We start from the raw sequence: 57671 nt of genomic DNA, 5'->3' as shown, positions 1-57671 counted from the left end.
GACCAACATTGGCCGTAACGGTATCCAGGATTGGATTATCCAGCGGGTTTCTGCATACGTTCTGGCTTTTTATACGCTGTTTTTGATTGGTTTTTTTGCCATAAATACTGATCTGGACTACCAAACCTGGTCGGCTTTGTTCAGTCAGACGTGGTTCAAGATCTTTTCATTGTTGGCCTTGCTTTCAATCGGCGCTCACGCGTGGGTCGGGCTTTGGACCGTGTCTACCGACTACATCAAGTCAGCAATGCAGCGCTTTCTGTTTCAAGCAGCATTCATTCTGGTTAGTTTTGTGTATGTGGTCTGGGGAATCCAGATTATTTGGGGGCTTTGATCGATGTCTAACATTAAGACCATCTCTTACGACGCAATTGTAATCGGCGGCGGCGGTGCCGGCATGCGAGCGGCCCTGCAGTTGACTGAGTCGGGCGTTAAAACCGCGTGTATTACCAAAGTATTTCCAACTCGTTCGCACACGGTATCTGCCCAGGGCGGTATTACTTGTGCGATCGCAAGCGCTGACCCCAATGACGACTGGCGCTGGCACATGTATGACACCGTTAAGGGGTCTGACTACATTGCCGACCAGGATGCAGTTGAGTACATGTGCTCTGTTGGGCCTCAGGCTGTTTTCGAGCTTGAGCATATGGGCCTGCCTTTCTCCCGTACTGAGCAGGGGCGCATTTATCAGCGTCCATTTGGTGGTCAGTCCAAAGGTCCGGACAACCCGACTCAGGCAGCACGTACTTGCGCAGCCGCTGACCGCACCGGTCATGCTCTGCTGCACACGCTTTATCAGGCAAACCTGAAGGGCGGCACTACCTTCCTGAACGAGTGGTACGCCGTTGATCTGGTCAAAAACAGCAAGAACGAAGTTGTTGGTGTTGTTGCCATTGAAATTGAAACCGGCGAAGTGGCTTACATCAAGTCCAAGGCAACGGTTCTGGCAACTGGCGGCGCTGGTCGTATCTACGCTTCGACCACCAACGCGCTGATTAATACGGGCGATGGTATTGGCATGGCGCTGCGCGCGGGATTCCCGATGCAGGACATGGAAATGTGGCAGTTCCACCCAACCGGAATATACGGTGCTGGTACGCTGGTAACGGAAGGTTGCCGGGGTGAGGGTGGCTACCTGATCAACTCTGAAGGCGAGCGGTTTATGGAGCGCTACGCTCCGAACGCGAAAGACCTTGCGGGCCGTGATGTTGTTGCGCGCTCCATGGTTATCGAAATCCTTGAGGGTCGCGGCTGTGGCCCCGAGAAGGATCACGTGTTGCTGAAGCTGGATCATCTGGGCGAAGAAACACTGAACCTGCGACTACCGGGTATCTGTGAGTTGTCTCGCACATTTGCTCACGTAGACCCTGTTAAAGAGCCAGTTCCGGTTGTTCCTACCTGTCACTATATGATGGGCGGTGTTCCTACAAACGTAGGCGGCCAAGCGCTGACTCAAGACGAGAATGGTAATGATCAGCCCATTCCAGGTCTGTTTGCCTGTGGTGAAGCTGCTTGTGTTTCCGTTCACGGTGCAAACCGCCTGGGCGGTAACTCGCTTCTGGATCTGGTAGTTTTCGGTCGTGCGGCAGGCCTGCATATCGAAGAGCAGTTGCGCGGTGGTTTTGAAACTGATGGCGCAACTGATGAAGATATCAAGCGTGCGATGGCCCGTCTGGATCGCCTGAACAGTGCTTCTGAAGGTGAGAGCGTTGCTGAAGTTCGTAAGGATCTTCAGAATTGTATGCAGCTCTACTTTGGTGTATTCCGCGATGGCAAGAGCATGGAAGAAGGCTTGAAGAAGCTTGAGGCCATTGGTGAGCGTGTTCGCAACACCAAGCTTACGGACACCAGTAATGCGTTCAACACTGCGCGCATTGAAGCACTTGAGCTGGACAACCTCTTCGAAGTGGCCCTGGCGACTGCAATCGCTGCAAACGAGCGTAAAGAAAGTCGGGGCGCTCATGCTCGTAACGATTTCACCGAGCGTGATGACGAGAACTGGTTGGCGCATTCTCTCTACTTCCCGCTGGACAAGCGTATTGGCAAGCGCGCTGTTAACTTCGCGCCTAAAACTGTCGAGTCTTTCCAGCCGAAAGTCCGGACTTACTAAGGGGAACGTACACTATGTTGGTAAGCCTTTACCGTTATAACCCGGAAACTGATAACGCCCCCTACATGCAGGACGTCGAAGTCGAGCTTCCGGCAGGAAAGGATCTGATGGTTCTTGATGTTCTTAATCTCATCAAGGAAAAGGATTCGTCCATGGCCTATCGCCGCTCATGCCGTGAAGGTGTGTGTGGCTCGGATGGCATGAACATGAACGGCAAGAACGGCCTGGCATGTATTACCCCGATGTCGCAGGTCGTAAAGAATGGCAAGTTGGTATTGCGCCCACTGCCAGGCTTGCCGGTTATCCGCGATCTGGTTGTAGACATGAGCCTGTTCTACAAGCAGTACGAAAAAGTAATGCCGTACCTTGTGAACGATACGCCTGTGCCTGCCATTGAGCGTCTCCAGACACCAGAAGATCGGGAAAAGCTGGATGGTTTGTACGAGTGTATTCTCTGTGCATGCTGTTCCACATCCTGCCCTTCGTTCTGGTGGAACCCGGACAAGTTTATTGGGCCGGCGGGGCTGTTGCAGGCATACCGCTTCCTGGCGGATAGCCGCGACACAGCGCAAGCTGAACGTCTTGCTGACCTTGATGACCCGTTCAGCGTGTTCCGTTGCAGGGGCATCATGAACTGTGTCAGCGTATGTCCGAAAGGCCTCAACCCCACAAGGGCAATCGGCCACATCCGGAATCTTTTGCTGCATAGAGCTACATAAGCGGCAAGATTTCAGACAGGCGCTATACTGGTCTGAACAGGTTGGAACCCCGGAAGGCCTCGCATTTTTGCGGGGCCTTCAACCAAAGGCTTATAGTCAAAGGTCTTACCCGGGTGCACACTACGCAAGCCGTGGCGGGAACTCACCAGGTTTTCTTGCGGCGTTGCAGAGTATAAAAATCATTGGGGAACGGAAAACATCCATGTTGGGTGTGGTGGCCACAGTCGATCCCGTAAAAACCCGTATTGACTGACAGTTACCCCTGGCCGACCATACTTGGCTCCCCCGCACCAGCCCAAGGTGAGCTATTCAAAATGCAAGAAAGCATGATGGAGCAGTTATGGCAGACGTCCCACTTGCAAGGTGGAAATCTGGCCTATGTTGAACAGCTTTTTGAAACCTACCTGACAGACCCTAATGCCGTTCCTGAAGAGTGGCGTAGCTATTTTGACAAGCTTCCAAGCGTTGATGGCAATCATGGCCGCGACGTTATTCACTCTTCGATCCGGGAACAGTTTGAACACATCTCCCGCAATCAGCGTTTCCTCACGACTAACAGCGTGCCAGCAGGCGTTACGTCTGATGCTGATAAAAAGCAGATTCGTGTTCTTCAGCTAATCAACGCATACCGTTTCCGTGGTCACCAGGAAGCAAAGCTTGATCCGCTTGGCGTTTGGAATCGTCCCAAGGTAGAAGATCTTGATCTTTCGTTTCATGATTTGTCCGAGTCAGACCTTGATCTGGAGTTCCAGACTGGTTCCCTGAGCTTCGGTTCTGACACCATGAAACTTGGCGATATTTACGATGGTCTCCGCAAGACATACTGCGGAAGCATCGGCGCTGAATACATGCATGTTGTTGATACCCGCATCAAGCGCTGGTTTCAGCAGCGTATGGAGCCGGTTCGTTCTGAACCCGGTTTCGAAGCCGCTACCCGTACCCACATTCTTGAGCGCCTGACAGCGGCTGAAGGCCTGGAGAAATATCTCGGCTCCCGCTATCCCGGCGTTAAGCGTTTTGGTCTTGAGGGTGGTGAAAGCCTCATTCCCTGCATGGACGAACTTATCCAGCGTGCCGGCCATTACGGTGCCAAGGAAATTGTTCTGGGTATGGCTCACCGTGGCCGGCTGAACATTCTGGTCAACACCTTGGGCAAAAACCCCAAAGAGCTGTTTGACGAATTTGAAGGCAAAAGGCTGGCCGATTCCGGTTCTGGCGATGTTAAGTATCACCAGGGCTTTTCGTCCAACGTTATGACCGAAGGTGGAGAAGTGCACCTGGCTATGGCCTTCAACCCATCTCACCTGGAAATAGTATCTCCAGTGGTTGAGGGGTCGGTTCGTGCCCGCCAGACACGTCGTTCCGATACCGAAGGCAATCAGGTTGTTCCGGTTATCATGCACGGTGATGCGGCGTTTGCCGGCCAGGGCGTGGTAATGGAAACCTTCCAGATGTCCCAGACCCGTGGTTTCGGGGTGGGCGGCACCATCCATATAGTTATCAATAACCAAGTTGGCTTTACCACCAGCAAACAGGAAGACGCACGTTCTACTGAGTATTGCACCGACATCGCGAAGATGGTTCAGGCGCCGATACTGCATGTGAACGCCGATGATCCTGACGCGGTTGTTTTTGTGACTCAAATGGCGATGGACTATCGTAACGAGTTCAAGGGTGACGTGGTTATCGATCTGGTTTGTTATCGTCGCCGCGGGCACAACGAGGCGGATGAGCCTGCTGCAACCCAGCCGATGATGTACCAAAAGATTCGCAAACTGAAAACCACACGCACTATTTATGCAGAAAAGCTGGTTGCTGCCGGTGTGGTGACAGAAGATGAAGTCAAGCAGATGGAGAATGAGTACCGTGATGCGCTGGATAACGGCGAGCACGTGGTCAAGTCTCTGGTAAAAGAACCCAATAAAGACCTCTATGTTGATTGGGCTCCGTATCTTGGTCACGCATGGACTGCCAAGTGCAAATCCAGTGTGCCATTGAAAACCATCCAGAAGCTGGGTAAGAAATTAACCCAAGTACCGGAAGGGTTCAGCGTTCAGCGTCAGGTATCCAAGATTGTTACTGACCGTGACAAAATGACGGCCGGTGCCCTGCCCATGAACTGGGGTTATGCAGAGATCATGGCCTATGCGACTTTGCTGAATGAAGGGCATCCAATCCGCTTGACCGGACAGGATGTTGGCCGTGGAACCTTCTCGCACCGCCATGCAGTGTTGCATAACCAGAAAGACGGCTCGCGGCATATTGCGCTGGCTCAGCTTTCTGAAGACCAGCCCAAGTTCGAAATTTATGACTCCCTGCTTTCTGAAGAAGCAGTGATGGCGTTCGAATATGGCTACGCGACGACTGCGCCTAATGCGCTGGTGATCTGGGAAGCCCAGTTTGGTGACTTCGCCAATGGTGCACAAGTGGTCATTGACCAATTCCTTACCAGTGGTGAGCACAAGTGGGGTCGCCTGTGCGGGCTAACCTTGTTGCTGCCTCACGGCTATGAGGGGCAGGGGCCAGAGCATAGTTCTGCCCGCCTTGAGCGATTCCTCCAGCTTTCGGCAGAGCACAATATTCAGGTATGCGTGCCTACAACGCCTTCGCAGGTCTTCCACATGCTGCGCCGTCAGGTTAAGCGCCCGTTGCGCAAGCCCTTGATCGCAATCACGCCCAAGAGCCTGTTGCGCCACAAGGAAGCCACCTCGGATCTGGAAGATCTGACCTCAGGAACCTTCCAGACGGTACTTCCTGAGAAAGATTTGCCTGAAGCAAAAAAGGTTACTCGAGTTATTCTTTGCAGTGGCAAGGTCTATTATGACTTGCTGGAGAAGAAGAAAACCGAAGAGCGAGACGACGTTGCCCTCGTACGCATTGAGCAGCTTTATCCGTTCCCCGGTGAAGACCTGGATGAAACTTTGGCGCAGTATCCCAAGCTCAAGCATGTTGTCTGGTGCCAGGAAGAGCCAATGAACCAGGGTGCCTGGTATTGCAGTCAGCACCATATGCGAAATGCGCTGCAACGTCTGAACCCGAAGCTGTACCTTCAGTATGCCGGCCGACAGGCTTCCGCTGCTCCGGCGGCAGGGCACATGTCTGTGCATATTGAAGAACAGAAAAAACTTGTTAACGACGCGTTTGAAATCTGACGAGCTACCGAACTAAGGAACTGTAATGTCTACTGAGATTAAAGCCCCCGTATTCCCGGAGTCGGTCGCAGAGGGTACCGTCGCGACCTGGCACAAACAGCCTGGCGAAGCCTGTTCGCGTGACGACCTGATTGTCGATATTGAAACCGACAAAGTGGTTCTCGAAGTTGTCGCACCTGCAGACGGCGTAATCGAGGAAATTCTTAAAGGTGAAGGCGACACCGTCGAGAGCGGTGAAGTTATTGGTAAATTCAAAGCGGGCGCTGTGGGTGACTCTGGCTCGTCGGATAGCAAAGCCAGCAGCGCCGCTTCTGAAAAAGATGAAGCCAAAACTGAGCAAAGTCAGGATTCAGGTGACGCGATTCTGAGCCCTGCCGCGCGTAAGTTGGCTGACGAAAATAATGTTGATCCGGCTACCGTAAAGGGAACTGGAAAAGACGGGCGTGTTACGAAAGAAGACGTTCAGAACCATGTGGATACTTCCAAGGCCTCTGGCGGTTCTGCAAAAGCAGCTGCACCGTCTGCAGTGCCTGAGGTAAACGTGGCCGCTGGTGAGCGTCCTGAAAAGCGCGTGCCGATGACGCGCCTGCGTGCCAGTATTGCCAAGCGCCTGGTTAATGCTCAGCAAACAGCAGCTATGCTTACGACCTTCAACGAGGTCGATATGGGCCCGATCATGGAGCTGCGCAAGGCGTACCAGGACAGCTTTGTTAAGCGTCATGACATCAAGCTGGGCTTTATGTCCTTCTTCGCCAAGGCCGCCACAGAAGCGTTGAAGCGTTTCCCCGCTGTTAACGCATCGATCGACGGCAACGACATGGTTTACCACGGCTACCAGGATATTGGCGTGGCTGTATCTACCGAGCGTGGATTGGTTGTTCCTGTTGTTCGCGATGTTGATGCGCTGGGTCTGGCTGATATCGAGAAAAAAATCGTCGAGTACGGCACCAAGGCCAAAGATGGCAAGCTTGCAATTGAAGATATGACCGGTGGCACCTTTACCATCACCAACGGCGGCATCTTCGGCTCGCTGTTGTCTACGCCGATCCTGAACCCGCCCCAAACCGCTATTTTGGGTATGCACAAAATTCAGGAGCGCCCGATGGCGGTCAATGGCAAGGTGAAAATCCGCCCGATGATGTACCTTGCGCTGTCCTACGACCACCGCATGGTGGATGGCAAGGAAGCGGTGCAGTTCCTTGTAGCGATCAAGGACATGCTTGAGGACCCGGCGCGTATTCTGCTGGATGTGTGAGCTGACACCTAACGAATCGGAAAACAGGATTAACTATGTCTGATAAGTACGACGTAATTGTTATTGGCGCGGGCCCTGGTGGCTATGTTGCTGCCATTAAAGCGGCTCAGCTAGGCCTCAAAACCGCATGTGTAGAGTCGTGGAGTTCCAGTGATGGCAAGAGCCAGGTGCTTGGTGGAACCTGCCTTAACGTAGGTTGTATTCCATCCAAGGCATTGCTTGAGATTTCTCACAAGTTTGAGGAAGCGAGCCACGACTACGAAATGCAGGGCATCATCGCTAAAGATGTCAAAATTGACGTCACCAAGATGATGGAGCGCAAGAGCGGCATTGTTAAGCAGCTAACAGGCGGTATCGCCGGGCTGTTCAAGGCTAACGGAGTGACCTCTATCCATGGTCACGGCAAGCTTATGGCCAATCGTCAGGTCGAAGTCACGGATAGCGACGGCAAGACAAAAACCTACGAAGCTGAGAACGTTATTATTGCTACCGGCTCCAAGCCCATCGAGATACCACCGGCTCCAATGACGGAAGGGTATATCGTGGATTCTGAAGGTGCCCTGGAGTTCGATGAAGTTCCAAAACGTTTGGGCATTATCGGTGCTGGCGTTATCGGGCTTGAGTTGGGCAGCGTTTGGGCACGTCTGGGCTCCGAAGTCACTGTTCTGGAAGCTCAAGACACCTTCCTGCCAGCGGTTGATCAGCAGATTGCAAAAGATGCGCTGAAACAGTTCCGCAAGCAGGGCCTGAATATCGTCATGGGTGGCCGTGTAACCGGCGCCGAGGTCAAGCGCAAGCTGGTTAACGTGAGCTACGAAGACGGCAAGGGTAAGCAGGAACTGAAGGTTGACAAGTTGATTGTTGCCGTTGGCCGTCGACCCTTTACAGACAACCTGCTGGCAGCAGATTCCGGCGTAAACATGGATGAGCGCGGCTTCATCTTTGTTGATGAAAAGTGCAAAACCGAAGCGCCGGGTGTTTGGGCTGTAGGTGATGTAGTGCGCGGCCCGATGCTGGCACACAAAGCCTCGGAAGAGGGCGTAATGGTTGCGGAGCGCATCGCTGGTCAAAAGCCCCAGGTAAATTACGACTGCATTCCTAACGTTATCTACACCTCGCCGGAAGTCGCCTGGGTTGGTAAAACGGAAGAGCAGCTCAAGACTGAAGGTGAAGCCTACAAGGTTGGTACTTTCCCATTTGCAGCGAACGGTCGTGCAATGGCTGCAAACGCCGCCTCTGGTATGGTGAAGATTATCGCCGACGAGAAAACTGATCGAATTCTTGGTTTCCACGTTGTGGGGCCACAGGCATCTGAAATTGTTGCCCAGGGCGTTATCGCCATGGAATTCGGTTCCAGTGCAGAAGATCTGGCGCTGACCTGTTTTGCACATCCGACTCTTTCCGAGTCTGTGCATGAGGCAGCTCTGGCAGTCAACGGTGGTGCGATTCACATCGCGAACCGTCGCAAAAAGAAGTAACGCAAAACAGGAAGGAGGGGCGTCCGTAATGGCGCCCCTTTATTATAAAAAGACAGATTTCCGTTTGCGATCGTGGTGAGCTGAGGTGATCCCCTGCTCATCGAACAGAATTCGCGTTTAAGGCTCCTCCTGTGGGGAGTGGCGAGTTCACTTCCGTACGTGGTTATCCTCCATCAAAAAGCGGGACACTAACTATGAATTTGCATGAATATCAGGGCAAGCAGCTTTTCGCTGAATATGGCCTGCCCGTATCCCAAGGCATTGCCTGTGATACTCCGAAAGATGCGGTTGCAGCCGCAGATGAAATTGGCGGCAATGCGTGGGTGGTCAAAGCCCAGGTTCACGCGGGTGGCCGTGGTAAGGCTGGCGGCGTAAAGCTGGTCAAGAGCAAAGACGAAATTCGCGAGTTTGCTGAAAAGTGGCTGGGTAAGAACCTGGTAACCTACCAGACAGACGAAAACGGCCAGCCAGTCAGCAAAATTCTGGTTGAATCCCTGACTGATATTGATCAGGAGCTTTATCTGGGCGCGGTTGTCGATCGCGCATCCCGTCGTATTGTGTTCATGGCGTCCACTGAAGGTGGAGTCGAGATTGAGACGGTTGCAGAGGAAACGCCGGAAAAAATCCTGAGAGCTGAGATCGATCCACTGGTTGGAGCACAGCCATTCCAGGGCCGCGAGCTGGCATTCAAACTTGGGCTTGAAGGCAAGCAAATCGGTCAGTTCACCAAGATTTTCATGGGTCTGGCGAAATTGTTTGAAGACCGTGACCTGGCTCTTCTGGAAATCAACCCGCTGGTTATCACTCCAGCCGGTGACTTGCACTGTCTGGATGCCAAGATTGGTGTTGACGGCAACGCACTGTACCGCCAGAAAAAGATTCAGGAAATGCACGATCCTTCCCAGGAAGATCCCCGTGAAGCCGAAGCAGCTAAGTGGGAGCTCAACTATGTAGCACTGGATGGAAACATCGGCTGCATGGTTAACGGTGCGGGCCTGGCGATGGGCACCATGGATATCATCAAATTGTCTGGTGGTGAGCCGGCAAACTTCCTTGACGTTGGCGGCGGTGCAACCAAAGAGCGCGTTACCGAAGCGTTCAAGATCATCTTGTCTGACGACGCAGTACAAGCCGTTCTGGTAAACATTTTCGGTGGTATTGTCCGTTGTGACATGATCGCTGAAGGCATTATTGGTGCGGTCAAGGAAGTGGGCGTCAAGGTTCCTGTGGTTGTGCGCCTTGAAGGCAACAACGCTGAAAAAGGCACCAAGGTACTTGCCGAAAGTGGCCTGAACATTATCGCCGCCACCAGTCTGGCGGATGCTGCAGAGCAAGTTGTTAAAGCCGCAGGGGGTAAATAATGAGCATCCTGATCAATAAAGACACCAAGGTTATCTGCCAGGGCTTTACTGGCGCACAGGGTACCTTTCACTCTGAACAGGCTATCGAGTACGGCACCAAAATGGTTGGTGGCGTTAGCCCGGGTAAGGGCGGTACTGAGCACTTGGGCTTGCCAGTATTCAATACTGTTCGCGAAGCAGTAGAAAAAACCGGAGCCGAAGCTACCGTGATCTACGTTCCTGCTCCGTTCTGTAAGGATGCGATCATTGAAGCGGCAGATGCCGGTATTGAGCTGATTGTTTGCATCACAGAAGGCATTCCGACCATCGACATGCTCTACGCCAAAGAATACGTTGATCGTAAAGGCGTTCGCATGATCGGTCCTAACTGCCCAGGTGTTATCACCCCGGGTGAGTGCAAGATCGGTATTATGCCAGGCCATATTCACAAGCCAGGCAAGGTGGGTATTGTATCCCGTTCCGGCACCCTGACTTACGAAGCGGTCAAGCAGACCACAGACTTCGGCTACGGCCAGTCTACCTGCGTAGGCATTGGTGGCGACCCGATTCCAGGCTCCAACTTCATCGATATCCTCGCACTGCTGCAGAATGACCCGCAGACTGAAGCGATTGTGATGATTGGTGAAATTGGCGGAACTGCTGAAGAAGAAGCGGCTGCCTTCATCAAGGAAAACGTCACTAAACCAGTGGTTGCCTACATTGCCGGCGTTACAGCACCTCCGGGCAAGCGTATGGGCCACGCCGGTGCCATCATCTCTGGTGGTAAGGGCACAGCAGACGAGAAATTCGCGGCTTTGAACGATGCCGGTGTGAAAACTGTGCGCAGTTTGGCCGATATTGGTAAGGCTCTGAAGGAAGTAACTGGCTGGTAAGTTGGTTTCTTTCATGAAAACCCCCGTTTCTGTTCTGCAGAGCGGGGGTTTTTTATTTATAATGCCGGGTCGTCTGATCTAGTATGGGCGAATCCCATTCAAAAGAAGGAGTTTGTGCTTTGAGTTCAGTAGAGTCCCAGCAACGGGTTTTGTCCGGTATGCGTCCGACCGGCAAGCTTCATCTAGGTCATTACCATGGTGTTCTGAAAAACTGGGTGAAACTCCAGCACGAATTTGAGTGCTTCTTCTTTATCGCCGACTGGCACGCCCTGACAACGCAATACGATGATCCATCCGGCATAGAGCAAAGCGTGTGGGATATGGTGGTTGACTGGTTAGCGGCAGGGGTAAACCCCGGTTCATCCACCATGTTCATCCAGTCTCAGGTGCCTGAACACGCAGAACTGCACCTGCTGTTGTCCATGATTACCCCGCTGGGCTGGTTGGAGCGTATTCCCACCTACAAGGATCAGCAGGAAAAGCTGCGGGAAAAAGACCTGGCAACCTATGGTTTCCTGGGATACCCGCTGCTGCAGACCGCCGACATTCTGATGTACCGCGCAGGCAAGGTGCCTGTAGGTGCAGATCAGGTGTCCCATGTGGAAATCACCCGCGAAGTTGCACGTCGGTTTAATCATCTTTATGGCCGCGAACCCGGTTTTGAAGACCAGGCCGAGTCGGCCATCGTGAAGATGGGTAAGAAAAACGCCAAGCTCTACCGAACCCTCAAGAAACGGTATCAGGAAGAGGGCGACATGGAGGCTCTCGAAACTGCCCGTGCATTACTCATGGAACAGCAGAATATCTCCCTTGGTGATCGTGAGCGCCTTTACGGCTTCATCGAAGGTGGTGGCAAGATCATATTGCCTGAGCCGCAGCCCCTTTTGACTCCGGATTCGAAAATGCCGGGGCTGGACGGTCAAAAAATGTCCAAGTCTTATAACAACTATATCGGGCTGCGGGAAGATCCGGACACCGTGGCACAGAAAATCCGCACCATGCAGACCGACCCCCAGCGAGTTCGCCGCACCGACCCGGGCGAACCCGAAAAGTGCCCTGTTTGGGGGCTGCACAAAGTGTACTCCGATGAAGCCACCAAAGAGTGGGTGCAAACGGGCTGCCGCAGTGCTGGCATAGGGTGTCTGGACTGCAAAAAGCCTCTGATTGATGCGATTGTGGAAGAGCAGCGCCCCATACGCGAGCGTGCTCTTGAATATGAAAACAGTCCCGATCTTGTGCATTCCATTCTGCAGGAAGGGCGTGAACACGCGCGCGACGCTGCAAGAGACACTCTGGACGAAGTCCGGGCCGCTATGGGATTGAGCTATCGATAAGCCAGATCAGGCTCCGTTAGCGCGGGTATCCGGGAAGGAGGTTGTTGACCTTCCCAGTGATCTTTATATCCCGCCGGATGCCCTCGCGGTATTTCTAGAGGCTTTTGAAGGCCCGCTAGATCTATTGTTGTATCTCATACGGCGCCAGAATATGGACATTCTGGATATAGACGTAAGTGAGATAACCCGGCAGTACATGGAATATATTGGTGCCGTTGAGGTCATGCGCTTTGAACTGGCAGCTGAATATCTGGTAATGGCGGCGACGCTCGCAGAGATCAAGTCCCGCATGTTGCTGCCTCGGCATGAAGCCGAAGAAGACGACGAAGTCGATCCCCGCGCAGAGCTCATTCGTCGGCTGCAACAATATGAGCGTTTCAAAAAGGCGGCTGAGGATATTGATACACTGCCTCGTATGGAGCGCGACACCTTTCCTGTGTCTGCCTCCTTGCCGAAGCTTCCATCGAGCCAAGCGCATCCGGATGTTGATATGCGTGATCTGCTTCTTGCCTTGCAGGGCGTACTGAACCGGGCCGACCTTTTTACCAGCCACCATGTGGAACGGGAAAGGTTGTCCACCCGCGAACGCATGTCCGCTATCTTGTCAGTGTTGCGGGATGATCAGTTCGTTACCTTCCAGAGCCTGTTTACCATCGAAGAGGGGCGACTGGGGGTGGTGGTAACATTTCTGGCAACCCTGGAGCTGGTGAAAGAACAGCTGATAGAAGTGGTGCAGGCGGAAGTTCTGGGCCAGATTCACGTGCGTGCGCGTGCTGCGCGCTAGAAATATACCGCACTGGAAAGTTATACAGAGAAGGCGAGTAGCCATCATGAATGAAGAAAACCTCGCTAAAATTCAAGCGATTGCCGAAGCAGCGCTACTTGCAGCGGGCAAGCCTCTGACTCTGGACCAGCTGAGAGAGTTGTTCGCGGAGGATGAGCGCCCGGCGCGGCAGGTTATGGAACACGTTATGATGCTCGTGGGCAACGCCTGTGAGGGGCGCGGTTTCGAACTGCGCAAGGTTGCTAGCGGCTATCGTCTGCAGATACGTGAGGAATTCGCGCCCTGGGTCAGTCGTCTTTTTGAGGAGAAGCCCCAACGCTATTCCCGTGCGCTACTGGAAACTCTGGCCCTTATTGCCTATCGTCAGCCAATAACTCGCGGTGAGATTGAAGATATCCGTGGTGTTGCGGTAAGCAGCAATATCATTCGCACCTTGCTTGAGCGAGAGTGGGTCCGCATTGTAGGGCATCGTGATGTTCCTGGCCGACCGGCTATGTATGCGACAACCCGTCAGTTTCTTGACTATTTCAATCTTTCCGGCCTGGGTGAATTGCCACCTTTGTCTGAAATCCGGGATCTGGAAGAAATTGGAAGGGAAATTGAAAAGAATATACAGGCTGAGATCGAGTTTGATTCAACATCAACCCAGCCCACTGGTGATAACACGCCAGACCAGACATTTCACTGATACCATTCGGGTACCAGTCAGCGACTAAGGATTAAGTTCATGGCGTCAGAACGCCCCGGAAGAAAAGTAAAACCGGCTGCAGATACGGTTATCAATGACGAGCCAGAGCGGATTCAAAAGCTGCTGGCTCGAGCTGGTGTGGGCTCACGCCGCGAAATAGAAGGCTGGATGGAATCCGGGCGGCTTATTGTGAATGGCGAGCCTGCAGTGCCGGGCCAGAAAGCTACAGTAAGTGATAGCTTTGAGCTGGATGGAAAGCGACTGGATGTTGCAGCAGCGGCTGTTACAGTGCGCCGGGTTCTTATTTATAACAAGCCTGAGGGCGAGGTAACTACTCGCAAGGACCCTGAGGGGCGGCCAACGGTTTTTGACCGTCTGCCAAGGCTGAAGGATAACCGCTGGATATCTATTGGTCGTTTGGATATCAACACCACAGGTCTGGTGCTGTTCACCACAGATGGTGAGTTGGCCAATCGCCTTATGCACCCCTCTAGCCAGATTGATCGGGAATACGCTGTCAGGGTGTTCGGTGAGGTTGATGACGACATGATAGCGCGCCTGATGGCGGGCGTTTTGCTCGAAGATGGTATGGCAAAGTTCAGCGATATCAGCCAGGCAGGTGGAAGCGGGATAAACCGCTGGTTCCACGTTACACTTCTTGAAGGTCGCAACCGTGAGGTTCGTCGTTTATGGGAGTCCCAGGGGGTGCGGGTAAGCCGGCTTAAGCGGGTGCGCTATGGCCCTGTTTTCCTGCCTAGCCGACTAACGCTCGGAAAGTGGGAGGAGCTGGACCAGAAGGCAGTTGATACCCTTAGTAAGACAGTTGGGCTTGCCTCGGTCGATATACCTCAGAAAACTCCGGATGAGCAGGCAGCGCATGAGCGGCAGAGAAGAAAAAGCCCTGGGGGCGGTGGCAAGAAACCCGGAACCCGGCGCTGGGATGTCAGTGATACCAAACCTGCGCGCAGTGGTGGCTCTGATAAGGCCCGTGGCGGTGCCGGAAAGCCACAAAGAGGAACGGGCAGGCCTCGTAAATCCCATTCCGACAAATAAGCCCTGAAGCTGGATAGTCTGGTTGCACACGGTCCAGGCTATTCAGCCAATGGTAGCAAACACCCGGGTGCAGTTCCGGCCTTGGGCTTTCGCCCTGTATAGAGCTTCGTCTGCGCGAGCTATCCACTGGCTTGCAGCTTCTTCGGCCATGTGTCTTGCTACACCGCAGCTGATGGTTACGGACAGGTCTGTGCCTCCGCAATCTATCTTGATGCTGGCAACTGCGTTTCTTACGCGATCAGCAACATCTCGAGCTTCCTGCTCGCCTGTGTGTGGTAACAAAATCGCAAACTCTTCACCACCAAACCGGTAAACGCTGTCTGAGTTTCTGATGGCGTTTTCAATTGCTTCTGCAGTCAGTTTCAACAGATGATCGCCAACTACGTGGCCATGCTGGTCGTTTACAGCTTTGAAATGATCCAGATCGCAAAGAATCAGCGTGTATTCTTCACCATGTCGGTCGGATAGCAAGCTTGCACGCCGAAGGTGTTCGTCAAGCGCGCGCTTGTTGGGAATTGATGTGAGTGCATCTGTCAGGGCTGCTTGCTCGATTGCAATATATTGGCAGGCATTGCGAAGCGGAAATATAGCGGCACTGATTATCATCTCGATGGCTTGAAGCTCATCATCTGAAAATTTCTTACGGCGGTTCAACGTCAGAGTGCCATAAAATACACCTTCCAGATTAAGGCGATATTCGCACCTGTGCGGGCCACCCATACCAGTGGCAAACACAAAGTCACGGTGAGCGATTTTATGGCGATAGCTCAGGGCGTCGAACGGGATAACACTGTCCAGCTCCTCGGCCAGAATTGCCAACTGAGTCTCCAGGGATAGAGTGGTAGAGAGACGGCGCGTCAGCTTTGTGAGCGGATCGGGGCTGTTTGACCATCCCTGGAACGCCTGCCTGATTGCAGCCAGGTCTATGGGCTGCGTGGTGGTTCGTTTTATCGACGGTGTGTATTTCACTTGGGCTCACTCGCTGGCAAAGAGTATCAATGCTTTGGGGTGGTTAAAGCACTGTTCGTGCCCAAGTGTTCTTTATACATTATAAACAATGGCGTAAGAGATAACTTTAAGCCAGTTTGGTTGCTGGGTTTGTGGAGGTAAAGCGAAGCGTCAAAAATACGGCAAGCCTCTTCCTGCCCTAGCGCATGCCTGAATAAAATGCCTGTTCAAGAGGGGTGGGGATGTAGAATCCCTGTGGTAAACTCACGTGCTTAAGAACGCCCCATTTTCAGAAGTGAGCACCATTTCGTATGACGTTTCAGGCCCCAGAGAGTCTTTCCGAACAGATCGCCCAGCATTTAGGGCAACGGATTGTTACACGGGATCTGAAGCCTGGTAGCCGCATTCAGGAGCTGAAGGTTGCCAGCGATCTTAGCGTCAGTAGGGGGTCTGTGCGCGAAGCCTTGTTGATTCTTGAGCGAAGGCACCTGGTTGAGATATTTCCACGCCGTGGTGCAGTCGTCTCCAGCCTGACAGTGTCCAGTGTCAACAACCTTTATGATATTTACATTAACCTGCTCTGCATGCTCGGGCGCAAACTTGTTGAACGCTGGGCAGGTAACGCTGAGTTGGGTGGCATTCTGGGGCGGGTGCGAGAGGTTGAGGCCATAGCGCGAGCTGTTAACTCGACAGGACCAGATGCCGCGGAAAAGGTGATTGAAGCGGGCTTTGAGGTCATGCTTTATGCCTACAGACTGGTAGAGAATCCGTTTCTGGAAGAAACTCTGGAGAACTTTCGGCCGGCAATCAGTCGCACCTATTTTGTTGCACTTGAGAACTTTCGGGGCGGGATAGGTCAAACCGCCGTCTTTTTTCAACAGCTTGGCGAGGCCGCGCTGAGTGGTGATGCAGACCGTTTAGAGTCTGCAATACAGGCATTTGGCGAGCACCAGCGCCAACAGGTCCTGAGTATTCTCATGGAGGAGGAGAGCGCGTGACATGCGCCTGAAGTCCATCAAGCTTGCGGGATTCAAGTCATTCGTTGATCCCACTACCGTTCCTTTCCCTACCAACCTGACTGCAGTAGTCGGGCCTAATGGCTGTGGTAAATCCAATATTATTGACGCCGTTCGGTGGGTAATGGGGGAGAGCTCCGCCAAGTACCTCCGTGGCGAATCCATGACTGACGTTATCTTTAATGGCTCCAGCTCCCGTAAACCGGTTGGGCAGGCGTCTATCGAACTGGTATTCGATAACACAGATGGCTCTGCACCTGGCGAATTTGCGCGCTTTAACGAGATTTCCGTTCGGCGCAGAGTGTCCCGGGAAGGCCAGTCTGAGTATTTCCTGAACGGCACGAAATGTCGACGCCGCGATATTACTGATCTGTTCCTTGGCACCGGCCTTGGTCCTCGAAGCTATGCCATCATTGAACAAGGTATGATTTCACGGCTGATTGAAGCCAAGCCGGAAGAGCTTCGAGTTTATATCGAGGAAGCTGCAGGCATTTCAAAATACAAGGAGCGGCGCCGCGAAACGGAAAACAGAATGCGGCGCACCCAGGAAAACCTTGAGCGCCTCACCGATCTTCGTGAAGAGCTGGGCCGGCAGTTACAGCACCTTGAGCGACAAGCTGCCGCTGCAGAAAAATACAAAGCCTACAAGCAGGAGGAGCGCCAGAAAAAAGCCGAACTTACGGTTCTGCGCTGGCAAGCCCTCGATAATGATCTTCAATCCTGGCGTAGCAAAATCCGCGACACAGAGCTGGAGCTTGAAAAGCAGCTTACTGAACGCATCAACCTTGAAACGTCCCTTGAATCCCTTCGTGACAGCCACCACGAGCGCACAGAGCATTTTAATCGTGCTCAGGCTCGCTATTACGAGGCTGGCGCCGATATTGCCCGCATTGAGCAGAGCCTTGAACATCAGCGGGAGCGCAGCCGGCAGACAGCAATGGAACTGGATCAGGCCATGGCCAACCAGCGTGAGCTCACTCGCGAGCTGAGCCAGGACGAAGACAAACTGTCTGCTATCCGCGAAGAGCTGGAAATGATTGAGCCTGAGCAGGAAGCCCTCGCTATCCGTTCGGAGGAATCGGGAGAGAAGCTTCAACTGGCGGAAGATGCCATGAGCGAATGGCAGCAGCGATGGGAGGAGTTCAGCTCACGGTCTGCCGATGCTCGCCGTGAGGCAGAGCTTGCCCAGTCACGCATCAAATCCCTTGAGGAAGCTATAGATCAACTTCTTGCCCGTCAGCGCAAACTTCAGGAAGAGCAGGCGCAGCTGGACGGCCAGATTGATCGGGATGAACTCCAGGAATTCCAGGAGCAGCAGGAAGCACTGGCGCTGCAGCGGGAGGAAATGACAGAGCGCATTGAGGCGGAACAGGATGAGTTGCAGCATGCCCGGCAGGCTCAGCGCGATACTGAGCAAAGCCTGACAGAAGTCCGGCAGCGGGTTCAAAGTTTGCAGGCTGCACTGGAATCCCAGCAGTCGCTCCTGGATGAGCAAATGGGCGGGCAGAATGACACGCTGCAGGCGTGGCTGGCAGAGCACGGGCTTAGTGATCTGCCACGTGTTGCGGCCGAGCTGCGAATAGATGATGGCTGGGAGTTTGCGGTAGAGCAGGCCATTGGTCGCCTGAGTCAGGGGCTCTTGGTACCAGAGATCAAGCCTGTTTCAACGGCCTTGCAGAGTGCGCCAAAAGGCCTTGCTTTAATCGAGGCAGGTACTGGGGGCAATGCACCCGTTTATAGCCTTGCAGCTAAAGCGAAAGGGGTCTCTGCGGTAACCGTCATGCTGGCGGACATCCACGTTGCTGACACTCTTGAGGAGGCCTTGTCGCAGAGGTTGGAGCTGGCTGAAGGGCGCAGCATCATTACCCGTGAAGGTGTGTGGGTGGCGAAGGATTGGGTGTTGATGCCTGATTCTGATGTCAGTCAGATTGGCGTTATCGAGCGGCAAAAGAAAGTTGACGAGCTGACGGAGCAACTGGCTCAGGCAGAGCACTCCTTGGAAGAGGTGCTTGCTCGATATGAAGCGCTACAGGAGCGGACAGAGCGGGCAGAAGCTGCAAGAGACGATGCTCAGGCGCAGCTAAGCGAAACTGATCGTGAGCTCAGCCTGGTCGTGTCCAGAATCAGTGGTCTTCGTGCCCGTGCGGAGCAGATTGATGCTCGGCTTGCACGAATTCAGGAGGATGCGTCGGATGTGGCGCTGAACCTCGAAGGCCAGCAGGAAAATCTCGGCATTGCCCGTGAAGAATGGCAGCAGGCGCTAGAGCAGGCCGAAGACGGTGATGACGAAAAAGAACGCCTTCTCGAGCAGCGCGACTTGCTCAGAGAAAAGCTTGATGGACTGCGCCAGGAAGCCCGTCATGATCGTGATCATGCCCATCAGTTGCAATTACAACTGCAAACCCTGAGCAGCCAGCGGGATGGATTGAGCCAGACGATAGACCGCATGCAGCTGCAGAAAGAACGGTTGGAAGAACGGCTTGAAATGCTCAGAGAGTCCCGGGAAAGCGCGGAAGAACCCGTGGAAGATCTGCAAATGCAGCTTGAAGGGCTGCTGGATCGACGGCTTGCGGAAGAGGAAAAGCTTGGAGCGGCCCGTGATGCCTTGGAAGAAATCGATCGCGAAGTACGGGAAAAAGAGCAGGGCAGAAGTGGCACCGATCACCGGGTGCAGGACGTTCGTAGCAGGTTGGAAAAGCTGAAAATGGAATCTCAGGCCCTCGAGATCCGGGCGGGTAATCACATAGAGCAGCTTGAAGAGCTGGATGTGAAGTTGCAGGAAATATTGCCGCAACTGCCGGAAGGCGCCACCCAGGGTGAATGGGCAGAAGAGCTGGAAAAAATTGGTAATCGTATTCAGCGGCTTGGTGCCATTAACCTTGCGGCGATTGATGAGTATCAGGTGCAGAGCGAGCGTAAGACCTACCTCGACAGCCAGCATGACGATCTGACCGAAGCACTGGATATTCTCGATACTGCGATTCGCAAAATCGATCGGGAAACCCGTCAGCGCTTCAAGGAAACGTTTGATCAAGTGAATGCAGGCCTCCAGGCATTGTTCCCGAAGGTATTTGGTGGTGGCAACGCTTATCTGGAACTGACAGGTGAAGACCTCCTGGAAACGGGAGTGGCGATCATGGCGCGCCCGCCAGGCAAGAAAAACAGCACCATCCACTTGCTTTCAGGTGGAGAGAAGGCGCTCACGGCCATTGCGTTGGTATTCTCGATTTTTCAGCTTAACCCGGCGCCATTCTGTATGTTGGATGAAGTTGACGCCCCCCTGGATGATGCAAACGTTGGGCGTTATGCGAATCTGGTCAAGGAAATGTCAAAACAGGTACAATTTATATACATAACCCATAACAAGATTGCTATGGAAATGGCGGACCAGCTGATGGGGGTTACCATGCATGAACCCGGCTGTTCTCGCCTGGTTACTGTAGATGTGGAAGAGGCGGCCGCACTGGCTGAAGCCTGAAAACGTGTTGACCAGAAAACCGCCAAGAATGACAAAAAGGCCATGTGATGCGGCTTTGCGTTGTATTCATTACAGGCTTTTTTTAGAGTATCAACCGGGGCCCTTTATTCGCCCCCGGATCTGATCTGCAAACAGGACAGCAGCACTATGTCACTTAGGGAATGGTTAATTGCCATCGGCACCTTGGTTATCATCGCCATTGTTATCGACGGATTAAGGCGAATGCGTCGAGCCCGCAAAGAATCTATTGCGATTTCATCCGGTATGGGTGTTGATGACCTGAAAGAGTCACCGCTGGATGACTTCCATAATCCTGAGCTTCCCAACGGTGGGGCGAGGGCGATTTCAAAAGATACTTTGGAAGAACGTGGCTACGTGCGACGTGAAAAACCATCGCGCTTTCAGACAAAGCAACAGAAGCCAACACGACCTGTTCGGGAAACTTTTGCGGAAACTGAGTTTTCATCTGATGACACTTCATGGGAGCATAAGTCCCTCGAAGATAATGTAGATGGCCGGGAACTGGAAAACACAGATGAAAGCCACGATGAAGTCAGGTTGTCGTCTGCTGAACTGGATGATGTAACTGCTGATACCGGTTGGGGGGCATCAGAGGAAGATTTGCCTGTTTCCGAGCCTGCTGATAGTCCGGTTATTGATGTTGAAGAAGATACCGCCCGTCGAGAACCGCAGAAAACAACCGGTACAGATCAGCCTTTGGCGGGAGCCAATCGCCCGGAAGCCCGTGAGGTTATCGTTATTAACGTGCTTGCTCGTCAGGGGGAAGAATTCAGCGGAAGCGCTTTGCAGAAATTGTTTGAAGCATGCGGCCTGGCTCACGGAGATATGGAAATTTATCATCGGCATGAGGCAGAAGATACCACCAGCCCCGTTCAATTCAGCGTCGCAAACGCCGTAGAGCCGGGCACGTTCAAACCGAATGACGTGGCGGCCATGACAACGCCCGGCATCAGCTTTTTTATGAGTATGCCTGGGCCAACCAATGCGCTTCAGGCCTTTGATTTTATGCATGAAACCGCCCAGTGTGTGGTTCGTAATCTTGGTGGTGAACTCAAAGATGAGCGGCGCAGCGTGATGACAGCCCAAACCATAGAGCATTGCCGGCAGCGCATCCGTGAGTTTGAGCGCAAGCAGCAAACGCCACGCCACTGAGCCGGCCTGGAACAGAATTGAAATAACGATGCCCGGGCTTGTCCGGGCATTTTTTTGACAGCCAAGAGCACCAAGCTATGAACAAGCCGTTACCGGAAACTATCAAACGGGTAGAGGAATTGCGTTCTGCCCTTGATGAACACAATTACCGGTATTACGTGCTGGATGATCCCGGCATCCCGGACGCAGAGTATGACCGCCTGTTCCGGGAACTTCAGGCCCTCGAGGCAGAGCACCCGGAACTGAAATCTGCGGACTCGCCTACTCAGCGGGTAGGAAGCAGTGCGGAAACCAGCTTTGAGGAAGTTGTTCATCGCTTGCCCATGCTGTCGCTCGACAATGCTTTCAATGAAGACGAACTCCGTGACTTTGACCGTCGGGTCCGGGAGAGGTTGGGGACAGATAAAGACGTTGAATATGTTTGTGAGCCCAAGCTGGATGGCCTGGCGGTCAGTCTGCATTACGAACACGGTTCCCTCACGCGGGCGGCAACCCGGGGTGATGGTTATGCCGGCGAAGATATCACCGCTAATATTCGCACTATCCCATCGGTGCCATTGCGGCTCAGAGGCAGTGATGTTCCGGATCTTGTGGAGGTAAGAGGTGAGGTTTACATGCCTCTTGCCGGTTTTGAGGCGCTGAATTCGAGGCTGGAAAACCAGGGCGAAAAAGCTTTTGTAAACCCTCGCAATGCAGCGGCCGGAAGCTTGCGGCAGAAGAAATCAACGGTCACTGCACGACGGCCACTGGAAATGTGCGCATACAGTGTTGCGGTTACAGATGAGAGCTTGTTGCCGGACACACAGTGGGAGGGTTTGCAGCAGGTTCGGCGATGGGGATTCCGGATTAATCCTGAAATGCGTAAGGCTGTGGGCGCCGCGGAATGCCTGGAGGCTTATGAAGAACTACTGCAAAAACGCGGTGAGCTGCCCTATGAAATAGACGGCATCGTATTCAAGGTAAACCGCTTGGAGTACCAGCAAACCCTGGGGTTTGTTTCCCGTGCACCTCGCTGGGCTATTGCCCAGAAATTCCCCGCTCAGGAAGAGTTGACGGTTGTGGAAGATGTTGAGTTTCAGGTAGGGCGCACTGGTGCTGTTACACCGGTTGCGCGCTTGAAGCCGGTGTTTGTGGGGGGGGTGACGGTGAGCAATGCCACTCTCCACAACATGGATGAAATACGCCGTCTGGATGTTCATATTGGCGACACGGTATTTATCCGCAGAGCTGGTGACGTTATTCCAAAAGTTGTGAAGGTTGTTCTGGAAAAGCGCCCGGCACACGCACCGTCGGTTGAGCTACCCAAACAATGTCCGGTCTGTGACTCAGATGTTATCCAGATTGAAGGCGAAGCAATCGCACGTTGTTCTGGTGGCCTGTTTTGTCCTGCCCAAAGAAAAGAAGCTATCCGCCACTATGCCTCCAGAAAAGCCCTGGATATCGAGGGGCTTGGCGATAAGTGGATCGATATTCTGGTTGACCAGAACATGGTCAAGACCGTTGCAGATATCTACCTTTTAACTACCAAAGACTTGACCCGTCTGGAGCGAATGGGTGAAAAGTCGGCGGCTAATCTGATTGAAGCCATTGATCGCTCCCGGCGGCCAGTGCTCTGGCGCTTTCTTTACGCGCTGGGGATTCGGGAAGTGGGTGAAGCAACGGCAAAGTCCCTTGCATCGCATTTCGGCACTCTGGAAGCCATAGCAGAAGCAGGCGAAGATGCGCTCATTGCAGTACCCGATGTTGGGCCAATTGTCGCTGGCCACATCAAGAGCTTTTTCGAACAGCCACATAACCGTGAAACTCTCCAGGCTCTTCGCGCTGCGGGTGTGGAATGGCAGGAAGCACACATTACCACCGGCGAGAGGCCCCTCCAGGGGCAAACCTGGGTGCTGACTGGCACCTTATCCGGGTTGACTCGCGATGAGGCCCGGGCAAAGCTGGAATCCCTCGGTGCGAAGGTGGCTGGCAGCGTGTCGAAAAAAACCTCCTGTGTGGTGGCAGGTGAGGCCGCGGGCTCCAAACTCACAAAAGCCGAACAACTTGGCGTTCAGGTTATGGATGAAGCGGCTTTGGTGGATATGCTTAAGGAACACCAGCTGTTATAAGCACTGGCTTCACAGTTTTTGGGCAACTGCCGCAACGAAGTTTGGCTGGCCGGTGAATCTGAGAACTCGCGCAGATACCCCGTTTCCGAAACTGGCTAACATGGAGTCACTATGTAACTGTGTGTAAATCGGTGGTTTCTGCCAGGGTATACGCACTGCTATAACAACAACGTTCTGAAACGGATTTTTCCATGCGCGCCGAGTTGTTTCCCCGCCCTGTCACCGCTTTGCAGGTGAGTATTGTTCTGTCGCTTACGCTCATTGCTGCGGGCTGTAAAACCGAGAAGGACCCTGACCAACCAACTATTCTGGGTATTCCACCAGCGGTTGCCTACTTGGGCGTTGAGTATTATTACAACTTTGGTGCTTATGGCGGTGAGGACATACTTGATTACTCGCTGACCAATGCGCCTTCCTGGCTGGCTTTGGAAGACACCAGCAACAAAGCGCGACAAGGCATTATCATGCGTGGTGTGCCCGGCTTGAGTGGTGGTGCCCGAGGTGATGCAGATCTGGGCAAGCTGAAGAATATCAATCTGGTTAGCACTGATGGGCGAATGGCAGGCTCAATGCCTTTCGATATTGAAGTAAAATACAACGTGCTTTCGCTCGAAGCCGAGACGTTTACAGAAGGTGAATCGCCCTCAATTCCAGACAGTAATCGGGAGCGCTGCGAGTTGCCCGATCTGGAAACTCCTGGTGAGCACAGTTTTACCGTTAATACCTATGATTCTAATGGTGCAGTTACTGCAACTCCCCTTGATCTTACGTTGCCCACCCGGCCGGTTTTCGTAAAAGTACTGCTGGATCGTCCATCAGTAACTCGCGTGGCTGTCGCTTTCGAGTTGAAATCGGACTACGACCCACAAAATTGCGATCCGAACTATTCCGCGCCGCATCAACGTTGTGATCATAGCCGTGCCAACACTGGCGATGCTATCCCCGGTACCGATATTGTAGCCTTGGGCAGTGGTAGTGGAGCTCTGCTCGAAAACATCCCCTACCTCACATATGAAACTGACACATCAGGGACTTATCCCGGTGTATATACAGGTGGCGTAATCACCTTCGAACCCGGCATTACCGAATGCTACATTCGACTGGAAGTTGTGGATGATAGTTTTGCCGAGCCTACAGAAGTTGCGCAGTTACACCTGACAGAAGTGCGCTCTGGCCTTGCTGCGGTTGGACCGACCAATGAGGGTGCGCGCACCAACCTTGTCATTGATGACAACGAACCAAAGGTAACTCTTGAGACGGCCAAAGGTGGAGCACGGGATGCGCTGAATGTGGGCGATTCCCGTACCTATATTGCGCGCCTGACCGGTGAACGGAATGGGGAGGTTCGTGCGAAGCTGGGTCATACGGAAGATTCGTCAGCGCGCTTGAATACCGAATTTAGAACCAATCTTCTGAACGACGAGTTGGTTTTCCCCGAGGGCACGGATGAAGTTAGCTTCACAGTGACTGTTGAGAACCCGGCTTCCTACTTCAATGCCGGTCCCGATGATCGTTTTATACTGCTTGGTTTGGATACGCTCTATCAGCTCGGCCGAGAGAGCTACGCCCGAGCTGAAAGCGAAGACATGCTTCGCGTCAGCATTAATGAGCTGAGATGGCCATTGACCGTTGGCTCCAGCGCTGGCTTTGTTGCAACAGATGTTGCGGTAGGGCATGGGGGCAAAATGTTCGTAGGTGGGTACGATAGCAGCGATAGTGGCCGTGTATTCGTGAAGATATACGACCAGAAAGGGGATTTGCAGCAGCAGCTTCCAGTCTCGGAGCCCGGCGACCAATTGGCAGCACCGGATCCGGTAGTTGGCGTGGCAAGACGTGAGGTGGTTCAAAATAATATCCGTACGATCCGTTATGAACTTGTAGTGGCATACACTGCGGAGGGCCCGGCCAGTGGTACGACCGGGATCGGCGGGAAGGATGTTGTTTCCTCGTTGTATTGGTATGACGAGGCATCTAATGCTGGTGAGTACGTGGAAATCTGGACAACTCGCACTGGTACAGATTCCGACGACATAGTTCGCTGGGCGGGTATCAATCCTGCAAGCGGTTTTGTCGTGCTGGCTGGCGAAACCGAGGGTGTATGGCCGAATCAAACATCTGCTGGCGGTTTTGACAGCTTCCTGCAGCGTATAGATTCATTGCCTGACGGGAACACCTTTGCTCCGACATTAGCCTGGACTCGCCAAGCAGGGTCCATTGGAGACGACCGTGTCGCTGGCGCAAGGGCTTCGGGGCTAAGTCCGATATTGTTTGGCTCTGCCACGGGTATGGTCAATGGTGAGCCCTCGTTGGGCGGCGAAGATGCCTATTTTTACAGTGCGGTATCGAAAGAAGGTGAACTTAACGTGCGCCAGCGGGGCACAGATGCAAATGAGCATGTTACTGATGGCGTAGCAGAAGGAACCACTTTGTGGTTGCTAGGAAACAGCGACCACCAATACACCGTAGTACAGGACGGCGAAGACAATTTGAGTCTGACAAGTCAATCAGGCTCCAGCCCGAGTGGCTTCATACTGGGCTATACAATCGACGGCGAGATTGTTCGGTCCTTTAACATGAATGATGAAAGCGACGTTTCTGGCGAGCAGTTTGCGGCACTAACCAGCTTTTTCGGAGACTTGATTGCCGGAGGCGTTACTGATGGTGATTTCACCGGCTCAGCATTAACCAGCGGCTCACAAACCGGGATCGTTACCCGGGTGTCTCTTGTACCCGAAGACGAACCGGGTGCAGAAGCTCCGGCATACCGTAACGAGTGGCGCTTTCAGATGAATGCTGTGAATTCGGAAGTTACAAGGCTGGCTAATTACCGGGATGACGAAGTGGTGGCTCTGGCACGTATTGGGACGGACTGGACGATATTACTGCTAAGTCCTGAAGGTGCGCTGCTGACACCCTAGTCTGCAGAATGTTTGCTGCTCTTGATATTCAAACACTACCCTGCTGTCCGCCCACGCTGGCGTACAGGCGAAGGTAGTCAGTGCTGGTAACAACACCCATGGGTTCGCCTTTGGCATCAATCACAAGGGCGGCATTAAGTTGGTGTGCCAGCATCAGTCTTGCTAGCTGGTGAGCATCTGTTTCAGGAGAGGCCGTAAGGAATGCTGGCAACTCTATTTGAGTCAGGCTTTGATTCATTGCATCGGCTTGGTGTTCGTGGAGCCATGCCAGAAGCCATTGCTGGGCTACCAGCCCCGCAATGTGCGTATCAGCCGTTACCACCAGATGATTGGCGCCTTGCTCGTCCAGCATGGTGATCGCTTCGGCTACCGTCGCAGAGGCGGGTAATGAGTAGAGTACAGGTGAGCAGATGGACGATACCGGCAGATAGGGCCGTTGGTCTTTGCGCTCTCCTGAAGCGGCAGCGCCATACTCTTCCAGTGCACGATGTCGACCCGACCGTGCAGCAAGCTGAAACTCGGCATCCGTAGCTTCGCCACGCTCAGGATTGATGGCCTGGCTCTCTGTCAGCTCGCTGACATCACCCACGCGTCGCCCCCGAAATACTTCCGGCAACCTTGTCCCTACTGGACGACCTGGTTCGCTAACAAAAATGGACACCTGTCTTACCCTCTGGAGAACAGACCTATCTGTTATGTGTATCGGCGCCTTGGCGCGGAGCATTAGCTAAAATTGATTACGAAGACGCCACATTTGGCCTGTGCATACGGCCAGTAGCCAGTTTTTTGGCCAGGGACTCGGGCAGAGCAGTTGGTTGCCCGGTAACCTGATCTGCAACAAATTCTGCAAGCAGGGGCGCATAGGTAAGACCCTTGCTACCCAGGCCCGTAAAAAGGTAAAGCCCCGCCGCAACGATTCCGTCTTCGTCATAGAAGGGGCCTGCAACCGGTTGATAATCATGGGTTGTGCACCGAAACCCAACACGGCCACCAAGTTGCTCTGGCAGATCCTCGCTTGCCATGTGGGGTGGCATCATTTGCGGAACCATGGCAGAAAGGGCCCGGATATTCTCACGGTGGCTTTCGGTTGTGGGATATGGTTCATGGCTGTGAAGATCAAAGGTGGCGCCAATCACCGCCTGCTGCTGACCTTCAAGACCGTGGGCAGGGTTGAGGTACCGAGCTCCACAGATAACTGCTCGGTGCCGGGTGGCAAGGGGTTCAGGTAGATGAGTGACCTGCCCCCGAATGGCCTTGAAGCGAAACGTACCTGAGCCTGGAATCAGTTGCGGGCTCAGGTGCCCGGCACAAATAACAACTCTGTTCGCTGTGATGTTCGGGCTGTCAGTGTTTGGTGTGAACAGGAGCCATTCATCACCGGATGCAGCCATTTGCCTTATGGAGCAACCAAACAGTTTTTGTATGCGAGGGTGCACGGTAAGTGCCTTGCAGAGATTGCTTGGCTCAAGCCACCCGTTGCCCGGAAACCACAATCCACCGGTCTCCAGTGTTGCGCCAGTCAGTACTTCTGCTTTTTCCCGGGATACTTGTTGCAGGACATCTTGCGGGTATTGGTTGCGCTCGATAAACCGGCGCTGACGATCCTGCTCGTTGTCATTCCAGGCTAGTTGAAGCAGGCCAGTAGGATGCCAAAATGGCCCTCCATGAACCCTGTAATAGCGCTGACTGAACGTCAGCGCAGAGAGTGCGAGTTGGGTCTGGTGATTAAACTCCACGCCTAGCTTGACGTACATCGCTCCTTGCAGGTTTCCGGAGGCGGCGGAACCAGCGTCGTTTGCGGAGTCAACGAGCGTGACGGAATAGCCTCGTTGCGCAAGGTTGTTTGCAAGCAGGCAGCCTGCAATGCCGGCGCCAATTACTGCAACAGAAAAGCCTGATTCCACAGACTTGCCCTGTGTCAGAGAAGGCTGATCTTCGGGCTGAAAGACTCCGCTGAAACTACCAGGCTGAACGTCGGGTTTATCGCAGGAGATTTTGTGAAATCCTGCTTCTTCGAGCGCGAACTGGAATGCCTTGTTAGCTTTTACGGCAGCGAGTGTGGTGCCGGGCTTGCTGTGCTTGCAGACGTGTTTGATGGTCTTGTTTGGGTCTACTTCCCCGCTTGCGGCGTGCGAGCAGTCGTCAAGAAACCAGGCGTCGACCATAAAAGATGGAGTGTCGTAAGCTTTGTGCGTATCACCGAATATAAGGGTCAGGCGCACACTGCCACCAGCCAATACCAAGCGGTGGGTGCCACGAATCAGTGCCGGGTAGTTGGCAATCAGTTCAGCCGAGACGTTGTTCAGCTCTGGCCACCGGGAAAGCACTTTTTCAAGATCTTCACGGCTTAGCGGAAACGGCACAGCGGAGACAAAATGCAGAGTGGCTGAATGCGATGGACCAAAAGCTTGCCAAGCCTGCCATGTGGCAAGAAAATTAAGGCCCGAGCCGAAACAGTTTTCGGCAACCACAAAATGACCTGCCTCCGGAACCTCAGAAAAACGTGCGGGCAGTTGATTGAGCTCGATGTATGCCTGACTGGATTCTGACATGCCATCGAACCAGCTCATTTCCGCTGGCGTTATAGCGGGCGGAACAGGTGAGCGGTTCATGGCGGTGCCGGGCCGTGTTGCGTTACTCAACCAGAGTAACGCTTTCAATGATTACAGGGGTTACGGGCACATCGGCCATTCCACGCACACGTGCAGTTTTCACTCCGGCAATATTGTCTACCACGCCCATTCCGGCTGTTACCTTTCCAAAAACTGCGTAGCCGGCTCCCCGAACACCCGCATTCAGAAAATCGTTGTTTGCGACGTTAACGAAAAACTGGGAAGTGGCAGAATCGGGAGCATTCGTCCTTGCCATAGCAACAGTGCCACGTAGATTAGGCAGTGTTGGAGAGGCTTCGTTTCTGATGGGTGAATGGGTGTCCTTACGGGTCATGTCTTTTGTAAACCCGCCGCCCTGAATCATGAATCCCGGTATAACCCGGTGGAAAATTGTGCCGTCAAAAAAACCTTCACGGGCATACTGCAGAAAATTTTCTACGGTTTCCGGAGCTACGTCTGGGCGAAGTTGCAATTCGATAGCACCCTGGTTGGTCAGGATGCGCACTTTTGGCAATTCCTGGGTTGCACTATCTGCATTGGTCTGGGCGCTTGCATTAAGTGTAACCAGCGACAGGCCAAGAAACATAAGTACGACCTGGATCACAATGCTCAAGGGTTTTACCAAATTTGTCATTACCGGGATCTCGCTTAGTGTAGTCGTGAGTGAATTTCCTGTAATAATCAGGGAAGTTAATCAGTGCTCTGATCTTAACAGATATGTTTGATTTTACGGGATACACGTCTGAGCAGAATGTGCGGTTATCAGCTAATATTTTGGTACTAATTAAGTAGTAACTTACTCACCGGGCCGGGTTGTACGGTAATCACTGCGGGAAATGGGAGAGGCTTAGTGAGATTCCATAAAGGGTTTGAGGAAAAGTCACGACTCGGGCGGTTGCTGGTTAATCGTGGTTATTTGTCAGAGAGCCAGGTTGAGGAGGGGCTCAGACTACAGCGTGAGAGCGGTATACGGCTGGGTGAGGTGTTCATCACGGCAGGCTGGATAACCGAGAAAGAACTCGGCCGTGTGTTGAAGCACCAGTCCCGTTATCGTAGCGCTGCCGCAATGGTCACCATGGCAACACTACCATTTCAGCCTTTGGTTACATTTGCAGCGAGTAATAACGCCAATGCCGCTCAGGTGGCAGAAGCCGGTCAGTTATTTGATGCGGCTGGAATGTCGCCGCTGACAGAGGATGAGCTGTCGGCAGTTGCGGGACAAGGCAACAGCTCTTTGTTTGATCGGGTTGATATTGTCAGCAGTATGGCTGGCGGCTCTGGTTCCGACGAGGGTGCCGGCCAAGTGGAGCCGGATGTCATAGAAGGCATGAAGCTCACAGCCAATGTGTTTTTCCCGGTACTTAATGTTCTGGATTCAGACCTTACGATCACCGGAGTTCATTATCGTGAAGGGGAGCCACGTTACACGGTGGCAGAGAATGGCCGGGTATCCATGGCATTCCCTGAGCGAATTGAGGAGATCCGCATGGACAACATTCGGGTCAGGGGTGGGGGTAGCCCATCCATGGGCAACGTCAGTATTCAGGACATCAGCTTTCACCCCGATTCCAGAATGACTATCTATACGAGATAATCAGGCGCTGGCAAGCACAGTTCGGCTTGATACGGTTGTTTGCTGGCCCTTTGCACCATATAGTTTTTGCTGGCCTGAGGCGCCCCGGAATATGTCTGTAAGCCGGGTAAGGCGTTTTTGAAGATGGTTTATGATACGCCCGTTATTCTCATTGAGAACATGGCATTCCCGAAGCTTTGAATCGGCTTCTTGCCAAAGGGCGTAAAGCTCATCAAGTCCGGCACTGCGAATAAAGCGGGAGGGGTCGCCAGAGTCTGGTCGAAACCCCATTGCCACAAGCGTGCGGATTTTTTGCTTGGCACGTTCTCGAATTTCCCCCAAGATCGCGTTTTTTTCTCGCGTCAGAGTATCGAGTGCTTTTGTATCGGAGCCGGACAGGCAAGTTTTTTCGTTCTTCAGGATATCCGCCAGGGTTTCAAGCTGACGGATATCCAGCGAAAGGAGATTCTTCAGATCATCAATTGCAGCCATGATTTACTCACCCAAAAATGCTTTCATCCATATCAAGCATTTTTTGGGCCAGTTTTCCTGCATCAATTTTATAGGTGCCGTTTTCCAAGGCTGAACGAATTTGCTCGATTCGCTCGTCATCCATTTCAGGATAATCCCCCAGCTTTTGCTCCAGCTGCTTGAGGTTTCGGGCCTGGCTGCTCAGGTTTACGTTTTCGCCGCGGGCGCTCTGAGCCTTGGCATTTGCCTGCTCGGGGGCTGCTTGCTTGGCGCTCTGAGCATTAGCGGACTTGTCGGCCGTGGTTCTCTGGGTGTTGACCTGGCCTTGGCCAATTCCATTTAAGTCAACTGACATATCAATACCTGCTTTACGGTGACGCCACACATGTTGTGGGCTGACTCTGGTTTATATCCACTTAACGGCTAGTGGCTGGCATACTTTAGGGGCAAATTATCAAATCTTGTTAGCATTTTGTCACAAACCTGATCCCGCCTTGGGCGGGGTGCTCCGCCGGCATGTTTTTGCCGCCGGAAGGGGGTTGCCGTGAGCATGTCACATCGGCACTTCAACATGCCCGGGAGCGGTTACATTCGCCTTTACCGTGCGGGCTGAGCCAAGGTTTTCCACAAGTACTTGCTCACCCACCGACGCACTGGCCAGAGCCTTACCGCGGGAGCGCACTGAAAAGGGCCCCCGGCGGGCGGTAATAATAACATGATCGCCGCGGCTGACAGCGATTGGTGCGTCCAGAAGATCAGGAGTGAGTACCGAGCCGGCGTTTACGGGCCGGCGTATAATCATGCCCTCAATCATCTGTGAATCAGTTATTATTCCCCGTCGGCTGGCGTTAAGCACAACATCGCGGGTTTCAAGCATGTTGCCTGTTACGCGTTCACCTCTTCCGAGCGGGCGGGCGGCGACCAGGGCAGGGCCACTGATGGATACCGTGGTCGTTACAAACATTCGCCACGGGCGATCGCCGGCGCAAGCTATCTGAACTGACGGGTGTTCACTTTTCCATGGATCACCTGTGAACTCTATATCCAGATCGTCAGAGCAGGCGGCTAATGCAAGCCTGTTGTCAATGTTGCCGGTCTCAAAGGCAACTTTGTAGCCTCTTTCGGTCTGGGTTGCGGCAAAGGTCTCAAGGAATGCTGCTGTTGCTTCGCGAATCTCGTCGGCGGTTGTTCTTGCCTGCACTTGGTTGGCGAATGTCGCTGCGAGCATGATCCATACTAAAAGCTGGGTGCGCATATCTGCTGGTTTGTCCTATGCTGTCAGTAATACGGCAAATGCTACTGAAAATACCTAAGGATTGCGGCGTTCTGGCCGTTAAACAGGCCTGACCGCTTTCAGGCGACGTTATCGCGTCGTCCTGACAACTTAACGTAATAGAAAGCAAAATGTATGCCGGTGCTAATTACTGGCCAGGGGAGACTGCGATGGCAGGGGTATTGGATAGTGTAAATCAGCGCACGCAGCTGGTCGGACAAAACCGTCTTGAGCTCCTGCTTTTCCGTTTACGTGGGCGTCAGATATACGGCATCAATGTCTTTAAGGTGAAGGAAGTGCTGCAGTGCCCCAAGCTGTATTCCATGCCTAACAGCCGTGCGGTGGTTCGTGGTGTGGCACATACTCGGGGTGAAACCATTCCGGTTATTGATCTGAGTATGGCTATTGGCCTGCCGGGTATTCCTCAGGAGGAGTTGCCCAATAGTTTTGTGATCATCACTGAGTACAACCGAAAGACCCAGGGTTTTTTGGTTACGGGCGTCGATCGGATCCTGAATATGAATTGGGAAGACATTCTTCCTCCTCCTAAGGGGGCGGGTAAGGATATCTATCTTACAGCTGTCACTAAAATTGATGACAAGTTGGCGGAAATCATAGATGTAGAGAAGATTCTTTCCGAAGTTTCTCCGAGTAGCGATGATGTGACTGAAGCAGTTCGGAGTAAAAGTGCGGAAAGAGTGACGGGGCATCTGCCAGTTCTGGTGGTGGATGACTCTTCGGTTGCGCGCCGGCAAATAGAGCGCTGTCTTACAGCCATTGGCATGGAAGTAATATTGCGGAACGATGGGAAACAGGCGCTCGAATACCTCAAGGAAGTGACGGCGGATGGCTCAAAGGCAACCGATCATTTTTCATTGATTATCTCGGATGTGGAAATGCCCGAAATGGACGGGTATACACTGGTCACGCGAATCAAGAGTGATCCCGCACTCAGTGGGCTGTTTGTTATGCTCCATACTTCACTGAGCGGTGTGTTTAACAAGGCGATGGTGAAGAAAGTCGGTGCTGATGATTTTATGGCAAAGTTCAGTCCGGATGAGCTGGCTGAACGGATCATGGAAGTGTTAGACCAGAGCTGACGCTTTTTCGGCAGGAAATTCATACAGAACTGAGATCCAATGAAAGCAGAAATTACCCCACAGGAATATGAAGCCTTCAAATCGTTCCTGCAGGATGCGTGTGGTATTTTGCTGGGCGAAAACAAGCAGTACCTGGTGAAAAGCCGTTTGCGGCGGATATTGGAAGAAAACGATCTGAATTCTCTGGGTGATCTGCTTGGGCTTTTGAAAAAATCTGGCAGGGCAAGCCTCAGAGAGGTGGTGATCGATGCAATGACCACCAACGAAACCCTGTGGTTCCGTGATAATCATCCTTTCCGTATTCTCCAGGAAAAACTGCTCCCTGAGTTTGCCGAGCGCTCGCCTGCGACCCCATTGCGAATTTGGTCAGCTGCCTGTTCGACGGGTCAGGAGCCGTACTCGGTTGGTATGATTGTGGATGAGTTTCGGCGCCAGAAGCCCGGCAAACTACGCAATGTTAAGGTAACTGCGACGGATATATCCAAAAGCGTGCTTGAAGTCGCCCGCCGAGGTGAGTACGAGATGATCGCTATTGGCAGGGGCTTGTCACCTGAACGTCAGAGAGAATTTTTTACACCTTCTGCAAATGGCGGCTGGCAGATTCGGCCCGAAATCAAAAGCATGGTGGAGTTCAAGGAGCTTAACCTCCTTGAGCGCTATATGCTGGGCAAGTTCGACATTGTCATGTGCCGCAACGTGTTGATCTATTTCTCTGCAGCCCACAAGAAGGATATTCTCACCCGTATCCACGCCACCCTCAATCCCGGAGGCTATCTGATTTTGGGCGCATCAGAGTCGCTTAATGGCTTGCCGGACCTTTACGAAATGGTTCAGTGTCACCCCGGAATCATTTACAGGAAAAAATAAGCAATGCCTTTCAACGTATGGGTGCTGGTAGCTGCCCAGGCGCTAGCCATGTGCACAGCGCCTTTTATTGTGTTTATAGGAAGCATTCAGGGGCGTCTGTTGGCGCCGGCCCCGGAATACGCAACGCTGCCTGTCGGATTGGTGGTGGTGGGCACTGTACTTGCAATCAAGCCTGCTACCTGGTTGATGGAGCGGTTGGGGCGCAAGCAGGTAATGCTGCTTGGAACCTCTATGGGGATGCTGGCGGGCATTCTTGGCGCCCTGGCTTCGTGGTTGGCCCTGTTCCCATTGCTTTGTCTGGCGGCAGTGGTTGGTGGAACCGGGCTGGCAGTGGTGCATCAGTATCGCTTTGCTGCGATGGAATCAGTGCCTCCCAGCATGGCTGGGTCAGCTGCTTCGCGAGTGTTGCTTGGCGGTCTCATTGCTGCCTGGCTTGGGCCTGAGATTGCGGCACTAGGCAGTGGGGCGGGAACAGATCATCCGTTTCTCACAAGCTGGCTTGCGCTGGCGGCTGTCCAGTTTGCAGCGCTTGTAATACTGGGGCTGGGTTATCGGGCGAAGAGTGAGTTGGTAAGGGCTGCTCACGCGAGCGGCGGCGGCCGGCCAATGAAAGAAATTCTCGCCAACCCGCTGATCTGGGTGGCCATCAGCGGCGCTGCGATCGGCTATGCCGTGATGAGCTTTATCATGACGGCAACGCCACTCAGCATGACGGAAATGGCGGGGCATGATCTGGATGATGCCAAGCGTGTTATCCAGCTGCACATCATGGCCATGTATTTGCCATCGCTCATCAGTGGCTGGCTTACACGGGTTGTCGGTATACCCCTTATGATGGCGGCCGGGCTTCTTGCTTATCTTGGGTGCATTGTTCTGGCTGCCAGCGGTATCGAATTTCACCATTATCTTTCGGCGCTGGTGTTGCTGGGTATTGGCTGGAACTTTCTGTTTGTGGGCGGCACCACATTGTTGCCGCGTGGCTATACAGATGCGGAACGGTTCAGGGTTCAGGGCCTCAACGATGTGTTCGTGTTCGGCTCCCAGGCCACAGCGGCCTTGTCGGCCGGGGTAATACTGTCATGGGTTGGCTGGTCTGCGCTCGTCATGGTCGCTGTACCCTTCCTGGTCATCCACGGGCTGCTTATGGTGTTCTGGTTAACTCGAGGGGCAGGTGGCCGGTCTTTACCCAGATAACCGTCTCTTGCTCCACAAACGGGTGGTGCTGGCTCAAGTGCGGGCTCCTTATCCATGTACCTTCAGGATAGCGCCCGTACTCGTCACAAAACTCACCTGAAAGAACGAATATTTCTTCGCCTCCGAAGTGTCGGTGAGGCTGAAATATTTCATTGGCGGGCCATTTCACCAGCGCTACATGCTCGTGCTCAAATTCATGCAGCGGCATTACTTCAAGGCCACCGATCCCGGGTAACCAGTCGGTATTGCTGGTGTCGACTCGCACGGTGCTGAGGTCTCGTTCATCAAACTGGTGCAGCTTTACCAGTAAAGTACAGCCAGGCTTGCTGAACGGGGCGTGCCCGCTTCCGGGCGGGTTTCTCAAGTAGGTGCCGGCAGGGTAATCACCATTTTCGTCCGAAAATACACCTTCCAACACCAGGATTTCTTCGCCGAGAGGGTGCTCATGCCGGCTGAATGAGGCGCCAGGCTCATAGCGAACAATGCTGGTAGCATGGCCTCGCTCGGCTTCCTCCCTTGCTAACGGCTTTCTGACAACGCCGCTGGCAGGGCTGGCAAGCCATTCCTGTTCGTTTGTGTGGATGACCACCCTGCGGTCAAAATCCATGTTCAGCATTATGTGCCTCTTCGAGAACTGTCGAGTTACTTGATTAACATCTGAATATCACGAAAGGCGGGGTGCCTGCAGTGCCCCATCCATTCAAAGGCAGCCATCTCGACCGTGACAATACGCGCGCCGCTCGCGCTGAGCCGATCAAGCGCAACATCCCGATCAAACTCGTTCCGGGACCCTGTAGCATCGGCAACAACCCATACCTTGTAACCCGCATCAATCAGGCTGAGGGCCGTTTGCATCATGCAAACATGGGTTTCGCAGCCGGCAATAATAATATGCTGCCGACCTTCGGGTAGGCTTTCCACCAATCCGTCGGGGCAGGCATCAAAGTGGTACTTTGCAAGCGTGTGGTGGCAAAGCTCCTTCACCGCCTCTATATTTGGCCCCAGTTTTTCTGGCAGCTGCTCGGTTGCCACAACGGGGATATCCAAAAGTCCTGCAATTGTTGCGAGGGTTATGCATCGGCTGACTACGTCCTGGCCATAGGCAATGGCTGGCATCAGCTTTTCCTGAACGTCTATCAGCAAAAGAATCGATTGGTCGGGTTTCATTAGCATGGATAGCCCCCCAGGCTTGAATAACATACTGAACAGATTGGAAATGCCATGATACTCCCAACGCGAGTAGCGAGCACCTTACTGCCTATTATTGGTGCAAACCGGAAATTTTGCCGGGATTTATCCCAAGGGAGTTGCCAAGCGCCCCTAAAACCATTAAAGTTTGCGCCCTCAAATGAGCGACGATATTGCTGATTTGAAACAGGTTATTGGAGAGGTGGCCGAGTGGCTGAAGGCGCACGCCTGGAAAGTGTGTATACGTTAATAGCGTATCGAGGGTTCGAATCCCTCTCTCTCCGCCAATACTGAACCCCAGCAGAAGTGCTGGGGTTTTTTATTGTACGTGTCAAAGCCACTTTCTGGCTTCCGCAATCACTGTATGCATTCTGCTCTGCAAGGACTGCTCGCGCCGAACGACAAGGTACAAGGTCTCACTGACGGGTTTCGTCAATTGATGGCTTTTGATGGTCTGCGGCCGATTGAAGGCCTCAACTGCGTGAGCCGGCAATACGGTAAATCCCAATCCCATGCTAACCGGTTCCAGGATCAAGCCAATCTGGTTTGAGAAGCCATTCCTTTTAAACAGATTGCTGTGCTGAAACTGTGGGAAGTTGGCGCTAAGCAGCATGTTGGCATGATGGGCACCATCAGGGTGATCGATAAAGCCTAACTGTGTTAACGCGTCCCAACTTGGCTCAGAGACATTCGCAGGTGTCACCAGAAGCAAGGGCTCATGTGCAATCGCTTGGCAGCTCACTTTCTCGAGGGTTGGGGCGCTGGTCATGAATCCAATATCGGATTTGTAGTCTGCGATCGCATTTTCAACATCCGTGTTTGGTGCGAATCGGTAGTCAATCGACAGTTCGGGGTGCTTGCTCTGCAACTCAAGAAGGTGCGGGTAAAGCTTAAGACCTATGCTTCCTGGCGACGTCAGCCTAACCAGCCCCTTGTATGGAGGATCCTCCGCTATTCGTTGATCAAGACTCGATAGCGCCTGAATGAGAGTGCGCCCTTCAGCGAAAAGGCGTTCGCCTGCATCCGTGAGTGAAAACTGCTTACCTTCCCTTAGAAGTAGCGCTACTCCTAATTGATCTTCCAGTTTCCGTACATGCTGGCTAACGCCGGATTGAGTCATATGGAGGCGCTCAGCTGTACGAGTGAAGTGCCCTGTTTCAACCAGCGTGCAGAAACTGCGTAGCCATGTCGTGTTAATCATTACAAAACGTACTCATTGTTATGACGAATGATAATTTTACGTAATCACTCTGCATTTGTAACCTGAAGCGAGGTTTAAACAGGAGAGCAGAGCATGAGTAACGTATATCCAAGAAACTTTTCACACATTGGGCTTTCAGTCCCCAACCTGGAAGAAGCGGTTAAATTCTATACCGAGGTGATGGGTTGGTATCTGATCATGGAACCGACTGAAATCGTCGAGGATGAAAGTGCCATTGGTGAAATGTGTACAGAAGTATTCGGGAAAGGTTGGGGGAGTTTTCGAATTGCTCATATGTCGACCGGTGACAGGGTTGGGGTAGAGGTGTTCCAGTTCAGAAATCAGACTAACCCGGAAGATAACTTTGAATATTGGAAAACCGGCATTTTCCATTTCTGTGTGCAGGATCCGAATCTTGAAGAGTTAGCTGATCGGATTGTTGCGGCGGGTGGCAAGAAGAGAATGGAAAAGCCGCGGTACTACTACCCAGGCGAAAAGCCTTACCGCATGATCTATATGGAAGACCCGTTTGGTAACATTGTGGAGATTTATAGCCACAGCTACGAGCTGATATACAGCGAGGGTGCATACTGAGGCCGGCCCCGATGCTAGCATCGCCTCCAGACCAGCAACCGGTTGTTGGCAGGCATTTCGAAGTCGGATTCCAGAACCAGCCCGATCGCATCGCCGGTTCGTTTGAGGTCATCCATATCCCGAATACCCATTTCCGGGTTTTGCTGCTTCAGATGAGTATCAAACTGCCGGTTGCTGGGGCTTGTGAATTGGCCTCCGTAGTTGAAAGGCCCGTACAGGCAGAAGGCTTCGCCCGCATTGAGAATGGCAGCCACGCCCCGGAACATTGCTTCAACCTCAGGCCAGGACATGATGTGTGCTGTGTTGGCAGAGAAAACACCATTGATTGGCGGGAGTCGCCAGTCAGGCGCGCTGACATCCAGAGGCAAGGGGGTGTTGATGTTGGGCAGGTTCGCATCTTCCAGCCAAGGCATACACAGCTGAGCATTACTTGGGTGGTCGCTGGGCTGCCACTGAAGGTGCGGAAGGTGCTGGGCAAAATGAACCGCATGCTGCCCGGTACCTGTGCCAATTTCCAATAGAATTCCAGGCTCATTGAACACAGTGGCAATCTTTTCGAGAATAACTTGTTTGTTGTTCTCGCAGGCTTGGGAGTACGGCTTTCCGTCAGTCATTGGAGGCTCTGATTGGTTGTTGGAGGTTCGAGCGTAGACAGATGTTTATATCAGGCCAGCGCCCTTCAGGACAAATACCCCCAAGGTTACGGTGACGCTTGCCATCAGTGTGGTTATTGCAATGATGTTCGCCGCCAATCGGTCGTTGCCGCCAAGCGCCTTGGCCATCACAAAGCTTGCAGCTGCTGTCGGACTCGCGAAGAACAAGAACAGTAGGCCAAGCTCGGGCCCCGAGAAACCCACCGCCCAGGCAGCGCCAGTGCACAGTGTTGGCAAGAAAACCATTTTCATCAGGGATGAACTAAATGCCGTTGAGCTGTCATTGCGCAGGGCGCTGAAGGACACGGTTGCGCCGATGCATAACAAGGCCAGTGGAAGGGTGAGCGATGCAAAGTAGTCGCCACTGGTAAGAATCCATTCTGGCAATTGCAGATCAAGCCAGGCCACAGGGATGGCGGCGAATACTGAAAGTATCAGCGGATTGCGCAGGATATCCTGAAAAATACGGTGCCATTGGGCGGATTGCCCGGGCTGATAGGCAGTGAGTACGATCACAGAAAGCGCATTGTAGGAAAGAATGACTACAGCCAATAAAATGCTACCCGCCGAAAGACCAAAGTCTCCGTAGAGGTTCGCTGCCAGTGCGAGCCCGACAATACCGCAGTTGCCCCGGAAGGCGCCCTGAACATACACACCGCGATCTTCGTGGGCAACGCGCCAGCGCGCCCATAGCCAGGCCAGGGCGAAGCTGGCGAGGGTGGCAAAAAGATAGAAAGTTAGCAGGCGCAGATTCAGTGAGGTGCTGAGATCAGCTTTTATGATGCTCAGAAACACCAGTGTTGGCAGTGTGGCCTTGAATACCAGTGCAGAAGCTGTGTGAACGAACGTATCGTCAATCCAGCCAACCCTTCGTAATCCAAGCCCGATAAACACCATGGCAAAAACCGGGAGGGTGGTTTCCAGTGTTTGTTGGAAGAGTGTGATCAAATCCATGTAAGGTGGCCGAAAAGCTGAAGAGTTGAGTGTGTATGATAGATCTGACGGAACGGTAATGAAATCACTTGCCGAAGCCCGTAAAGGGTGGGCTATAGTATGGTGCAACCGATAACATCAAAAAGGCCCAGCATGAACGCCGTTAATCCTACGCCGGAACAGCTGAAGAAGGTTCTGGCTGATACGCCCAAAGACCAGCCAGTGGTAATGCTGAACCTGCTACGGTTTCGCGACAAAGCAAGTTATGTCGATGAATCCGGTGAGCGAAGCGGTCGAGAGGCATACCAGCTTTATATGCAGGAAGCGGCTGCGTGCGTGAGCGCTGTGGGTGCCGAAGTTATCTGGTCTGGTCGTAGTGTTGGTTCTCTTATTGCACCGCCTGATGAATCCTGGGATCAAGTGCTGCTCGTGCGTTATCCGTCAATTGACGCATTTATGGCAATGATTCAAAGCTCTGAATACAAGGGTGTGGTTAAACATCGCACCGCTGCTTTGAGTGATTCGAGACTGGTTGCCAATCTGGAAGGTCAGCGCTGAGGCAATACTTCAGCCCGCGAGCCCTGAATCCAGTATGCCAGTCTGTCGTATCAGCATGTATGCCGCTGTGCCTGCAGCGATAGAAAGTAGGGCATTGCGGCGCCAGAGATGAATAATCACCACAAGCATTCCCGCCAGAATGGCATCAAGCCCGGGCACTGTGGCTGACCAATCCCCTGAACGCTGCAAAAACACAGTCGCCAGCAAAGCCATAACTGCCGCCGGTAAGTATCGCCCCAGGTGCTTGATGAGTGGATGCTCGGTATGACGTTCAAAAAACAGAAACGGTATGATTCTGGTTGCGAAGGTTGCGATTGCAGCAACAGCCACAAATGCCGCCAGATACACTGTATCAGACATGACTGTGGCCCTCCGCGATGGATTTGGTGCGCAGGTGCCGGTACTGCAGCAGTAGCACAGCAGTCACTATGGCTATAGCGCCAATTAGCTGATGCGCCGGTGGTAGCAGGATCATGGCAACACCGGCAGCTGCTGCGCCAGCCCACACCGGAAACGCATCCCCCAAGGCTTTGAACTGTTCAATTGTGAGTACGATAAATAGCGCCACAAGTGCAAACTCGATTCCTGTGCTGTCGAACGCCACGTTACGACCCAGAAGCGCCCCCAGAGTGCAGCCAATCACCCAGTAAACCTGATTGAAGGCCGTTATACGGAAATCCACGTCCAGCTCATGAAGTCTATCCTGAGTGCGCGCCCGGCTGGTGAGAAGTGAGTAGGTTTCATCGGTAAGGCCAAAAATAAGATAGAGCTTGCGCCAGCCGGCCCCTCGGAACTGCCCGAGCAGAGACAGGCCATAGAAAAGATGGCGGGCGTTGAGTACAAACATAGCGATGAATACTTCCAGCAAGCCGGCGCTCGCCGCTAACAGGCTGACCGCGAGAATCTGGCCGGCCCCAGCGTAGATTACTACGCCCATGAGCGGTGCTGCCCACCATGCGTAGTCGAGCTGAGTTGTGAACAGCACCCCGAAAGCCATGCCCAATGGGAGGTAGCCGAACAGGATTGGTAGTGTGAGGCGAAAAACCAGAGAGTTCATTAGCATCCAAACATTCTGAAAGTGAAGGATGATAGAGAATCGATCCGAATTTTGAAAGTGGGTATAGTGGCCCGTACAGGAGATACTATGAATCATGAAACCGGGCACCAGTCACAATCCGATCCTCGCGAGGAAAAGTTCATTGTAGACAAGGAGTTGTTGACCGAGGATCAGTTGCTTGGCTTGGCAGAAGAGTACTGTACTCGCTACCATGGTCTAAATGATAACGAAAACCCCTTGGCAGAACTGAGCGGCGTGCAGGCGGCAATCAAGAGGGGAGATCTGGTGGTTTGGTTTGATCCGGTAGAGAACACTGCCGGGCTTGGCGTACCGGAATGAGTGCTCAACCTCGAAGAGTATTTCGGTTTGCACCTACCCGGGGGCGACCGTAACCGGTACAATCGCGCAGTTCTTTGAAGCGGTTTGCGAGGTGAAATTTGATCAGGGTATTGGTTGTAGATGACCATGAGCTGGTTCGTTCCGGGATAACCCGGATGCTCGCGGACAATCCCGATATTGATGTTATTGGTCAATCTCCATCCGGAGAAGACGCCATAGAATTCGTGCGTAAAGAACGCCCGGATATCGTATTGATGGACATCCGGATGCCTGGCATTGGCGGCCTGGAAGCTACCAGGCGCATCCTGCGAATCGATGACTCTATTCGTGTGATCGTGGTAACCGCCTGTGCCGACGACCCTTATCCAGCTCGCGTAATGCAAAGCGGAGCCTCCGCTTACATCACCAAAGGTGCGGATATCCGGGAAATGGTTCGTGCCATTCGTATGGCCCACTCGGGCCAGCGCTATATCAGCCCCGAAATAGCTCAGAAAATGGCCCTCAAACAGCTGGGTGGCGACAAGGAAGAGGAAGGCGAGCTATCCATGTTTGATCGCCTGTCTGAGCGCGAGATGCAGATAGCCATGATGGTAGTGGACTGCCAGAAAGTGCAGGACATTTCAGACAAACTCTGCCTTAGCCCGAAAACTGTTAACAGCTATCGTTACCGGATTTTCGAAAAGCTGGAGATCTCCAGCGACGTTGAGTTGGCCCTGATGGCAGTACGGCTCGGGTTGCTCGATGCCCACAAGGTCTGATTCCACCGGTGAAAGCAGCGAGGGGTTTGACAGCAAGCACTTCCTGAAACAGCTAACCGAGCGACCTGGCGTCTACCGAATGTACGACGACGGTGGCTCGGTGCTGTATGTGGGTAAGGCCGGAAATCTGAAGAAGCGGGTCAGCAGCTATTTTCGGAAGACTGGCCTGGCGCCCAAAACGGAAGCCCTGGTCGCAAAGATTGCCTCCATTGAAGTCACTATTACCGGAAGTGAGACAGAAGCTCTACTGTTAGAGCAGAACCTGATCAAGTCTCTGCGCCCGCCATACAACATCCTGCTTCGGGATGATAAATCCTACCCCTACATTTACGTGTCTGCCCACAGTGATTATCCCTCGCTGACCTTTCGGCGTGGGCGCACCAAAAAGGGTGGAGGCACCTGGTATGGGCCGTTTCCGAGCTCGGGTGCCGTCAAGGAAAGTCTTAATGTATTGCAGAAGGTCTTCCGGATAAGATCCTGTAGTGAAAGCTATTTTCAGAACAGATCGCGCCCCTGTCTGCAGTATCAGATCAATCGATGTACGGCGCCGTGCGTTGGATATATTTCGCCAGAGGACTACCTCCAGGATATCCGCCACGCCACCATGTTTCTCGAAGGCAAGAACCCCGCCATTATTCGTGACCTGATGGATGCCATGGAAAAGGCTGCCAAAAACCTCGAGTTTGAAAAGGCCGCTGCCTACCGTGACCAGATCAATCATCTGCGTCATGTACAGGAACAGCAGTCGGTGGATGGCGAAGGCGGGGATGCGGATGTGGTTGCCATTGCGCAGGATGCCGGTGTTGTGTGTATCGTGGTCATTATTGTGCGTGGTGGCAGGGTTTTGGGAACCAAGGATTACTTTCCCCGCTATTCTCTTGAGCAATCAGAAGGCGAGTTGTTAAGTGCGTTTCTGGGCCAGTACTACTTCGGTGGCAACACGCGCCGCGAGATTCCAAAAGATGTGCTGGTTCCGGTTGATGTTGACGGCCAGGAGTTGCTCGCTCAGGCGCTTTCTGATGCAGCCAATCGGGAAACCCGCATTCGTGGTAATGTTCGCGGGGAGCGGCGGCGCTGGCTGGAGTTGGCGATGACCAATGCCCGGCAAACACTGCTTACCCATATCGCCAGCAAGGAAACCGTTTATCGTCGTTTGCTGGCCCTGCGAGACATGCTGGAGCTGGCGGAAACGCCTTCGCGGATGGAGTGTTTTGATATTAGCCACAGCCACGGCGAAAACACCGTCGCATCCTGTGTTGTTTTCGATGAGAATGGTCCCCTTAAAAGTGATTACCGACTGTATAATATCGAGGGCGTGAAGGCAGGAGACGATTACGATGCCATGCGCCAGGTTCTGACTCGACGGTACCGCCGAATGGTTGCAGGTGAGGGCAAGCGCCCGGACCTTGTGTTTATTGATGGCGGTAAGGGGCAATTGAATATTGCCCGGGAAGTATTTGATGAACTTGGGGTTTCTGATATTCCCCTTATTGGCGTGGCCAAGGGTGTTACCCGGCGCGCAGGTATGGAGCAGTTGATCGATGCGATGACCGGTGACGTGTTTCGTGTGCCTGCTGATTCACCGGCTTTGCATTTGATTCAGCACATCCGGGATGAATCTCACCGCTTCGCCATCAGCGGACACAGGGCAGGACGCGATAAAAAGCGCCGCCAGTCTACACTTGAAGGTATTGAAGGGATTGGTCCCAAAAGGCGCCGGGAGCTGATTCGTTATTTTGGTGGAATACAGGAACTTCGCAAAGCCAGTGTAGACGAGATGACCAAGGTTCAGGGCATCAGTAAATCACTGGCTGAAAACATATACGCAGCATTGCATGACGAGTAACAACCGTATGAACTTACCAAACCTGCTCACACTCTCCCGCATCATTATGATTCCGGTCTTTGTGGCGGTGTTCTATCTCCCCATGCACTGGAGTTATATGGCAAGTGCGGCGATTTTTGGGCTGGCGGCGGCAACGGACTGGCTGGATGGCTATCTGGCTCGCAAGCTTGACCAGAGCACACCGTTCGGGGCTTTTCTCGACCCGGTTGCTGATAAATTGATGGTGGCTGTGGCTCTGGCGATGTTGATTCAGGAATACTCGGCAATTCTACTGACCATTCCAGCCACTGTAATTATCTGCCGTGAAATCGTGATTTCCGCATTGCGGGAATGGATGGCTGAAATCGGCAGCCGGGCAAGTGTTGCCGTGTCTTACATCGGTAAGATTAAAACCACCGCGCAGATGGCGTCGATTGTGGGCTTGCTGGCGTTTCCCCCCGGCCAACTTCTATCCGAAATTGCCGTGGGGTTATTGTATATTGCCGCCATTTTAACGCTCTGGTCTATGGGGTTGTATATCAAAGCGGCCTGGCCAGACCTGTTCCCCGAGAAGGGTTAGCTCGGAGTCGCTTCACAGCTTGTTGCCCAGGCAATAAGCTCATCTGCAAGTTGTTCTCCTGCGTTGCCAAAGGCCAGTACTACCGCATCAATGCTCGTGTCCTCCGCGGGTGTAGACACGGTGAAGCTCCTTGAGCACAGAATCCCCTGTGAACGGTTATTAACCAGCTGCCCGTAAACCGATACGGTTACCCGAGTACTGTCTCCCTGATTGATCGCATGAAAGGCGTTAATTTCTGTAGAAAGGCTCAAGTCAGCACTGCCTGGGGCAGGATCCATGACCACATGCTGAAAGCTTGCGCTGGCTCTGAAAGCGCCTGCCAACATGTCCCTTACCAGAACCGGTACCGTATCTCGCCACCGCACTCCGCCATACACTCTGAACTCCCACGGCTGAGGTTTTGCCAGAATCCGTGAGCTGTTGTACGGGTCAGATGCTACCGGCATATCAATCCTCAGGCTTTTGGATCTGCTGATGGCGTTGCTGTCGGGTTTAAGAGGGGTTGGGAAATCCATCACTCTGGGCGCTTCAGGTACCGGGAATACCGTGCAAGCGGCCATTGAGCCAGAAATTACAAACGCGACACCCGCAGCCTTTAAACCCTTGATCGCTAAACGGCTCACTGTGATACCTCCTTGATCGTTGGGGCGCCCAAGAGAGTGCCTCTGGGGTCTTCTTCCAAACGACGGGTAAATTGGTTCAGGTTTCTAAGGGTGCCACGAAGTTCTCTCAGTGCCGGTGCTAATTCGCCCATTCCCTGGAGCCCTGAATCCAGAGCACCTTCGTTTTTCCGGGTTAGGTCGTCGATACGAACAACCGCTTCCTGAACACGGGTCATGGCTGAACCCATGCTGCTTAATACCGATCTTGTCTCGTTTTGCAGCAGGGCGTTGGCGTTATCCGAAACCTTGGATACTTTTGATGCAGCTTCAGCGGCACGTTGACTGGCATCATCCATACGTTCGAGAAGGGCCGTCAACTGTTCACGGCTGTCCAGTAAGGATTCACTCGCTTCGCGGGTGTTGCGGAAAATCGCTGTCAGGTTCTCGGTGTTTTCCTTTGAGAGCAAGGTGTTCGCGCTGGTCAGCAGTTGCTCTGCCTTTGTCAAAAGGACCTCGCCATTGGTCAGTAGGCTTTTAAACGCTGAAGGTTCGGCAGTAATCTGCGCCGGATCAGTTCGGGTGCCCGTCAACACTGGGCTATCCTTGGTGCCACCGCTGAACTGAACGCTCATGCTGCCTGCAATATTAGCCAGCACCAAGCCCGCACGGGTGTTTTTCCGTACGGGAACAGTCTGTTCAACCCGCACCAGAACTCGCACGTGGCCGGGGTTGTCCGGGTCGAGTTTCAGTTCCAGTACATCGCCCACAGCAACGCCACTGTAAAGAACCGGGTTGCCTTTGGCGAGACCGCCCACGGCCTGGTCAAACACGATTTCGTAATAGGACCATTCGCGGTCTGCAGAGGACTTGACCAGCCACAATGCGAACAATAAGGCCGCCAGCACCGCAGTGAGCGTAAAAAGCCCAATAATAAGATGGTGTGCTTTTGGTTCCATAGCCTCTTACTCCGGTAACCGTCTCGTATCTTGAGCGCGGAATGCGTAACTGGCGGCCCGCCCGCGGGGGCCCTGAAAATAATTCTGAATCCATGCATCGTCTGTTGCAGCGACGTTTTCGATGGAGTCTGCAACCAGAACCTTCTTTTGTGACAGCACTGCCACCCGATCGCAGGTTGTATACAAAGTATCCAGATCGTGGGTGACCAAAAACACAGTCAGCCCCAGAGCATCCCGAAGGGTAACGATCAGCTTGTCAAATGCTGCAGCGCCAATAGGGTCGAGCCCGGCGGTTGGTTCATCCAGAAACAGAACTTCCGGGTCCATTGCCAGCGCCCGCGCCAAGGCAGCGCGTTTGACCATGCCGCCCGAGAGTTCTGACGGGTATTTTAGGGCGGAGTCTGCTGGCAAGCCCGTAAGAGCAAGTTTCATGTGGGCAAGCTCTTCCGCATCCGGGCGGGACAAGTCGCAGTGCTCAATTAATGGCAGTGAAATATTCTGAAGCAGATTCAATGAGGTGAACAGCGCGCCTCTTTGAAACAGAACGCCAAAGCGCTGCTCGGTTTGCGAGCGTTCTGCAGCGCTCAGTTCATCGAGATCTTTCCCGAAAACCCTTATACGGCCGGCTGAAGGTTTGAGGAGGCCCACTATGCTTCTCAGGAGCACCGACTTGCCCGTTCCTGAACCGCCTACAACACCCAGGATTTCACCTTTGACGAGATCCAGATCCAGGTTTTTGTGGACTACATGACTACCAAAGCGGTTATCAAGCCCGCGCACTTCAATAACGGACGCTGGGCGAGTGTTGGCTGCGTGAATGGTCTGCTCTGCCATGGTTTACCAGCCCATTTCCATGAAGAAAAGTGCAGCCACCGCATCAAGAAGAATAACCATAAAAATCGACTGCACTACAGCAGACGTGGTGTGCACGCCAACGGACTGAGCGCTGCCGCCCACTTTGAATCCTTCAAGGCAGCCGATAGCCGCGATCAAAAAGGCAAAAATGGGCGCTTTCGACATACCTACAAGAAAGTGCTTTAGCGCAATGTCCCGCTCTACAATCGCCATGAATTGAGTTGGAGTAATGTCCAGAGCAAGAGCGCAGACCATGCCACCGCCAACAAGACCGGAGATAATGCCCACGAAGGTCAGAATCGGCAGGCTGACCATCATCGCCAGAACTCGCGGAATGACGAGCAATTCAACCGGGTCCAGCCCCAGAGTGCGGATGGCATCCAGCTCCTCGTTTACTTTCATGGCACCGATTTGTGCAGTGAAGGCGCTGGCCGTTCGGCCTGCAAGCAAAATGGCCGCAAGCAACACACCAAACTCCCGAAAAAATGAGAAGGCCACCAAATTGACCGTATAGATTGTCGCGCCAAAGTCCTTCAAAACCGTGGCACCTAAAAAGGCAACCACGGCGCCAACCAGAAAGGTGAGCAGGGCAACGATAGGTAGCGCGTTGAGGCCGGTAGCCTGAATTGCTGCGACAAACGGCGTGATACGCCAGCGTTTGGGTCGTGGCAGGATATACACCAGCATTGCGATAATCTGGCCGACAAACCCGGACAACAAGTAGGCAAGATGCCAAACGGCAGCAACTCTCTTGCCAGTTTCGGTCAGAAACTCAGCAACTGGCGTAAGACCTTCAGGCTCAGGGGATGGCTCTTCTCGCATTGCATTCGCCACTGCTTGCAGCAGTGCGCTTTGTTCCTGAGGCAGGGTTGTCGGGGTGTTACCATCCTGTTCAGTCAGCGAAATGAGGGTGTCCGGCCCAAGCAGGGTGGTCAGAAGCGATGCGCCGGCCGTATCAACTTTCCCCAGACCTTTCAGGTCTATGCGCTCAGCGGCCCACTGTTGGTCGGAATTCGCCTCAACACGCTTTTTGAGTGCTTTATAGTCGGCCAGAGTCCAGTCGCCCTGAATAACCAAGTTGCCATGTTCACTCGTCAGAGATCCTGGCTGACGGTGATTCAATGAGGGTTTTTCGTGTTCCGGGGAGCTGGCACTGATGGGCACGGGTGTCAGAATTCCAAAGGTTGGTTTATTAGCTTACTAGCTTAGAGTCTGTGAACGCTATCTGCCAGTAACTGGCGGTCTTCCTTATCATGGCTGGCGAGCACAATGAGTGTACCCCGAGCTTTCTCATCTAGCAGCAATTGTCGAAGAAGATCCCGTGCTTCGCTGTCCAGGCCCGTAAGTGGCTCATCAAGAAGCAGTATTGGCTTTTTGCGCAGCAGCGCCCGTAATAAGGCAACACGCTGTCGCTGGCCGCCAGAAAGGTCTCCGGGTAAACGCTTGCCAAAGCCTTCAAGACCAACGCTGTCCAGTCCCTGCTCGATAGCCTGTTGGTTCTCAGGTGTGAGTTTTAGCCCGGGGTGGATGCCAAGGCCGATATTCGTCTCAACATTGAGGTGTTCAAACAGGTTGTGCTCCTGGAACACGCTGGTGAATGGTCGTTGCCAGGGTGCCTGTTGGCGCAGGCTTTCATCCTGCCAAAGGATGTCGCCGGATTGTGGCTCAAGAAAACCTGCCAGCAGGTTCATCAGTGTGGATTTGCCCGATCCGCTGGCGCCGTGAATCGCAATGCATTGCCCTGGCTCCACGGTGAAATGAAAATTCCAGGGAGATTCCTGGTCCGGGTATGAAAATACCAGATTCCTTACTTCAAGCATGTTCAGGCTCCGGAACACTTCTGGGTGATTTGGTTACCAAACCGGTTTGGTGTAACGGCGATCCCAGCCTGTTAAAAACGCTAAACAGCACGAGCAAAAGCAGCACAAGCCAGAGCCCGGTGGCGGCCGCGGCATCCATTCGGTAACTGCCAAGCTGCTGATACAGCAGCACTGGCAGGGTAGGCTGGCCCGGTGTGCCGAACAGCGCAATAACCCCGAAATCACCCAGCGATAAGCCTGTGCCGTAGGCCATGGCTAAAGCCAATGGCTTGCGCATTCTTGGCCAGTGCAGCCATCGCCAGCGATACCAGCCCAGCACGCCAAGCTGATCTGCTTGCTGGCGGCTGGCGGAGTCGAGGCTCCCCAGTGGGCCTTTGAGCATCTGCAATACAAAGGGCAGAGCCATCATCGCGTTGATTAGCGTAACCAGCACCAACCCTTCACTTGAACTGCCAAGGCTGGGTCGGAACAGCAGAAACAGGCCTGTGCCGAGAACCAGCGGTGGAATCATCAAAGGCAAATACGCTGCCACATCGGTTAGCTGAGTGATTGCAGGTCTCTTCGATACCGATCCCGAAGCCAGCATTAGTAGAGCAGCGCATACAGACATCAACCCGGCGGGCAGGGCGATTGCCAGGCTTCTCACTGTGGCGTCAAGTAAAGCTGGATTGACCGAGAAGCTGCCTTGCGGAAAGAAAGCGCTGCCCATACCGGGAAGGCCTCTAATTAAAATGGCCAACAGCGGCATTACCAGAAAGAGCACAAACAATCCGAGGACGGTGCCATCTGCCAAGCGCGCATGGAGGGAACTGCCTGCTTTGGTTCGGTGCGACGCAACGCGCCTGTCCGGCAGTAGAGAAGCCGTAAGCCCGCGGCGGGCTGCCAGCCACCAAAGGAACCCGCAAATAATAAGCTGAACCATGGCAAGAAGAGCAGCTTGGCCGGAATCGAATTCGAATCGCAAAGACTGGTAGATCGCAACTTCAATGGTGGTTGCCGCTGGCCCGCCGCCCAAGGTCATCACTATGGCAAAGCTGGTAAAGCACAGTGTGAATACCAGTGCCGCAACGCCAGACAAGACAGGCTTGATGGCAGGCCACTCCACCGCTCGCCAATACCACCAGCGCCCAAGCCCGAGCTGGGCGGCAACCCTGAGTTGCGATGGGGGTGCACCTTCAATTGCCTGCAACAGAATCCGTGCGGCCAGCGGCGCGTTGAAAAACACATGGGCCAACACAATGCCGTTGATGCCGTAGAGGTTCCATGATGCGCCAAGCCAGTCATGGGCAAAGCCGGTGAACCAACCTTGGCGCCCGTACACGCTAACCAATCCAGACACTGCAACAATCGAGGGAAGCACCAGGCTCAGCTCCATCAACCGCAGCAGAACAGCACGCCCCGGAAACGCAGGTTGTCTGGCGAGGATTCTGGCAATCGGAATAGCCACAAGAAGACTGAGTAAAACAGAAAGAAACGCCTGCCAAATCGTAAAGGTAACCACGGTGCGCAAATAGCGGCTTTGCCAGAGTTGGCTGATATCCGGTAGTGAAGCCTCCCAGATAAGGGCTGCCAGCCCCGCCACCGAAAGCAGCACCAGCGCACTGGCGATCGTAAGCCCGGGCCAGAGCTGCCACCCGGGGCGGCTGAAAGGTGCAGGCCGCCCGGGTGTCGAGTGCGAAGGTAACGCGTGTTGCTGGCGCTTAGCGAGGCTGCTCATGGGCCTTGATTACCGTGTCATGGCATCCAGCCACTCGTTCATCCATTGGCGGCGGTTATCGGTTACGGTTTTGGGGTCAAAATACAGCGCTTCTTCTGGCTGAATCAGCTTGTCGAAAACGGATGGCAATTCATCGCCCAAATCGGTAGCCGGGTACATCACGTTTTTAAGGGGAATGTGCCTTTGAAAACTCGCGCTCAGCATAAAGTCGAGAAATTCACGCCCGAGTTTTTTCTGATCGGATGAATCAACCAAGGCAGCCACTTCAACTTGCAGATAGTGACCCTCTTCGAACTGAGCGGCCTGGTATCGATCTGTTTTATCTACGGCCATGTGGTAAGCCGGGGAGGTGCTATAGGAAAGAATCATCGGCGCTTCGCCATTCATGAACAGCGAAAAATAGCCGTCGCTCCAGCTTTTGGTTGTGGTGAGAATCTTGCCGTTGAGTTGCTGCCACTTTTCAGCCGCCTGGTCGCCGTATACATGGCGCATCCAGAGCAGCAATCCAAGGCCGGGGGTGCTGGTTCTTGGGTCCTGGATGATGATCTTCAGGTCGTCAGGGGCTGCGATCAGCGCGTTCAGACTTTTTGGTGGATTAGGCAGTTGTTCGGTATCGTAAACGAACGCAAAGTAGCCCCAGTCGTAAGGTACAAACACCGGGTCTTGCCAGTTGATGGGCAGGTTCAGGGCTGAAAGATCGGTTTCGTGGTTTGCCAACAAGCCTGTTTGTCGAGTTGTTTCCATGGTGGCGGTGTCCAGGCCCAGCACCACATCGGCCTGAGTGCTTTTGCCCTCAAGGCGCAGGCGTTGGAGAATGTCACCACCGCTGTCCAGCACCACATAGTTGATCTGGCAGTTGCAGGTTTGCTCAAAGGCTTCTTTAACGGCTGGCCCCGGGCCCCATTCTGCGGCGAAAGAGGGGTGGGTATACACAGTAAGGATGGCTGCCTTTTGGGCGTGTGCAGGCGCAAACGCCAAAGCAAGCAGAAACAGTGCAAACGCTCGGATGAGCATGGTGGTATAACCTCCGCAACAAGTTAAGGGTGGCCATAATTGGCAGCCATGTTGCGGGCCCCACCGAGGGTGGTGAGTGCTCAATCCCTTCGCCGGCATAATCCGGATCAGGTTCCGCGGGTATGGTCTCAGCCCGGCATTTGCCCGGCACCCCGTTGAGTTGAATAAAGTGTACCATGCTGGCGGTTGGCAATGGTAAGAGGCAAGGAGAACGCAGGTGCCAAAGTTTTTACATACAGCAGATTGGCAAATGGGCCGAACCTACAGCCGGTTTGACGCCGAAGATGGCGCTGCATTGGTTGAGGCACGATATGAAGCCATCGAGCGGCTGGCGGCGCTGGCCACTGAACACCAGTGCGACGCGGTATTGGTTGCAGGTGATGTGTTCGATGCTCAAACAGTATCTGATCGCACCATCAGACGCGTGTTTAATGCCACCAGTGGCTTTAAGGGCCCTTGGGTAATGCTGCCAGGCAACCACGATGCGGCACTTGCAGAGAGTGTATGGTCTCGGGCAAAGCGGTTGGGAGCCGTTCCACAGAACGTTTACCTTGCACTTGAATCCGGAGTTACATCTTTGCTGGACCAGGGTATCGCTGTGCTGTCGGCGCCTCTTACCCAGCGACACACCTATGGCGACCTGACCCAGCCTTTTGCCGAAATGGAAACCGCACCTGATTTGCTCCGCATAGGTTTGGCCCACGGCAGCGTTCAAGGCTTGCTGCCGGACGAAATTGATTCAACCAACCCCATCGCCCCCGACAGAACCACCACAGCTAATTTGGATTACCTGGCCTTGGGCGACTGGCACGGCGTTAAGCAAATAAACGAGCGAACCTGGTACAGCGGCACGCCTGAACCTGAGCGTTTTCGCAATAACGATGCCGGGTATGTGCTGATTGTTGATATTGAAAGTCCGGGGGCGACACCTCAAGTGACCCGCCATGAAACCGCCCGCTATCAATGGCACCAGTGGCTGGAGACTCTATCTGTGCCATCCGATCTGGACGAACTACTGATTCGCATAGGCAAATTGCCCGAGGCTTCGGTTCTGGATTTGAAACTTAGCGGCACACTCACGCTGGCCGGCGATCAAAAACTGACGGAAGTACTTTCGATAGCAGAAGCTCGCTACCGCAGCGTTACCTGTGATCGAAGCGGCTTGCAGCTGGAGCCCACTGAGGAGGATATTGCCGAACTGCATGCAGACGGGTATCTCGGAGAAGTGGTTCAAGAGCTAAGGGAGAGCCAGCAGGCGACTGAAGAGGGTGAGGAGGCTGCCGTAGCACGGGATGCGCTCGGCATTCTTGCAGGCCTGCTCAAACCAAAAGACGCGGAGGTGGCCCAATGAAACTCCAGCGTTTACGTGTTGAGCAGTTTCGCCAATTCAGGCAAGGCCTGGAGCTGGATAGCCTGCAGCCAGGTATTAACCTGATTCACGGCCCCAACGAATCCGGTAAGAGCACCCTGGTCCGCGCCATCCGTGCCGCCTTCTTTGATCGTTATCGGTCCAAATCCGCTGAGGAACTGGCCCCGTGGGGCGATTCATCCGCTGCCCCGACCGTTGAGCTGATATTTGAGCACGGGGGTAAGCACTGGCAACTGGACAAGCGTTTCCTTAAACGTCATCGATGTGATCTGAAGGTAGATGACGAAACTTTCAGCGGCGAAGAAGCCGAAGAAAAGCTGGCCGAGTTGCTGGGCTATCAGTTCCCCAAAAAAGGCGCCAGTAAAGAGGAGCACTGGGGAATCCCCGGTTTGCTTTGGGTTGAGCAGGGGACCGGGCAAAACATTGAGAACGCGGTATTGCACGCCGGTGGACACCTGAAATCCGCATTGAACAACCTGGTAGGTGAAGTCGCCAGCAGTGGCGGTGATGAAATTATCCAGGCCGTGGAGCAGCAGCGCAAAGAGCTACTGACATCAACCGGGAAGCCAAGAGGCGACTATCTTGAACTAGCGAATACCCGGGAGGCACTGCAACTGCAGGTGAGGGATTTGAAGTCACGGGTTGAGCAGTACAAGGCTCAAGTGGATCGTTTGGGAACCCTGGCCGCAGAGCATGAACAGGCCAATCGCGAACGCCCATGGGAAGAGGCCCGGCGCGAGATGCAGCTCGCAGAAGCAAAATACCGTGAAGTTGAGGCGCTGCAGGAGCAACAAGCTCGGGGAATCGAGTCGCAAAAACAGATTCAGCAAAACCTCTCCCTGCTTCAGCAAAGCCAGATTCACTGGCGTAACCAAAATGAACAACTTGAGTTACGCCATCAGAACTACCTGAAGGCCAAGCAACAACTGGAAAAGGAAGAGCTCGCCAGCCCTGAGTTGGTTAAGCAGGTTGAGGCTGCACGCAGCCAATACCAGCTTGCCAATCAAACCGTGCAGCAGGCCCATCTCAGAGATAAACGGGAGCGCCTGGAGAAGGACTGCGCCAGACTGAAAGCGGATCTGGCGCAACTGAAACAACGCCAGGAAGAGGCCAAAGGCATTCAGGTTTCGCTGGACTCAGCACGAAATACTAGAAAGATAAACCTCATAGATATCGGCGCATTACGAGAACTAAAGAAGAATCAACGTGAACTTGATGATGCGAATATTCGAATCCAGACCGTAGCCACCCGTGTTACCTGGAACCTGAAGCCAGGCGCATCACTGGATCTGGATGGGCAGAGCGTTGAGGGGCAGGGTGAGAAGCTGCTGCTGGAACAAGGTGTTCTCGCGATTCCAGGTGTAGGTGACCTTGGCATTCAGCCCGGTGGCAATGATCTTGCCAGCCTCCGACGACAGCTTGAGCGGTTGGGACAAACGGTGTCGCAGCAGCTCGCAGAGCTGGCAGTTGAGTCCGTTGAGGCGGCAGAGTTGAAGCTGACGCGACTGCAAGATGCTGAGGCACAGATACAGCGTTTCGATGACCTTCTGAAATCCCTGGCGCCCAAAGGCGTCGACCAGCTTGGCTCTGACCGATCCGAGATTGAGTCCGAATTGCTCGCCCGAACCACTGAGCTTGAAGCCCTGCCACAAGTTGAGGCGACGGGTGGTGATGCCAAGCCGCTCAGCCAAGCTGAGGCGGAGCTAAAGCAAGCGGAAGCGCGGCTAACAGAAGCGGAGACCGGGCAGAGGAATCAGGAAGGCCTGCTGCATAAAGCCCGCTACGTTAGCGAAACGGCAATGCGGGAATGGCAACGCATGCAGGGTGAGTTGAACAGCCCAGAGCGCCAATCACAGATAGAAGGCATAGCCCGCGATATTGCTACTGCGGAAAAGCAAAATACAGAACTCGAAGCCTCCTTGAAAGACCGTGAAACCCTGATTCGAGAAGCTCGCCCAGAGCTTTTGAAGCAAGACATAGTGCGCTACCGCGCTACTGCCGAGCACCAGGAAGCTGCCCAGCAGAAGCGGGCCCTGGAACTGAGTGAAATCCGTGCAAGACTGGAAGCCTGGGGTGCGGAGGGACTTGAAGAGAAACATAACGAACTGGTTGCCGAGTTGGAACACGTCAACCGGCGATATCTGGAACTCGATAGGCGAGCAAAAGCGTTGGACTTGCTTCTGAACCTGTTAATCGAGAAACGACAGGCACTCACACGCCGTTTGCAGGCGCCGCTGCAGAAACATCTGGATCATTACCTGACCGTTCTGTTCCCCGAAGCCAGCCTGGAAGTAGACGAAAACCTGATGCCCGGTAAGTTCAGCCGAGGCAGCGAGCTGGGGCAAATGGCCGAGCTTAGCTTTGGCGCCAGAGAACAGATGGGTCTTATCAGCCGCCTGGCCTATGCAGACCTGCTGCAGGAAGCAGGGCGACCCACGCTGATCATTCTGGATGACACCCTTGTACACAGCGACACAGGGCGCCTGGATGGCATGAAACGCATCCTGTTTGACGCAGCCACACGCCACCAGATATTGTTGTTTACCTGTCATCCTGAAAAATGGCGGGATTTGGGCGTTGAGCCAAGAGACCTCGAAGCGTTGAAGATTCAGAGTGTTTCTGGTTAAAAAACGCTCAAAAACATCCGTTAAAACAAAAACTTAAAAAAAGGTATTGACGAAAGGGCCGTAATCCGTAGAATACGCATCCGTTGTCGGGGCATTGCTTCGATAAGCTTGAGGCGGGAATAGCTCAGTTGGTAGAGCGCAACCTTGCCAAGGTTGAGGTCGCGAGTTCGAATCTCGTTTCCCGCTCCAATTTCCTCAAGTCTCTCAATGCCAACCTGAGAGCACAAAGACTCGATTCCTTCGATCTTTTTAGGCGCGGTGGCAGAGTGGTCATGCAGCGGACTGCAACTCCGCGTACGCCGGTTCGATTCCGACCCGCGCCTCCATTATTTTCCTTTTGTTTTCAGTCGCTTAGCTTTTCGGTGTCAGAGCCGGCGTATCAATGGCGACAAAATGGCGACATCGATTTCACTTTTACTCCGTATCCCTCGGTGATTTTAACGTCGATTTTGAACGCTCCGGCGGGCGAATTAAGCGGTAGTGTAATGTTTCCGCATCGCTTCGGTCTCCTTAACACCTTTGTGTCGCCCTGCCATTGGTCAGTCGACCATCTCAAGAGTTCTTCCTCTGTGTGCAGCGTGCCATCTCCCCGCCCTTGGTCAGTCTCATGGCCGAGCCAGAGATCAAGCTGAAGGGCCGCAATCCGTTCACGCCAGAGCTGGTAACCGTGGCGTGGGAGAAACTGTCGGTATTGGATACAAGACGTCCGCGAGGGTAAAGGCTGCTTAGAACCGCTTCGTATTCCGTTGTGTTGAAGGCGTCAGAACTTATTCAATTTCTAAAGCTCGGCCGCATTGCGCAAAGAGAGATCCCCCCCTTTAAACACCGATCACAATGCAGATCTAAAACCAGGCAACCCGTTCCGATCACGCCACTGCTCAACAATTTCTACGATACGCTCAGGCGTTGAATCCTCTTGATTCTCCGGATAAAACATCAGATCGGAGCCATCTGGATGCTGGGATAACTCCTCGAATCGGTCTATGAGTTCATCGTGGGTGTCGCGATTCTTGGAGACGTTAAATATGTCCTTAACTAATTGTAGAAACTCGTCACGAGTAATGTCTTCAATTCGAGTCGTATTCAACACTTAGCCCCCTTTGCTGTGTAAACTTATGTGGTTCTTAGGTGTATTTATTCTTAAATTCTCAATCATGTATAGCGAGCCACCGTCCATTAATCGCTCAACATGATGAATCTCGTATGATCTTCGTTTCCCAGCATGATCTTTCTTGGGTGCACGAGGGGAGAGCCCTTCATGCATGCGCTCAACATTTAGCCTGTTGAATTGTTTGCTAACTTTAGGGTCATTGGCGATCTCTACCCAAAAAGCTTCTCGGAAGCGATCAAAACTCGCAAATTCACGCCCCCTAAGCCGGTCTGCGATCTGTGTAGGTATTGGTGCTCCAAGATCTCTTGAAGCGCTCTCTAGCCAAATTCCGGTAATATCTTCACCATTTCCAGTTACGACTCCTCGTTCATCCCGAG

At 53.4% G+C, this 57671-nt stretch carries 52 protein-coding genes, 3 tRNA genes and 1 riboswitch (1 of these 56 running past the window's edge); of the genes, 32 read left to right on the top strand and 23 right to left on the bottom strand.

Going from position 1 to position 57671, the window contains the following annotated elements; translation table 11 throughout:
- The 12 genes from sdhD to rluB all read left to right on the top strand — a co-directional run.
- Positions 1-334 carry the 3' portion of a succinate dehydrogenase, hydrophobic membrane anchor protein gene (gene sdhD, locus RKA07_RS07815; RefSeq protein ID WP_227714936.1) on the top strand. The gene continues 17 nt to the left of window position 1, outside the view, so the window shows 334 of its 351 coding nt (coding positions 18-351); its start codon lies beyond the left edge, outside the window; it ends in the stop codon at positions 332-334.
- A gap of 3 nt (positions 335-337) precedes the next feature.
- Positions 338-2110: a succinate dehydrogenase flavoprotein subunit gene (gene sdhA / locus RKA07_RS07810; RefSeq protein WP_200204960.1), complete on the top strand. Its 1773-nt coding sequence runs from the start codon at positions 338-340 to the stop codon at positions 2108-2110.
- A 14-nt stretch (positions 2111-2124) separates the two neighbouring features.
- On the top strand, positions 2125-2829 hold the full coding sequence (locus tag RKA07_RS07805; RefSeq protein ID WP_200204959.1) for a succinate dehydrogenase iron-sulfur subunit: 705 nt from the start codon (positions 2125-2127) through the stop codon (positions 2827-2829).
- A 314-nt stretch (positions 2830-3143) separates the two neighbouring features.
- Positions 3144-5981: a 2-oxoglutarate dehydrogenase E1 component gene (locus RKA07_RS07800; protein WP_200204958.1), complete on the top strand. Its 2838-nt coding sequence runs from the start codon at positions 3144-3146 to the stop codon at positions 5979-5981.
- A gap of 25 nt (positions 5982-6006) precedes the next feature.
- Positions 6007-7236 (top strand): 2-oxoglutarate dehydrogenase complex dihydrolipoyllysine-residue succinyltransferase, encoded by a 1230-nt coding sequence (odhB, locus tag RKA07_RS07795; RefSeq protein ID WP_200204957.1) that lies wholly within the window; start codon positions 6007-6009, stop codon positions 7234-7236.
- 35 nt (positions 7237-7271) lie between these two features.
- Positions 7272-8714 (top strand): dihydrolipoyl dehydrogenase, encoded by a 1443-nt coding sequence (gene lpdA, locus RKA07_RS07790; protein ID WP_310966049.1) that lies wholly within the window; start codon positions 7272-7274, stop codon positions 8712-8714.
- 194 nt (positions 8715-8908) lie between these two features.
- Entirely contained in the window at positions 8909-10075 is a 1167-nt protein-coding gene (gene sucC / locus RKA07_RS07785) for an ADP-forming succinate--CoA ligase subunit beta (protein ID WP_200204955.1), read from the top strand.
- On the top strand, positions 10075-10947 hold the full coding sequence (gene sucD / locus RKA07_RS07780) for a succinate--CoA ligase subunit alpha (protein ID WP_200204954.1): 873 nt from the start codon (positions 10075-10077) through the stop codon (positions 10945-10947). The genes sucC and sucD overlap by 1 nt, the downstream gene beginning before the upstream one ends.
- 119 nt (positions 10948-11066) lie before the next feature.
- Positions 11067-12281, top strand: a complete 1215-nt coding sequence (locus RKA07_RS07775; RefSeq protein WP_200371234.1) for a tryptophan--tRNA ligase — start codon at positions 11067-11069, stop codon at positions 12279-12281.
- The gene (locus RKA07_RS07770; RefSeq protein WP_200371501.1) at positions 12274-13065 is read left to right on the top strand and encodes a segregation and condensation protein A; all 792 of its coding nucleotides are present in this window, start codon (positions 12274-12276) and stop codon (positions 13063-13065) included. Before RKA07_RS07775 ends, RKA07_RS07770 begins: the two co-directional genes overlap by 8 nt.
- Before the next feature lie 46 nt (positions 13066-13111).
- Positions 13112-13753, top strand: a complete 642-nt coding sequence (gene scpB / locus RKA07_RS07765) for an SMC-Scp complex subunit ScpB (RefSeq protein ID WP_310966048.1) — start codon at positions 13112-13114, stop codon at positions 13751-13753.
- A 39-nt stretch (positions 13754-13792) separates the two neighbouring features.
- Entirely contained in the window at positions 13793-14806 is a 1014-nt protein-coding gene (gene rluB / locus RKA07_RS07760; protein WP_310966047.1) for a 23S rRNA pseudouridine(2605) synthase RluB, read from the top strand.
- Between the two features lie 42 nt (positions 14807-14848).
- On the opposite strand, the gene RKA07_RS07755 is transcribed toward rluB, so the two are convergent.
- Entirely contained in the window at positions 14849-15775 is a 927-nt protein-coding gene (locus RKA07_RS07755; RefSeq protein ID WP_310966046.1) for a GGDEF domain-containing protein, read from the bottom strand.
- Between the two features lie 290 nt (positions 15776-16065).
- On the opposite strand from RKA07_RS07755, the gene RKA07_RS07750 reads away from it, so the two are divergent.
- The 5 genes from RKA07_RS07750 (at position 16066) to RKA07_RS07730 (ending at position 26447) form a co-directional block, all read left to right on the top strand.
- Positions 16066-16752 carry a GntR family transcriptional regulator gene (locus RKA07_RS07750; protein ID WP_200371242.1) on the top strand — a complete coding sequence of 229 codons (687 nt, stop codon included), beginning with the start codon at positions 16066-16068 and terminating at the stop codon, positions 16750-16752.
- 1 nt (position 16753) lies between these two features.
- A complete protein-coding gene (smc, locus tag RKA07_RS07745; protein WP_310966045.1) occupies positions 16754-20248 on the top strand; it encodes a chromosome segregation protein SMC in 3495 nt (1164 codons plus the stop codon).
- A 147-nt stretch (positions 20249-20395) separates the two neighbouring features.
- Complete coding sequence (gene zipA / locus RKA07_RS07740) at positions 20396-21421, top strand: cell division protein ZipA (protein ID WP_310966044.1); 1026 nt, start codon at positions 20396-20398, stop codon at positions 21419-21421.
- A gap of 77 nt (positions 21422-21498) precedes the next feature.
- Positions 21499-23529 carry an NAD-dependent DNA ligase LigA gene (gene ligA, locus RKA07_RS07735; RefSeq protein ID WP_310966043.1) on the top strand — a complete coding sequence of 677 codons (2031 nt, stop codon included), beginning with the start codon at positions 21499-21501 and terminating at the stop codon, positions 23527-23529.
- 191 nt (positions 23530-23720) lie between these two features.
- On the top strand, positions 23721-26447 hold the full coding sequence (locus RKA07_RS07730; protein ID WP_310966042.1) for a Calx-beta domain-containing protein: 2727 nt from the start codon (positions 23721-23723) through the stop codon (positions 26445-26447).
- Between the two features lie 28 nt (positions 26448-26475).
- Here the strand turns inward: RKA07_RS07730 and RKA07_RS07725 are convergent, their stop codons facing one another.
- From RKA07_RS07725 to RKA07_RS07715, 3 genes are all read right to left on the bottom strand, one after another.
- Positions 26476-27108, bottom strand: coding sequence for a CBS domain-containing protein (locus RKA07_RS07725; RefSeq protein WP_200204944.1), 633 nt, complete (start codon positions 27106-27108; stop codon positions 26476-26478).
- Between the two features lie 76 nt (positions 27109-27184).
- Positions 27185-29059, bottom strand: coding sequence for an FAD-dependent 5-carboxymethylaminomethyl-2-thiouridine(34) oxidoreductase MnmC1 (gene mnmC1 / locus RKA07_RS07720; RefSeq protein ID WP_310966041.1), 1875 nt, complete (start codon positions 29057-29059; stop codon positions 27185-27187).
- A 22-nt stretch (positions 29060-29081) separates the two neighbouring features.
- Positions 29082-29645, bottom strand: a complete 564-nt coding sequence (locus RKA07_RS07715; protein WP_435404613.1) for a peptidylprolyl isomerase — start codon at positions 29643-29645, stop codon at positions 29082-29084.
- 264 nt (positions 29646-29909) lie between these two features.
- Here RKA07_RS07715 and RKA07_RS07710 point away from each other — a divergent pair, with 264 nt between their 5' ends.
- Positions 29910-30653: a cyclic di-GMP-binding domain-containing protein, MshE-related gene (locus RKA07_RS07710; protein ID WP_200204941.1), complete on the top strand. Its 744-nt coding sequence runs from the start codon at positions 29910-29912 to the stop codon at positions 30651-30653.
- On the opposite strand, the gene RKA07_RS07705 is transcribed toward RKA07_RS07710, so the two are convergent.
- The 3 genes from RKA07_RS07705 to flgA form a co-directional block, all read right to left on the bottom strand.
- Complete coding sequence (locus RKA07_RS07705) at positions 30654-31124, bottom strand: flagella synthesis protein FlgN (protein WP_310966039.1); 471 nt, start codon at positions 31122-31124, stop codon at positions 30654-30656. It lies immediately after the preceding gene.
- 7 nt (positions 31125-31131) lie between these two features.
- Positions 31132-31458: a flagellar biosynthesis anti-sigma factor FlgM gene (flgM, locus tag RKA07_RS07700; protein WP_310966038.1), complete on the bottom strand. Its 327-nt coding sequence runs from the start codon at positions 31456-31458 to the stop codon at positions 31132-31134.
- Positions 31459-31656: 198 nt separating this feature from the next.
- The gene (gene flgA / locus RKA07_RS07695; RefSeq protein WP_200204938.1) at positions 31657-32358 is read right to left on the bottom strand and encodes a flagellar basal body P-ring formation chaperone FlgA; all 702 of its coding nucleotides are present in this window, start codon (positions 32356-32358) and stop codon (positions 31657-31659) included.
- A 188-nt stretch (positions 32359-32546) separates the two neighbouring features.
- Between flgA and RKA07_RS07690 the strand changes: the two genes are divergently transcribed.
- Genes RKA07_RS07690 through RKA07_RS07680 form a run of 3 tightly spaced genes read left to right on the top strand, consistent with a single transcriptional unit; the run spans position 32547 to position 35537 of the window.
- Complete coding sequence (locus RKA07_RS07690) at positions 32547-33476, top strand: chemotaxis protein CheV (protein WP_310966037.1); 930 nt, start codon at positions 32547-32549, stop codon at positions 33474-33476.
- A 39-nt stretch (positions 33477-33515) separates the two neighbouring features.
- Positions 33516-34343, top strand: a complete 828-nt coding sequence (locus RKA07_RS07685; protein WP_200204937.1) for a CheR family methyltransferase — start codon at positions 33516-33518, stop codon at positions 34341-34343.
- Positions 34344-34346: 3 nt separating this feature from the next.
- Positions 34347-35537 carry an MFS transporter gene (locus RKA07_RS07680; RefSeq protein ID WP_310966036.1) on the top strand — a complete coding sequence of 397 codons (1191 nt, stop codon included), beginning with the start codon at positions 34347-34349 and terminating at the stop codon, positions 35535-35537.
- Here the strand turns inward: RKA07_RS07680 and RKA07_RS07675 are convergent.
- Complete coding sequence (locus RKA07_RS07675; protein ID WP_200204935.1) at positions 35485-36153, bottom strand: cupin domain-containing protein; 669 nt, start codon at positions 36151-36153, stop codon at positions 35485-35487. The two genes, RKA07_RS07680 and RKA07_RS07675, sit on opposite strands and share 53 nt — an antisense overlap.
- A 26-nt stretch (positions 36154-36179) precedes the next feature.
- Positions 36180-36710, bottom strand: a complete 531-nt coding sequence (locus tag RKA07_RS07670) for an isochorismatase family protein (RefSeq protein ID WP_310966035.1) — start codon at positions 36708-36710, stop codon at positions 36180-36182.
- A gap of 211 nt (positions 36711-36921) precedes the next feature.
- Between RKA07_RS07670 and RKA07_RS07665 the strand changes: the two genes are divergently transcribed.
- Positions 36922-37012 (top strand) — tRNA-Ser (locus RKA07_RS07665).
- Positions 37013-37056: 44 nt separating this feature from the next.
- Here RKA07_RS07665 and RKA07_RS07660 read toward each other — a convergent pair.
- A complete protein-coding gene (locus RKA07_RS07660) occupies positions 37057-37926 on the bottom strand; it encodes a LysR family transcriptional regulator (RefSeq protein ID WP_310966034.1) in 870 nt (289 codons plus the stop codon).
- A gap of 93 nt (positions 37927-38019) precedes the next feature.
- Between RKA07_RS07660 and RKA07_RS07655 the strand changes: the two genes are divergently transcribed.
- Positions 38020-38520, top strand: coding sequence for a lactoylglutathione lyase family protein (locus RKA07_RS07655; protein ID WP_310966033.1), 501 nt, complete (start codon positions 38020-38022; stop codon positions 38518-38520).
- A 14-nt stretch (positions 38521-38534) separates the two neighbouring features.
- Here the strand turns inward: RKA07_RS07655 and RKA07_RS07650 are convergent, their stop codons facing one another.
- The gene (locus RKA07_RS07650; RefSeq protein ID WP_310966032.1) at positions 38535-39134 is read right to left on the bottom strand and encodes a DUF938 domain-containing protein; all 600 of its coding nucleotides are present in this window, start codon (positions 39132-39134) and stop codon (positions 38535-38537) included.
- A gap of 45 nt (positions 39135-39179) precedes the next feature.
- On the bottom strand, positions 39180-40127 hold the full coding sequence (locus RKA07_RS07645) for an AEC family transporter (RefSeq protein ID WP_200204773.1): 948 nt from the start codon (positions 40125-40127) through the stop codon (positions 39180-39182).
- Between the two features lie 132 nt (positions 40128-40259).
- Here RKA07_RS07645 and RKA07_RS07640 point away from each other — a divergent pair, with 132 nt between their 5' ends.
- On the top strand, positions 40260-40664 hold the full coding sequence (locus RKA07_RS07640) for a DUF1330 domain-containing protein (RefSeq protein ID WP_200204772.1): 405 nt from the start codon (positions 40260-40262) through the stop codon (positions 40662-40664).
- 9 nt (positions 40665-40673) lie between these two features.
- Here RKA07_RS07640 and RKA07_RS07635 read toward each other — a convergent pair whose 3' ends face one another.
- On the bottom strand, positions 40674-41024 hold the full coding sequence (locus RKA07_RS07635) for a branched-chain amino acid transporter permease (protein ID WP_200204771.1): 351 nt from the start codon (positions 41022-41024) through the stop codon (positions 40674-40676).
- Positions 41017-41721, bottom strand: a complete 705-nt coding sequence (locus RKA07_RS07630) for an AzlC family ABC transporter permease (RefSeq protein ID WP_200204770.1) — start codon at positions 41719-41721, stop codon at positions 41017-41019. Before RKA07_RS07630 ends, RKA07_RS07635 begins: the two co-directional genes overlap by 8 nt.
- A gap of 87 nt (positions 41722-41808) precedes the next feature.
- Here RKA07_RS07630 and RKA07_RS07625 point away from each other — a divergent pair, with 87 nt between their 5' ends.
- The 4 genes from RKA07_RS07625 to pgsA all read left to right on the top strand — a co-directional run bounded on the left by RKA07_RS07625 (position 41809) and on the right by pgsA (position 45223).
- On the top strand, positions 41809-42060 hold the full coding sequence (locus RKA07_RS07625; RefSeq protein ID WP_200371260.1) for a YheU family protein: 252 nt from the start codon (positions 41809-41811) through the stop codon (positions 42058-42060).
- Between the two features lie 98 nt (positions 42061-42158).
- The gene (gene uvrY / locus RKA07_RS07620; RefSeq protein ID WP_200204768.1) at positions 42159-42818 is read left to right on the top strand and encodes a UvrY/SirA/GacA family response regulator transcription factor; all 660 of its coding nucleotides are present in this window, start codon (positions 42159-42161) and stop codon (positions 42816-42818) included.
- Complete coding sequence (gene uvrC / locus RKA07_RS07615; protein ID WP_200204767.1) at positions 42802-44664, top strand: excinuclease ABC subunit UvrC; 1863 nt, start codon at positions 42802-42804, stop codon at positions 44662-44664. The genes uvrY and uvrC overlap by 17 nt, the downstream gene beginning before the upstream one ends.
- 7 nt (positions 44665-44671) lie before the next feature.
- On the top strand, positions 44672-45223 hold the full coding sequence (pgsA, locus tag RKA07_RS07610; RefSeq protein WP_200204790.1) for a CDP-diacylglycerol--glycerol-3-phosphate 3-phosphatidyltransferase: 552 nt from the start codon (positions 44672-44674) through the stop codon (positions 45221-45223).
- Here the strand turns inward: pgsA and RKA07_RS07605 are convergent.
- From RKA07_RS07605 to thiB, 7 genes are read right to left on the bottom strand one after another with little or no spacing between them, the layout of a single operon-like run.
- Complete coding sequence (locus tag RKA07_RS07605) at positions 45220-45846, bottom strand: ABC-type transport auxiliary lipoprotein family protein (protein ID WP_200204766.1); 627 nt, start codon at positions 45844-45846, stop codon at positions 45220-45222. The two genes, pgsA and RKA07_RS07605, sit on opposite strands and share 4 nt — an antisense overlap.
- The gene (locus RKA07_RS07600) at positions 45843-46781 is read right to left on the bottom strand and encodes an MlaD family protein (RefSeq protein ID WP_310966031.1); all 939 of its coding nucleotides are present in this window, start codon (positions 46779-46781) and stop codon (positions 45843-45845) included. Before RKA07_RS07600 ends, RKA07_RS07605 begins: the two co-directional genes overlap by 4 nt.
- A gap of 6 nt (positions 46782-46787) precedes the next feature.
- Positions 46788-47615, bottom strand: a complete 828-nt coding sequence (locus RKA07_RS07595) for an ABC transporter ATP-binding protein (RefSeq protein WP_310966030.1) — start codon at positions 47613-47615, stop codon at positions 46788-46790.
- A 3-nt stretch (positions 47616-47618) separates the two neighbouring features.
- Positions 47619-48809: an MlaE family ABC transporter permease gene (locus RKA07_RS07590; protein WP_417539497.1), complete on the bottom strand. Its 1191-nt coding sequence runs from the start codon at positions 48807-48809 to the stop codon at positions 47619-47621.
- Between the two features lie 32 nt (positions 48810-48841).
- Positions 48842-49456, bottom strand: coding sequence for a thiamine ABC transporter ATP-binding protein (locus tag RKA07_RS07585; protein ID WP_200204763.1), 615 nt, complete (start codon positions 49454-49456; stop codon positions 48842-48844).
- On the bottom strand, positions 49449-51173 hold the full coding sequence (gene thiP, locus RKA07_RS07580) for a thiamine/thiamine pyrophosphate ABC transporter permease (RefSeq protein ID WP_310966029.1): 1725 nt from the start codon (positions 51171-51173) through the stop codon (positions 49449-49451). Before thiP ends, RKA07_RS07585 begins: the two co-directional genes overlap by 8 nt.
- A gap of 9 nt (positions 51174-51182) precedes the next feature.
- Positions 51183-52187, bottom strand: a complete 1005-nt coding sequence (gene thiB, locus RKA07_RS07575; RefSeq protein ID WP_310966028.1) for a thiamine ABC transporter substrate binding subunit — start codon at positions 52185-52187, stop codon at positions 51183-51185.
- A 67-nt stretch (positions 52188-52254) separates the two neighbouring features.
- Positions 52255-52352, bottom strand: a riboswitch (TPP riboswitch).
- Between the two features lie 52 nt (positions 52353-52404).
- On the opposite strand from thiB, the gene RKA07_RS07570 reads away from it, so the two are divergent.
- The 4 genes from RKA07_RS07570 (at position 52405) to RKA07_RS07555 (ending at position 56509) form a co-directional block, all read left to right on the top strand.
- Entirely contained in the window at positions 52405-53538 is a 1134-nt protein-coding gene (locus RKA07_RS07570; protein WP_310966026.1) for a metallophosphoesterase family protein, read from the top strand.
- A complete protein-coding gene (locus tag RKA07_RS07565) occupies positions 53535-56183 on the top strand; it encodes an AAA family ATPase (RefSeq protein ID WP_310966025.1) in 2649 nt (882 codons plus the stop codon). Before RKA07_RS07570 ends, RKA07_RS07565 begins: the two co-directional genes overlap by 4 nt.
- A gap of 113 nt (positions 56184-56296) precedes the next feature.
- A tRNA-Gly gene (locus RKA07_RS07560) sits at positions 56297-56372 on the top strand.
- Between the two features lie 63 nt (positions 56373-56435).
- A tRNA-Cys gene (locus tag RKA07_RS07555) sits at positions 56436-56509 on the top strand.
- 503 nt (positions 56510-57012) lie between these two features.
- On the opposite strand, the gene RKA07_RS07550 is transcribed toward RKA07_RS07555, so the two are convergent.
- Complete coding sequence (locus RKA07_RS07550; protein ID WP_310966024.1) at positions 57013-57270, bottom strand: bacteriocin immunity protein; 258 nt, start codon at positions 57268-57270, stop codon at positions 57013-57015.
- A gap of 3 nt (positions 57271-57273) precedes the next feature.
- Positions 57274-57671, bottom strand: a 398-nt coding sequence (locus RKA07_RS07545) for a pyocin-S2/colicin E7-DNase domain-containing protein (RefSeq protein WP_494337473.1), incomplete at its 5' end; no start/stop codon positions are given.

Source organism: Marinobacter xiaoshiensis (genome assembly GCF_031631795.1).
In the GTDB taxonomy this organism is placed as follows: Bacteria; Pseudomonadota; Gammaproteobacteria; order Pseudomonadales; family Oleiphilaceae; genus Marinobacter; species Marinobacter xiaoshiensis.
This window is presented reverse-complemented; position numbering and strand designations above follow the sequence as displayed.

Bases quoted from the DNA above. Each gene is read 5' to 3' on its own strand.
- sdhA (WP_200204960.1), top strand. From the start codon at position 338: ATGTCTAACATTAAGACCATCTCTTACGACGCAATTGTAATCGGCGGC.
- RKA07_RS07805 (WP_200204959.1), top strand. From the start codon at position 2,125: ATGTTGGTAAGCCTTTACCGTTATAACCCGGAAACTGATAACGCCCCC.
- RKA07_RS07800 (WP_200204958.1), top strand. From the start codon at position 3,144: ATGCAAGAAAGCATGATGGAGCAGTTATGGCAGACGTCCCACTTGCAA.
- odhB (WP_200204957.1), top strand. From the start codon at position 6,007: ATGTCTACTGAGATTAAAGCCCCCGTATTCCCGGAGTCGGTCGCAGAG.
- lpdA (WP_310966049.1), top strand. From the start codon at position 7,272: ATGTCTGATAAGTACGACGTAATTGTTATTGGCGCGGGCCCTGGTGGC.
- sucC (WP_200204955.1), top strand. From the start codon at position 8,909: ATGAATTTGCATGAATATCAGGGCAAGCAGCTTTTCGCTGAATATGGC.
- sucD (WP_200204954.1), top strand. From the start codon at position 10,075: ATGAGCATCCTGATCAATAAAGACACCAAGGTTATCTGCCAGGGCTTT.
- scpB (WP_310966048.1), top strand. From the start codon at position 13,112: ATGAATGAAGAAAACCTCGCTAAAATTCAAGCGATTGCCGAAGCAGCG.
- rluB (WP_310966047.1), top strand. From the start codon at position 13,793: ATGGCGTCAGAACGCCCCGGAAGAAAAGTAAAACCGGCTGCAGATACG.
- RKA07_RS07750 (WP_200371242.1), top strand. From the start codon at position 16,066: ATGACGTTTCAGGCCCCAGAGAGTCTTTCCGAACAGATCGCCCAGCAT.
- smc (WP_310966045.1), top strand. From the start codon at position 16,754: ATGCGCCTGAAGTCCATCAAGCTTGCGGGATTCAAGTCATTCGTTGAT.
- zipA (WP_310966044.1), top strand. From the start codon at position 20,396: ATGTCACTTAGGGAATGGTTAATTGCCATCGGCACCTTGGTTATCATC.
- ligA (WP_310966043.1), top strand. From the start codon at position 21,499: ATGAACAAGCCGTTACCGGAAACTATCAAACGGGTAGAGGAATTGCGT.
- RKA07_RS07730 (WP_310966042.1), top strand. From the start codon at position 23,721: ATGCGCGCCGAGTTGTTTCCCCGCCCTGTCACCGCTTTGCAGGTGAGT.
- mnmC1 (WP_310966041.1), bottom strand. From the start codon at position 29,059: ATGAACCGCTCACCTGTTCCGCCCGCTATAACGCCAGCGGAAATGAGC.
- RKA07_RS07715 (WP_435404613.1), bottom strand. From the start codon at position 29,645: ATGTTTCTTGGCCTGTCGCTGGTTACACTTAATGCAAGCGCCCAGACC.
- RKA07_RS07705 (WP_310966039.1), bottom strand. From the start codon at position 31,124: ATGGCTGCAATTGATGATCTGAAGAATCTCCTTTCGCTGGATATCCGT.
- flgM (WP_310966038.1), bottom strand. From the start codon at position 31,458: ATGTCAGTTGACTTAAATGGAATTGGCCAAGGCCAGGTCAACACCCAG.
- flgA (WP_200204938.1), bottom strand. From the start codon at position 32,358: ATGCGCACCCAGCTTTTAGTATGGATCATGCTCGCAGCGACATTCGCC.
- RKA07_RS07690 (WP_310966037.1), top strand. From the start codon at position 32,547: ATGGCAGGGGTATTGGATAGTGTAAATCAGCGCACGCAGCTGGTCGGA.
- RKA07_RS07685 (WP_200204937.1), top strand. From the start codon at position 33,516: ATGAAAGCAGAAATTACCCCACAGGAATATGAAGCCTTCAAATCGTTC.
- RKA07_RS07680 (WP_310966036.1), top strand. From the start codon at position 34,347: ATGCCTTTCAACGTATGGGTGCTGGTAGCTGCCCAGGCGCTAGCCATG.
- RKA07_RS07675 (WP_200204935.1), bottom strand. From the start codon at position 36,153: ATGCTGAACATGGATTTTGACCGCAGGGTGGTCATCCACACAAACGAA.
- RKA07_RS07670 (WP_310966035.1), bottom strand. From the start codon at position 36,710: ATGCTAATGAAACCCGACCAATCGATTCTTTTGCTGATAGACGTTCAG.
- RKA07_RS07660 (WP_310966034.1), bottom strand. From the start codon at position 37,926: ATGATTAACACGACATGGCTACGCAGTTTCTGCACGCTGGTTGAAACA.
- RKA07_RS07655 (WP_310966033.1), top strand. From the start codon at position 38,020: ATGAGTAACGTATATCCAAGAAACTTTTCACACATTGGGCTTTCAGTC.
- RKA07_RS07650 (WP_310966032.1), bottom strand. From the start codon at position 39,134: ATGACTGACGGAAAGCCGTACTCCCAAGCCTGCGAGAACAACAAACAA.
- RKA07_RS07645 (WP_200204773.1), bottom strand. From the start codon at position 40,127: ATGGATTTGATCACACTCTTCCAACAAACACTGGAAACCACCCTCCCG.
- RKA07_RS07640 (WP_200204772.1), top strand. From the start codon at position 40,260: ATGAACGCCGTTAATCCTACGCCGGAACAGCTGAAGAAGGTTCTGGCT.
- RKA07_RS07635 (WP_200204771.1), bottom strand. From the start codon at position 41,024: ATGTCTGATACAGTGTATCTGGCGGCATTTGTGGCTGTTGCTGCAATC.
- RKA07_RS07630 (WP_200204770.1), bottom strand. From the start codon at position 41,721: ATGAACTCTCTGGTTTTTCGCCTCACACTACCAATCCTGTTCGGCTAC.
- RKA07_RS07625 (WP_200371260.1), top strand. From the start codon at position 41,809: ATGAATCATGAAACCGGGCACCAGTCACAATCCGATCCTCGCGAGGAA.
- uvrC (WP_200204767.1), top strand. From the start codon at position 42,802: ATGCCCACAAGGTCTGATTCCACCGGTGAAAGCAGCGAGGGGTTTGAC.
- pgsA (WP_200204790.1), top strand. From the start codon at position 44,672: ATGAACTTACCAAACCTGCTCACACTCTCCCGCATCATTATGATTCCG.
- RKA07_RS07600 (WP_310966031.1), bottom strand. From the start codon at position 46,781: ATGGAACCAAAAGCACACCATCTTATTATTGGGCTTTTTACGCTCACT.
- RKA07_RS07595 (WP_310966030.1), bottom strand. From the start codon at position 47,615: ATGGCAGAGCAGACCATTCACGCAGCCAACACTCGCCCAGCGTCCGTT.
- RKA07_RS07585 (WP_200204763.1), bottom strand. From the start codon at position 49,456: ATGCTTGAAGTAAGGAATCTGGTATTTTCATACCCGGACCAGGAATCT.
- thiP (WP_310966029.1), bottom strand. From the start codon at position 51,173: ATGAGCAGCCTCGCTAAGCGCCAGCAACACGCGTTACCTTCGCACTCG.
- thiB (WP_310966028.1), bottom strand. From the start codon at position 52,187: ATGCTCATCCGAGCGTTTGCACTGTTTCTGCTTGCTTTGGCGTTTGCG.
- RKA07_RS07565 (WP_310966025.1), top strand. From the start codon at position 53,535: ATGAAACTCCAGCGTTTACGTGTTGAGCAGTTTCGCCAATTCAGGCAA.